Origin of the sequence: Lentzea rhizosphaerae (genome assembly GCF_042649515.1) — a bacterium.
GTDB classification, from domain to species: Bacteria; Actinomycetota; Actinomycetes; order Mycobacteriales; family Pseudonocardiaceae; genus Lentzea; species Lentzea aerocolonigenes.
This window is the reverse complement of record NZ_JBHRZI010000032.1, coordinates 1-53,605: the sequence shown is the minus strand read 5'-3', so window position 1 is coordinate 53,605 and position 53,605 is coordinate 1. Positions and strand designations below refer to the sequence as shown.

Here is a 53,605-nt window from a genome sequence, read left to right as displayed (position 1 = left end):
CCGCAGAACGCCTCGGTCAGCCGGGTGACGATCTCCCGGCGGGACAGGCTCGTCTCGTTCATGAGGTCCAGGACCTCGCGCGGGTCGTAGATCATGTTGTTGAGGAACAGGGCGTGCTCGAGCATCTTCGCCGGCAGCTCCAGGTCGCCGAGCAGCGCCAGCACGGGCTCCGACCAGGCGTTCCGCATGGTCTCGATGATCTCGTTGCCGTTGTGCAGCCGCTCCAGGTAGCCCCGGCGGGACCGCAGCTGCACCAGGGCGGGACCGTGCTCGACCAGCAGGTCCAGCCACTTGTCCACGGCGGCGTCGAAGAGCGGCCTGCCCTGCGCGGTCGACTCGGTGGTGAACTCGTTCAGCTCCTCGACGACGCTGAGCACGTACGCCGCGAGCACCTCGTCCAGCGAGGAGTAGTACCGGTAGGCGGTGGCGGGACCGATCTCGGCGCGCGACGCGACGGCCTGCATCGTGAGCTCGTCGGGTGCTTCCCTGGCGAGCTCACGCACGGCCTCGAACAGCCGCCGGCGGTTGCGCAGGGTGTCACTGCGCAGCTTGCGCCCGCCTCGCGGGGCGGCCTGCCGATCGGACACGGGCCTCCTGTCCTCGTAGAAGTGCACGCGAAGCCTATCGCCTCCGATCATGGCGGGCCCGGCCGTTCGGGTGCGAGGTGGCCGACGATGCGGTTCAGTCCGGTCCGCAGGTCGTCCTCGGAGGCCGCGAACGAGATCCGGATGTATCCCTCGCCGGACGGTCCGTACTCCGATCCGGCGCGGACCAGCACCTTCCGTGCGGCGAGCGCGCGGGCGACCTCCTCGGACGGGCGGTCGGCGGTGTAGCGGAGGAAGCCGTAGAACGCGCCCTCCGGTGGCACGAGGTGCAGGCCGGCTACGCCCGTGAGGCGCTCGACCACGAGGTCGCGGCGCTGCCGGTAGGTGTCGACCATGGCGTCCACGACGCTGTCCGGCAGGGCAAGAGCGGCGAGTGCGGCGCGCTGGACGGCGGTGTTCACCGAGCCGTTGAGGGTGCGGTGCACGTGCGCCGCCGCGTCCACGACCGCTCGCGGCCCGGCCAGGTAGCCGATCCGCCAGCCCGTCATCGCGTACGTCTTGGAGAACGTCTGGACCTGGACCGTCCGGTCCCGCAGCGACTCGACGGACAGCGCCGACATCCACTCGTGACCGGGGTAGACCAGCCGGTGGTAGGCCTCGTCGCTGACGACCAGCGTGCCGGAGCCGCGGAGCAGCTCGCCGAGCGCCTCCAGCTCCTGCCCGCGGTGCACGACGCCGGTCGGGTTCGACGGGTTCGAGAAGATCATCATGGCGGCACCGGGCAGCGCGGCGGCCAGTGCGGCGAGGTCCCAGTGCAGGTCGGGGCCGAGCGGGACGAAGTCCACGGTGCCGCCCGCGAGGACGACCAGGTCGGCGTAGAGCGAGTAGGCGGGTTCCGGGATGACGACGCGGTCGCCGGGCCCGACCATCGCGAGCACGACCGCCGCCAGCGCGCCGGTGGCGCCGTGGGTGACGACGACGTCGTCCGCGCTCCACGTCCGGCCGGGGTGTTCCGGCAACCGGGACGCGAGCGCGGCGCGCAGCTCCGGAAGGCCTCTCTGGTCCGCGTAGTGGGTGTCTCCCGCCCTTAGCGCGGCCGCGGCGGCCTCGACCACCGGCGCCGGCGTGGGGAAGTCCGGTTCGCCCAGCGCCAGGGACACCGCGCCGGGGGAGGACTGGCCGAGGGCCGGGCGCCGAGAGAAGTGGCGCAGCTCGTGGATCCGGACGGCGGTCATCGCGTCACCGCCGGGCGACCGGGACGCGCGGCGAGGATGCGCTGCCGCAGCGCCTCTTCCTTCTCGCCGATGCCGTCCAGTGCGTCGACGGCCTCGCGCAGCCGGTGCCGCGGGACGACGACCACGCCGTCGGAGTCGCCGACGACCACGTCACCCGGCGCCACCACCACACCGCCGACCGCCACCGGGACACCGATCGCGCCGGGCCCGTCCTTGAACGGACCGGCCGGGGTGACCGCCCGCGCGTACATGGCGAGCCCCATGCCGGCCAGCGCCTCGACGTCGCGGACCGCGCCGTCGACCACGGCACCGGTCACCCCGGTATTCACCATGATCTCGCCGATGAGGTCGCCGACGAGCGCGCGCGTGATGTCGCCGTGGCCGTTGACGACGAGGACGTCGCCGGGCCGCGCCTCGTCGAGCGCCCGGTGGACGGCGAGGTTGTCGCCCGAGCGCACGTCCACCGTCAGGGCGGTGCCGACCAGCGGTGACCGGCCGGCGAACCGCCTGATGCCACCGTCCAGCACCGTCATCCGCCCGAGCGCGTCCCCGACGTTGGCGGCCGGCACCTCCCCGAGGCGGTGTGTCTCCGCGGCCGCCGGGCGGAGCCAGTCCGGAGCGAGGGACACGCTGTCCGTCGCCGCAGCGATGTACATAGTGAAGGCTCACCTCTTAAATAAGAGATATCTATCATTCTGGACGTTACGGTAGCGGGTCGGAGGCCGGGCGACAACGGTTCGCGGCGGACTTGTTCAGCGGCGAGCGATCAGGCGGTGGTCGGTGACCGCCACATCTGCCGTTGTCGGGGGTAGTGGTGGGATCGGGGGTGGTGTGGGGCAGCGCGATGAGGGTGTGTCTTGAACTGTCCCCACCACGAAGTAGAACAACGGCGATGGGTATTCGGCTGGCTGCATGTCGGTCAGGTGCTGTCGCATTGCCACGAATTCGTCAGCCGACCCAGCGTGCACCACGATGCGGACGTCCTGGTCCGGCTTTGCCACTGATGCCCCAGGGCCCGTAGATCGACGTTCGGCACACCCAGTGGCGCGTCAAGCAACGTTGACCGGGTAATGGGTCCAGGTGCGGATGGGTGAGTCGGTGGCGAAGCCGGTCTTGGGCTTGGCGCGGGCGTTGCGCCAGCGGATGTAGGCGGCGATCGCGGTGTTCTGTTCGGTGTGGCTGCGGTGGTCGGTGCCGTTGAGGGCGAAGTAGCGCAGTGCGGCGAACTCGGCCTCGATCCAGTTCAGCCGGGACCCGTAGGTCGGCAGGAACACCAGCTCGACCTGGTTGCCGGCGGCCCAGGTGTGGACGTCGGGGTGGCGGTGCGGGGAGAAGTTGTCCATGACCAGATACAACTTCTCGCCCGGCCAGCGGGCGAGCAGGGCTTCGAGCAGGCCGAGGAACTCGCTGTGGCGTTTGCGCGACCGGATCCGGTAGAGGATCTTGCCGGTGGCCAGGTCGAGGGCGGCGAGCATGTGCATGACGCCGTCGTAGCGGTTGCAGGTCGCCCGTAATCGGCGCGGTCTGGTCTGTGGCCGCCAGGCTTTTCCTTTGCGGGGCATGAGGTTCAGTGGCCCGAACTCGTCCACGCAGATCACCCGCCCGTCCTCGGGTGGATGGTCGTGGAGATCGAGTATCCGGTGCATCTTGGCCAGGAAGTCCGGGTCGGTCGAGGCCTTCCAGGTGGTCGTGGTCTGCCACGAGACACCGCAGATCCGCTCACGGATCTGCTCACCGATCGTCTTCGGCCGTCCCCCGCTCCATTTTGGGTCCAGGGCGTCGAACCGCCGCTCGCAGGCTGGAGAGCCGCATCGCGGCCGGTGCCGATGTCGGCGAGATCAGGCCGTTGCTGGTGAAGGCGATCGAGCAACGTTATGGCCTGAACGACAACGCACGGATGTCGGCGGAGACGTGAGCCGGGTGTCTCTCACGGTGGCGGGAGTGCGGTCCCGGATCCGCCCTTCGAACTCGGCAGCCGCCGCACGTCGACCGCGGCAGCGTCTTCCGCCAGGTCGTCGAACCGCACCAGGACGGCGAGCACGCGGGCCGTGGCGAACGCCGATGGCCGTTTCTTCTGCCCCCAGGAGAAGTCGGCCAGTCCTCGGTACACCGAGCGCGGAACGACCGCACCGCCCGGACCCCTGTTGTAGGTGACCAGGCAGGCCAGCAGCTCCGCGAGCGCACGCCGGTTCTCCGGTCGCGCGTCCTCGGCGCGCCAGAGCGCCGGGTAGCGGCCGAGCGTGTCGAGCAGCGCGTAGACGCTGTACCAGGTGGGCGGCCACTTGATCGTTTTGAATCCCCGGCCGTGCCCGAACATGTAGGGCTTCTCGGTGCCGCGTCTGCGCCACGCGGCCAGGGAGACCGACGCGACGCCCAGCAGACCGGCGGGCTGATCGCCCGCGGGCAGACCGGCGAAGGTGCGCAACGCCTGCAGCGTGACCTGCGGGCAGAAGTCGCTTGCGCGGCCCGGTCCGCGGAAGCCGTGCACCGGATGCGGGATGCACGGCCACGCGCGTCCCTGCGCGGTACCGGTGAGGTCGTCCTCCATGCGCCGCAACGCGGCACGCACACGCGGATCCCGTTCCCGGCCGAACCGCACGAGCACCTCGGCAACGGCGTGCGCGTCGCACAGCAGCGCACCCCAGACCGGAGCGTCGGTCAGCCTGCGTGCGGCGTAGGACGGGAAGCGCCCGTTGTCCTCCTGGTGGGCGAGCATCCGGTCGAGCAGCCGCTCGACCTGCTCGTCGTCACCGCCGCGCACGCCCATGTCGGCGAGCAGGTTGAGCAGGTTGGGGGCGAAAGCGACGCTGTTGTGACCAGCGAGCGGATCACCTGCCTCCCAATCGGGCAGGCGGTCCACCAGCCGCTGCGTCGCGGCATCGGCGAGCACCTGACGCCGCACGTCATCAGCTGGTTCGCCGAGAACCTGCGTAGCCAGCACCCACCGTGCCGCGGGCTCGTCCGACGACGCGATCCACGGACGCGGATCACCGCCCAGCAGCTCAGCCCACGCGAAGCCTGCGGTGGTCATGCGGATCACCTTGTCGCGTAACGGAAATCGCAGTACGGCGCACCCTCGGCGATGACCTGCGTCCGGACGAACCGCACTCCCGGAGGCAGGAACCTGATGATCTGGTAGTCGCCCTGGCACATCAGGGGTGCGAGTTCGGCCGCGCCCTGATCGGCGAGGAAGCGGACGATGCCGCAGCGGGTCACGTCCACCCCGTAGAACAGGCCCGGCCTCGGCTTGAGGAACCGGAACCGCCACCCGTCCGGCTCGTCGGCGAGGTTGGCCGTGGCGAACCAGAAACGCCGCAGGAGCAGGTGAGGTGCTCGATGCCGGTAGACCCACCGAGCGATCGGGGTGTCGAACTGGCCGTCCATCCAGCGCGCCACGAACCGGGACACGAGCGCTCGTTTGACGTGCGGGGCCGTGTCCTGAGGCAGGGACCGGTACAGCACCAGCGAGTCGACGGCCAGCCGCAGCGTCATCCGGCTCGTCGGAGCACGTAGTGCCGGAACGACGGCTGCCACCTCGCCGTACTCCCGCGCCATGCGGTGTGCCACCTCGTGCGCTGCGCGCTCGCCCAGCTCGTCGACCAGCACGGGACGGGCGAAACGCAGTGCCCGGCCGACCTGCTTCCGTGACAGCACACGCTCGACCCGCGGAACGTCGAGACGCGTCGCCCTGGACGGGAGCTCTCGCCGGTTCGGCGAGAACAGGTGGGTTTGCAGGAACGCGAGCTGCGCGTCGCTGATCTGGTCGAAGGCCTCACCCGTGTAGACGTCGAAGTGGCCGAGAGGGTAGAGGCGGAGGTCGGCGTGCGGTGCGCGAGCGGCAACGCGGGCGGCGAAGGCGCTGGACGCCTGCAGATCGTGGTCCGCCAGGCACATCAGCAACGGCATCGACAGGCGCTCCGCGGTGCCGCGAACGTACTGGGGAAGCGCGAACAGGAACCTCGGCGCGAGTTCGTTGCGCCAGCCGGTCGCCTCGCCGCCGAGTGCCTCGAACGTCTCCCGTGCCTCCGGCTCGGTGAACACCGCCACTTGTCCGGGCGGGGCGACGACCGGAACCGTGCGCGGCGGCTTGCCGTGCGCGGCGCCCAGCACGTCACGGACCGCCGCCAGGACGAACTGCCAGGTGCGCGTGGTGACCTCCCTGTTGAGGCGCTGCCGCAGGGTGCGTCCCCGGTGCATGCCGTCGATCATGGGCACCTGGGACACCACGGCGGCGATGCCGGGGTCGGCGGCGGCGACAGCGAGTACGTGACCACCGCTGAGCGAGGTACCCCACACGGCGACGCGACGCGGGTCGATCTCGGGCAGGCCGCGGACGTGGTCGATCGCCGCCCGGTAGTCCTCCCGTTGAGCGGCGACGTCGATGACCTGCCGCAGCTGTCCGCCGCTTGCGCCGAAGCCGCGGTAGTCGAAGACGAACGCGGCGACACCGCCGCGCGCGAACTTCTCGGCGTAGGAAGGCAGTCCGAGCCGTTTGGTGCCGCTACCGCCATGCCCCATCACGACGCACGGCACCGGGCCGGACGCCTCCTCGGGCAGGTACAGATCAGCGGCGCAGCGCACGCCGGCGGAGTCGAAGAACACCTCACGCGGGGACATGACAACCTGCTTTCTCACGGCTCGTCGAGAAAATCGAGTACGGGGCGCACGACCGACGGGCTGACGCCGAGATGGCCCTTGCGGGGGAACAGGACGAGCCGGGCGTCCGGGATCGCGGCAGCAGTGCGTTCGAGCAGTGCACGCCCGTAGCAGGCGTCGTGTGAACCGCCAACCACGAGGGTGGGAGCGGTGATGGCGTGCAGGCGGTCGTGCAGATCGAAGGCGTCCTCGGCCTCGATCAGCGCCAGCAGGTCGGGGTCGCCTCGCCCCACGAACGTGCCGCCCAGCAGCCAGCCCATGGCCTTGGCGGCGCCGTGGGAGAGCGGACCGGCACCCATGATGTCCATCATGGACACCGCGGCGCGCCGGGTCCTGCCCGCACGCAGCCACATCGCGGTGTCGCGTTGCGCGTGGCGACCGCGCTCGCCCAGTGCGTACGCGGCCGAGACCAGCACGAGCTTCCGCACCGCGCTCGGGGCGTCCGCCGCGAGCTGGAGCGCCACGCTGCCGCCGGTGGACACGCCGAGCACGTCGACCGGACGGCCGAACAGCTCGCGCAGCGCCACCGCGTGGTCGGCGGCGATGTCGGCCATGCTCACACCGGACGTGAGGCCGTGAGGGCGATTGAGCCACCACACCTCCCGCCGCCGCGCCAGCGGCCGCAGCTGGCCGAGCTGGAACCGGCGGTCCATCCCCACCGGCACCTCGTGGTGGGCCGTGATGCCGGGCAGGAACACCAGCACCGGCCCTGATCCCACGCGGAGGTACGGCAGTCCGCCTGCCGTTCCGGCGTCCACCTGGCTGGGTCGCCTCATACCTCGAGCGTCCCGGTTGCCTCACCTGCTGGTGCAGGGCCGATGGTCCCGGTCGGCAGGCGTCTTCCGTCTCGGTCCGGACGGTGGCGGGACCTTCGCCCGCGGACGCCGTGCTGTTCGGCTCTGGCTGCCTCGCCGCTGTCCTGGTGTGACAGAAGCATTGCCGCTCAATGCTTCGCGGAGCAAACCACGCTGACGCCTATACCCCCGGGGGTAGTTGCAGCCCGGCGAAGCGAGGGCGTACGGTGGGGAGCAGGTACCCCCTGGGGTATGTGAGTCCGGTGTGGGACACCGGAGAACCCCAGGCTCGGTGAGAGATGGGAATGACCATGTCATTGGAAGTCGAGGTCGTGGCGACCTCGTCACTGGGTGACCGCAGCTACCTGGCGCACGACGGGCGGGTGGCGGTGGTGGTGGATCCGCAGCGGGACGTCGACCGCGTCGTGGAGCTGGCGGGCCGGCGCGGAGTGCAGATCACGCACGTCGTGGAGACCCATCTGCACAACGACTACGTGTCCGGTGGCCTGGCGCTGGCCAAGCTGACCGGTGCCGTCTACGCCGTGGCGGCGGCGGACGAGGTCGCGTTCGAGCGGTTAGCGGTGAGCGACGGGGACGAGATCGTCCTGTCGGACCGGATGCGGTTGACCGTACTGGCGACGCCGGGGCACACGTTCCACCACGTGTCCTACGTCCTGCGCGGCCCGGGCGGGCCGCTGGGCGTGTTCACCGGTGGATCGCTGTTGTTCGGGACGACCGGTCGCACGGACCTGCTGGGCAAGCAGCACGCGGACGTCCTGGCGCACCACCAGCATTCCTCCGTGCAGAGGTTGGCCGACCTGCTGCCGGACGGTGCCGAGGTGTGGCCGACGCACGGGTTCGGCAGCTTCTGCTCGGCTTCCCAGACGGACGCGCCGTCGTCGACGATCGGCCGGGAGAAGGCGACGAATTCCGCGCTGCGGCTGGAGGCCGATGACTTCGTCGCCCAGATGCTCGCCGGACTGGACGCCTATCCCGCCTATTACGCACACATGGGCGTGCGCAACGCACGGGGCGCCGAGCTGGTCGACCTGACGCCGGTGCGGATCGCCGACCCGGCCGAGTTGCGCACCCGCATCGACGCCCAGGAGTGGGTGGTGGACCTGCGCTCGCGCAAGGCGTTCGCCCACCAGCACGTGGTCGGCACGCTGAGCTTCGGGCTGGACGGGCCGATGTCGACCTGGCTGGGCTGGATGGTCCCGTGGGGCGCGCCGATCACGTTGCTGGGCGAGTCCGCCGGGCAGGTGGCGCAGGCGCAGCGCGAGCTGGCGCGGATCGGCATCGACCGCCCCGCGGCTGCGGCGACCGGCACACCGGAGCAGTGGGCCCGCGACGCGGACGATCTCGGTGAGGTGACCGTGACGACGTTCGCCGATCTGGCCGCCGCGTGGGCGGGGAGGGCACCGCACGGGATGCCGCCTGCGGACGTGGTGCTCGACGTGCGGCTGGCCAGTGAGTGGCGGCAGGGCCACCTCGGCGGTGCGGTGCACATCCCGTTGCCCGATCTGCCGCAACGGGTGGTGGACGTGCCCGACGGTGTCGTGTGGGTGCACTGCCAGTCCGGCTACCGGGCCTCCATCGCGGCGAGCGTGCTGGCCGCGGCCGGGCGTGAGGTTGTGCACGTCGATGACGACTTCAGCACCGTCCGGGATACCGGCCTCACCGTGGAGGGAGACGAGGCGTGAGCACTCCGGTGAAGCTGGACGTCGCACAGCTCCGGCGGCAGATGGAGTCCGGTGCCGGTCCGCGGTTGATCGACGTGCGCGCGCCCGGCGAGTTCGAGGCCACGCACATCCCCGGCTCCTACAACGTGCCGCTCGACCTGCTGCGCGAGCACCGCGACGAACTGTGCCGCCACCTGGACGAGCAGGTGGTGCTGATCTGCCGGTCCGGTCGGCGGGCGGTGGAGGCCGAGCAGGCGCTGGCCGCCGCGGGACTGCCGAACCTCCGGCTGCTCGACGGCGGCATCGTCGCGTGGCAGGCGGCCGGCGGAGAGGTGCGGCACGGCGAACCGCGCTGGGACCTGGAACGCCAGGTCCGGCTGGTGGCCGGCGCGATCGTGTTCACCGCGGTGGTCGTCGGTCTGCTGGTCCCGCCGGTCACCTGGCTCGCGGGCCTCGTCGGCGCCGGACTGGTCCTCGCCGCCCTGACGAACACCTGCGTGATGGGCATGCTGCTGGCCAAACTGCCCTACAACCGCGGCCCGCGCACGACCTTCGCGGCAGTCGTCGCGGCGCTGAGCGACCGGAGCGGGTGAGCGGGATGCTGGTGCTCACGCTGCTGGCCGCGGTGCTTGTGGGACTCGCGCTGGGTGTGCTCGGTGGCGGCGGGTCGATCCTGACCGTGCCGATCCTGGTCTACCTCGCCGGGCAGGAACCCAAGCAGGCGATCGCGATGTCGTTGTTCGTCGTGGGCGTCACCAGTGTCGTGGGCGCCGTGTCGCACGCACGAGCCGGGCGAGTGCGTTGGCGCACGGGATTGGTGTTCGGCGCTGCCGGCATGGCGGGCGCGTACGGCGGTGGCCGGCTCTCGGAGCTCATCCCCGGCACGTGGCTGCTGGCGGGCTTCGCGGTGATGATGATCGCGACGGCGGTGGCGATGATCCGCGGCCGCCGCGACGGCGCCCCGGCGAAGCCGCACGCCGAACTGCCGGTCGGCCGAGTGATCGCGGAAGGCCTCGCGGTCGGTCTGGTCACCGGTCTGGTGGGCGCCGGCGGTGGCTTCCTGGTGGTGCCCGCACTGGCGCTGCTGGGCGGACTGCCCATGGCGGTCGCCGTCGGCACGTCGCTCGTGGTCATCGCGATGAAGTCCTTCGCCGGGCTGGGAGGCTACCTGACCACCGTCCACATCGACTGGAAGCTCGCCGCGATGGTCACCGTTGCTGCTGTGGTGGGCAGCCTGATCGGTGGAAGGGTGACCGGGCGGATCCCGGAGACGGTGCTGCGCAAGGGCTTCGGCTGGTTCGTGCTCGTCATGGGCGGCTTCGTCCTCTCCCAGCAGCTGTCCGCGGCGGCCTGGGCCGTCCCGGTCCTGCTCGTCGCCGGAGCAGGTGGCGCGTGGCTCGTCGCGCGCAAGCGCCGCGAGGTGACGACGGGTGGCGGCCCCGAGTAGGGCCGCCACTTCCTCACCTCACCGCCTCAGCAAGCGGTCGAACGCCGCCAGGTGGTGCTGCGGCGCCGTCAGCAGGTTGCCGTACACGTGCTGGACATCGAGTGCGGTGAGGCCGTTGAGCGACTCGCGCATGAGCGAGATGTCCGCGGTCTCCACGGTGCGGCCTGCTTCGAGCGCGCCTGGTGACGTCACCGTGCGCGTGCACCGCTCGGCCGAGACGGCGGTCGTCGCCGTCCACGACACCGGACCGGGCATCCCCGCGGAGGAGCTGGGGCGCGTTTTCGAGCGGCGCTGGCGCGGCCGCACCGGACGACCTGTCGCGGGAACGGGTATCGGGCTCGCCCTGGTCAGGGAGCTCGTGACCGCACACGGTGGAATGGTCACCGCCACGTCCAGCGCCGAGAGCACCGCGTTCACGATCAGTCTGCCGCTGTGACCGATGAGGTCAGCGAGTCCAGCGCGGCACGGAGGCGCTCACCCGCCTCCTCTGCGATCGGCCGCAGCTCCTCCCGTCCCGTCATCTCGGTCATCACGTTCGGGTTCAGGGCCTGCACGAGGGTGCGTCCGTTGTCCGCCCGGACCACGACGTTGCACGGGAGCAGCAGTCCGATCGTCCGATCGACCTCCAGTGCCCGGTGTGCCAGCGGCGGGTTGCACGCGCCGAGAATCACGTACGGCTCGACCTCGGCGTCGAGCTTCATCCGCATGGTCGCCCGGACGTCGATCTCGGTCAGCACACCGAAACCCTGTTCCTTCAGCGCCGCGCGGACGGCGGGCACGGCGTCCTCGTAGGACAGGTCGAGCGTGATGGTCAGGTCGTACTTCACGGTTGTGGGTCCTCTCACCGGCGTGGTCGTGCGGCGGCGCGCACCTGGTCCATGTCGAGCTCACCGACCTGGGTGATCAGCTCCTCGAGCGCGGCAGCGGGAAGTGCGCCGGGCTGGGCGTAGACGACGACGCCGTCGCGGATCGCCACCAGCGTCGGGATCGACGAGATGCCGAACGCCTGCGCGAGTTCCGTTTCGGTCTCGGTGTTCACCTTGCCGAACGTGATGTCGCCGTGCCGGGTCGAGGCCTGCTCGAAGACAGGGGCGAACATCCGGCACGGGCCGCACCACGACGCCCAGAAATCGACCAGGACGGTGCCCGGCCGGCCCGCGATCTCGTTGAAGTTGGCTCTGGTCAGTTCGATGGACGCCATGAGCTTTCTCCTCTCGCTCTGGTACCCCCTGGGGTATCTGGTTCAACGTCGTACGGCGAACCTGTGTTCCCGGTTGGGGTACCCTGGGGGGTACTGAAGGAGGTAGCGGGTGGAGCTCAACGAAGACGTCCTCGCGGACGTGGTCAAGCGGCTGCGGCGGGTTCAGGGCCAGGTCGGCGGTCTCGTGCAGATGATCGAATCGGGACGGGACTGCAAGGACGTGATCACGCAGCTGGCGGCCGCGTCGAGGGCGCTGGACCGGGCCGGCTTCAAGCTGATCGCCAGCGGGCTGGAGAAGTGCATCTCCGACGACTCCGAGCAGGCCGCGGCCGACCGGGCTCAACTGGAGAAGCTCTTCCTGGCGCTGGCCTGACCGAGCAGGCAGACCGGCGGCAGGACGAACCACCGCAGTGCCTCGAAGTCCTCGGGCAGCCCGGTGGGGCCGTCGTCGAGCAGGTCCGCACGCCCGGCGAGCAGGCACCGGGCATCGTCCAGTTGCGAGGCGAGGACGCTGTCGTCGACCTCGGCTGACTCGGCCGATGTTCTTGCCGTCACGACGGAACGCAGGTCTGGCAACCCCAGCGGGACGGTCGCCGCGGCGCGGTGTCGCCACAGTGCGGTGTGCGGGTCGAAGACGTAGTCGGTCAGGAGCCGGTGGCCGTACTGCGCGATCAGCCGCACGGCCTCGACGAGGTAGTCGCGGACGGCGTCGGTGATGAAGTAGTTGAAGTTGAGCCGCACCCAGCCCGGCTTGACGCCCTCGCAGCCCACGGCGACCTCGTGGTCGTAGCCGCGCGAGTGCTCGGCGTCGATCGCGAGCAGCCGGTGCCCGTACGGTCCTGCGCATGAGCAACCGCCGCGGGACTGGATACCGAACAGGTCGTTGAGCAAGGCCACCACGAAGTTGTGGTGCAGGAACCGCTCGCCGGCACGGATGCGGAAGGACACAATCGACAGCCTGGCCGCGGCGTGGTGGCCGAGGATCTCGATGCCAGGCTCGTCCTCCCAGATGGCTAGGGCGTGCCGCCACAGGCGCTCCTCGCGCGCCTGGATCAGCCGGGTGCCGACGGCGTCCTTGAGCGCGAACACCAACCCGGCCCGGATGGACTCGACAATGGCGGGTGTGCCGCCCTCCTCGCGGGCGACCGGATCGTTGAGGTAGCGGTGGCCGTCCGGGCGGACGAACGCCACCGTGCCGCCGCCCGGCACCGTCGGCACCGCGTTGGTCACCAACTCCCGGCGCACCACGAGCACGCCGGGTGTCTGCGGTCCACCGACGAACTTGTGCGGTGACAGGAAGATCGCGTCCTTGTGGTCGCCGCGGCCCGGCGCGCTCTCCCGCACGCGGATGGGCACGTACGGCGCGGCCGCCGCGTAGTCCCAGAACGACAGCGCGCCGTGATCGTGCAACAGAGCGGCGATGCTGTCGGCGTCGGTCAGCACCCCGGTGACGTTGGACGCCGCCGAGAAGCTGCCGATCCGCAGCGGCCGGTCGGCGTGCCGGACCAGCTGCCTGCGCAGCTCGGCGACGTCGATGTGACCGTGGGCGTCCTCGCCGATGACGACGACGTCCGCGATGGACTCGCGCCACGGCAGTTCGTTGGAGTGGTGCTCGTACGGCCCGACGAACACCACTGGACGCTCATCCGGCGGAATCCGGTCTCGCAGCGAGTATTTCTCGCTCAGCCCCGCGGGAAGCCGGATCTCGAGAATCCCGATGAGCTTGTTGATGGCCGCGGTGGCACCGGAGCCGCAGAAGATCACGAGGTCGTCGTCCGTGCCACCGACCGAATCACGGATGAGCCTCCGGGCCTGTTCGCGCAGCCTCGTCGTGTACAGCCCTGTGCCGGAGCTCTCGGTGTGGGTGTTGGCGTAGCGGGGGAGGACGTGCGCGCGGATGAAGTCCTCGACGAAATCCAGTGCCCGGCCCGATGCGGTGTAGTCCGCGTAGATGATCCTGCGCGGACCGTAAGGCCCGTCGAGAACCTCGTGGTCACCGATCAGGCCGCACCGAACGCGGTCGAGCAGTGGTGAGGCCGGAGCGTCGAGAACGTTGCTGGTCACCAGTCCATCGTGGATCCGGACGCACGCCGGTGGACGCGGCCGATGGGCCCGCGTGCGCGGGCACGAAGGCCCTGTGGGCGGCATGGCGGAGCCCAAGGCCGACGGCGATCGCGATTCTCGCCGCCACCGGCTGCGCCCCCGCGAAGGACGCGGAGGGCGAAATCACCGTTGCCGACCGCGTCAACCGGCTCGGCCTGCCGTCCAGCTCGGGACGCGGAAGACCTGGTTCGCTCCCGGTGTCGGCAGCCGGACACCGGTCGTGTCCGTCTCTGGCGCGAGAAGCACGTTCGGGCCCAACGTGCTTCTCGCCCCAACCGGCCGGCGAAGGTGCGGACCGGACTTCCGGTCAGGTGCTCAGTCGGCTGCGCGGCGTTCGAGGAAGACGGTGTCGCGCCACACGCCGTGGTGTGGCGCGATGCGTTCGCGGGCGTCGAGAGCGTGGAAGCGCGGAGTGGTGCAGGGCGAGGCTGGCGCGGTTCGTGGGGAGGATCGAGGTCTGCAACGTCCAGAGGTCGGCGTCGTCGGCGGTGACCTTGTGCAGCAGGGTTTTGCTGACGCCTCGGCCGCCGGAAGCCGACGGCGGCGTAGACGGAAGTCTCAGCGACATCTGTGTAGCAGTCGCGTGGACACCGGTGCGCCGAGTTCATCCCTTTGGACACCAAGGATCCGCGCCACCCGGTGGTGCTGGGCATCTCGTTCAGCCTGCCCGGCGACATCGCGCTGGTGCCCGTCTCCGCGCCCGAAACGCGGACGCGAACCAAAACGGGTTAACCGCAACGACGTCACCCAGCTGATACCGCTGCTCGACGCAATCCCGCCGGTACGCGGCTGGTGCGGTCGTCCCCCGTGCGGGCACCGCGCGTCGAGCGGGACCACGACCGCCACAGTTCGGGGGATCTCGGGGCACCTCTCGGGCGCAACTTCGCAACCAATCGAGAAAGTGGTTGTGTGCCGGCCTAACGAGCGGCGGTCGCTTGGCCTCGCGGGTCGAATGTGCGCGATCTCCGCAACCACCGTCAGGAGACTGCGGTCCTACCGCACGTGTTGCTTTCGTGATCGTTTGGCAAGCGCCTCGGCGACAAACCGGCAGGATAGCTTTAGCTGCCGCACAGAGAGCAAATCTTAGGCTGCTCATCAATCCTCGGCCCGGCCAGTCGATGTCCTCAGATGGCTCGGCACGCGGTACTACGTTAGTCCGCCCTATGGCAGAAGCAGCTAGAAAGAACCTGAGCGCTGAATTCACCGGCAGATGTTCACCGCGAGGAGGTGAGGTTGCGCTTTCCAGGTAGTGAGCTGATCGCGGTGGATCGGCGCGGAGCTGCGGCCAAGGAGTGCCTCGACCGCGTTGATCACACGCGTTGACCGCCGTCAGTTCGACTGCCGTCTAATTAGGTGCTCAGTCTCGCTCAACGGCAGTTCGTGAGGCAGTTGTCACGACTTGGCCCAGGGATCACCCGATGCCTTCAGCTCGGCGCTCATGCGCCCGGTCAGCTGAGCAACCGTGGCGGGCTGCTGCACCGGCAACCTCTACGGCGCAACGTTTGCTTGCCCTCGCTTGGTTCGACGCGATGACGGAGGTGCGCGCCGATGCACCCCCGAACCCCTGCCCGCGGTTCCGCTTGCCCACCGGGCGAAACGCACGGGCGAGGATTCACCCGTGCCGAACTCGATCGGGTGGTCCGACCTTGCGACCGGCTGACGGGCCGTGAGCTGAGCGGGTGACCGGGTACGCCCGAAGCGAACCCGACAGCGAACAGAGGAGCGACCCAAATGTTTCGCAAGTGGCTGGGCTGAGTTCCTCAGATCCAGCCGAGGTCACCGGCCGCCACCGCAGGCTCGCCGCCCGCCTCCGTGAACGCGGTGAGCGCCTCGACCAGTCCCCGGCGTTGCCCCTCCGACATCCTCGCCACGATCTTCCCGATCGCCGCGCGGCGCCGCCTCGTCACGCCTCGCACGACACGGCGACCTCCATCGGTCAACTCGGCGACGACTTCACGGCGCGTTGCCGGGTTGGGCTGGCGTCCGATCATCCCGGTCGCTACGAGGCGGTCCACCATGCGGGTCGCGGTCGACGGGTTGACGTCCAGCAGTTCGGCCAGCGAGCTGAGTCGCATCGCTCCTCGAGTGTCCAGGATGACGAGCATTCGGAACTGCGGCAGGGTGATCGTGTCCTCGACCGCGGCGAGCGAGCGCGCGGACACGGCGACCAGCAGGCGCGACGCCGTGAGCACGGCGTCGGTGAGCGCGTCGACGTCGTTCGCGCCGACCTTGGACCGAGTCATGAGACTGTTGTACCGCAACCGTGGTGCTGTGATCACCGGACGGGCTGGTGCATCGCCTGCTTTGTGCGGCATTCGGAGGCAACGACCGTTTCCAGCGCGTCGAGTGCCGCCTCGGTCCAGGCGTCGACCGAGCTCATGGATGCGCCGGGCGGGCCGGTGAGCCGCACGCTGACCGCACTGCGGTCGGCGGCAAGCCGAAGCACCTGCAGCGTCCCCGAGCAGCTGGTCGTGGTTTCGCTGCCCCACGTGATGCGCAGCCGGTCCCAGTCGACGTTGACCCGGCGCTCGACGTCGACATCGGCGTGGCGGCCGGGAAACCAGAGCCGGATGAGGTTGGGGCCGGACAGCTCGACTTCGACGGAGTCGGGCAGCCAGGAGGTCATGTTGTCGAGGTCGGAGACGACGTCGAAGACGGCCTCCGCGTCAGCGGGCATGGATCGGCTTCGGGTCAAAACGAGGTCCTTCCGGCGGATTCCTCCCATCCTGTCCGAACTCACACGTCGACGAACCTGACGAGTCGCTAACGATCGCTCACGGGGTGGGCGTCGACGCCGTTGACGGCACAGGAGTGCTCGAACTCGACGCCGGCGTCGAGTGGTGCGGGCGCTGCGTCACGACGGGAGTGGGTGCCTCACCGGACATCGTCGGTGTGCCAAGAGGCTCAGGCTCGTCCTGCGTGGACACTCCGCACGAGGCGGTCAGAAGACATGCCACGACGGCGATGACGGTCCTCATGCGGCTGCCTCCGGGAGTTCCACGACGAAGCGCGCTCCGCCGCCAGGCCGATCTTCGATCCACACGCGACCGTGATGCCGACGGACGTGCTCGGCGACGAGCGCGAGGCCGAGCCCGCTACCGGTGTCGGCGCCGCGGCTGCCGGCTCTGGCCCCGCGAGTGAACCGCTCGAACACCTGCGTCCGCATGTCGCTGGGGACGCCTGGGCCTGCGTCGTCGACCTCCAGCCGGACGTTCCCCCGGTGGTGCAGCACCGCGAGCCGGACGGCACCTCCGGCGTGCTGTTCGGCGTTCTCGATCAGGTTGCCGATCACCCGGTCGAGCCTGCGCCTGTCTCCGAGCACCAGCGGGGGTGGCGGTTCGACGACGATCTCGACGTCCGCACCCAGTCGCAGGCTCGCGGCGCCTCGGACGAGTGCGCCGACATCCAGCGGCTCGAAGTCCTCACGGTCGGCGTCCTGGTCGGCACGGCTGATCTCCATCAGGTCGACCACCATGCGGGCGAACCTGTCCACCTCGGAGGTGAGCAGGCTGAGCGCCTTGCCCGCGGTGCCGGGCAGCTCGGCCTGTCTGCGACGCAGCACGGCCGCCGCGTTGACCATCGTCGTCAGCGGTGACCGGAGTTCGTGGCTGACGTCGCCGGCGAATCTGGCATCGCGCAGCACCCGTTGCTCCAGTGCGTCGGCCGTGGAGTTGAACGTGTTCGCCAACGGGCCCAGGTCCGGGTCGGCCTGGTCCGGCAGCCGTGCTTTCAGATCTCCGCCGGCGATGCGTGATGCCGCGGAGGTCAGCTCGGTCAACGGTCTCAGCGCGCGTCTGCTGGCCCACGAACCGAGCCCTACGCCGATGAGGCCGCTGAGCACCGTTCCGGCGATCAGCAGGCCGCTGAGGAACCGGAACGTGCGGTCGAGCTGGACGAGCTGGAAGAGCTCGACGTAGACGCCCTGCCCGTCGGCAAGCGGCTGGGCCACTGCGATCACGGGGATGCCGTCCGCGCGCAGACGTTGCCTGGCTGGAGTGCCGTCGCGTGCCATCGCGAGCAGGTCGTCGGGCACGACAGCGGGGTCGACCTGCCGTCCGCTGGTCAGCACCTCGTTCGCGCGGAAGAGCATGATCGTGGAGTCCGGGTTGGTGGTGAGCCCGGTCAGCAGTTCGGTCAGCCCGTCCGAGTTGGTGCGGACGGCATCCTCGACCAGCCGGAGGTTGACCTGTGCTTGGCGGGTCGTGGCCTGCAGGCGCTGTCTGAGCATGTAATCGGATGCGAGATTCCAGGTCGCGATCGCCAGCAGGCTGGTGACCAGCACCGAGCCGAGGCCGAGCGCGGCGGCGACCCGCCAACGCAACGACGGACGGCGAACCATCATCTCGGAGGGCCGAACTTGTAGCCGGAGCCGCGCACGGTCAGCACGAACACCGGGTCCTCGGGGTTGTGCTCGACCTTGGTCCTGAGTCGCCGGATGTGCACGTCGAGAAGCCGGGTGTCACCGTAGTAGTCGTAGCCCCATACCCGCTGCAACAGCTGCTCCCTGGTCACGATCCGCCCGCCCGCGATCGCGAGTTCGGCGAGCAGGCGGAACTCGGTGCGGGTGAGCCGGATCTCCTCACCGCCGCGGTGTACGACACCCTCGTCCGGCCAGATTTCGAGGTCCTCGACGCGGTAGGAGACGTTCTGCCTGGGGCCGCCGCGTCGGCGCAACAGCGCTCGGATGCGTGCGGCCAGCTCGCTTGCGACCAAAGGTTTGGTCACGTAGTCGTCGGCGCCTGCTTCCAATCCGGCGATGACGTCGGGTGTGTCGGTGCGCGCGGTGACGATGATGATCGGCAGATCTCCCTGAGCCCGCAGTCTCCGGCAGACCTGCAGACCGTCCACACCGGGCAGCATGAGATCGAGCAGTACGACGTCGAACGTGTCGGTGTCGAGCCGCCTCAACGCGTCCTCGCCGGAGACGGCCTCGTCGACGTCGAAGCCCTCGTCTGCGAGAGCGAGCCCGAGTGCCTGGCGGATGCGCTCGTCGTCGTCCACGAGCAGCACGGAGAAATCCATGTCCTGCTTTTCCTCGTTGGTTTCTAGTGCTGCTTCTATCACGTTGCCATGGTGACCGCATCTCGACGGGAATGCGTGCCTTCGGAAGGAGTTCGTAAGGTTGCACAGTGCATGTGTCCGGCATGCTTGTCGCCGCGGGTGAACGCCCGTAGTGGGCGCGTGCCTGCGCGCGCTTTCCGGGGAAGGTCAGGCGTCGGCCGCAAAGATGCGGCCGACGCTTGTCTCGGGACGACGAAAGGCCACCACCAGTCGTGACGGGCATGCCCACCACCGACGAAGGCATCACGGGAACGATTCTCGTGTGCGACGGATGCGGGCGGTCTCGCCGCACCAGCGCCACCGGTCTCTTCGCGTGGGACCTCCTCTGGCTGCAGGCCGATCAAGCGGGCTGGTCCGGCTCGGACCGCCCGCTGGGTCCGCACTACTGCACCGTCTGCGTTGGTAACGACTAGGTAACGCTTGCACAGTGCAATAATCGCGGCTGCCCGAATCGTCCGTATCCCTCCGTGTCAGCACACACGTTCGCCGCTGTACGCGGAGGGAGATCCACAGTGCTCACACGTCTCGCCCAGGTGGTGACGGCGCTCGCGGTCATCTGTTTGCTCGCGGTCCCGCAGGCGTCCGCGCAGCCCGACTTCGGGCCGGAGTACACGCAGACCCAGTTCGGCCCGATGGGACCCGCGGGCAAAGACATGCTCGTGAAGGTACGACTGGCCGGACTGTGGGAGGGGCCTGCCGGGCGGCTGGGGCTGCAGAAGTCCGCCAACCCGCTCGTCAAGGAAGCCGGACGGCATCTGATCGACGGGCACGCCGAACTGGACGCCAAGGTTCTCGAGCTGGGCCGCACGCTGAACGTCCAGCTGCCCAGCGAGGCCAACGCCGACCAGCAGGGCTGGATCGCCGAAATGACGAACGCCCCTGCGGGAAGCGTCGAGTTCGACCGCATCTTCGCCAACCGTCTGCGTGCGGCGCACGGCGGTGTGTACAAGTTCCTCGCGGTCGTTCGCACCGGCACCCGCAACACTCTCATCCGAGACTTCGCCAAGCGGTGCATGGAAGTCGTGCTCGACCACATCCAGGTCCTCGAAGCGACCGGCATGGTCGATTTCACCGACACGGAAGCGATTCCGCTCGCCGCGCTCGCGGCCGCACCGGTCAAGCCGACCAGTTCGGCGCCCGCTGCCGCTGTTCCCCAGGCCGTGCCGAACGTGCCCAGGACCCAGAACCTCGCCCAGGACAACGACAGCGGCGGCACCGACGTATTGCTCGGAGTCCTCGTGATGGCCGTCGTGGTGGGCGGGATCTACCTGTGGACCGGTGGACGTCCGCGCGCCTCGCGTTCGAAACGACAATGAGATCTCATCGAAAGGGCCTCGCAAGGTTGCACAGTGCGGGCTTCCGGCAGACTGGCGGAGGCGGACGCGAACCGGTCGGGGCGAGCGTCCGCGCCAAACCACCACGGGGAGATCCGGGTACCGGCCGGAAGGATCGGCGGCCGGTACCCGCCCGCGCAAGATGGGGAACGTTGGATGCGCTCTCACGCCGTGCTCATCGGCTACAGCGCCCGCGGTCGCGTCGTTCTGAGTGCGTTGTTCGCCGGAGGGCATGCGACGGACTTCACCGTCATCGACACTGATCCGGAGCGCGTCGCGCAGGCCGGAGTGGACGGTGTGCACGCAGTGGCCGGTGAGGGCTGGCGCCTGGACGTGCTGTGGTCGGCCGGCGTGCAGAACTCGGACCACATCGTCGTTGCCGTCGTCGACGACGCCTTGGCCCTGCGCATCACCTCGGTCGTGCGCAGCCTGAACGAGACCGCCACGATCACCACTTTGGTGCGCAGCACAGAGCTGCACGAGCTCGTCGAGTACCTCGGTGCTGACCACGTTATCGTTGCAGACCGGGTCGGCGAGTGGGCGCTCAAGATCGAAAGCCTTCCGTACGAGGAGCTGCCCGATCTGGCGTGGGCTGTGGCGGAACGCCCGGTGATGCCGGACGAGGTCGGCAGTTCGCCCCTGGAGTGCGGCAACGACGTGCTGGCCGTTGTGCGGGACGGTGAGCGGATCTGGGTCGAGGACCCGGCGGTCGGCGAGCTGCGCGGTGACGACAGGCTGGTGGTGCTGAGCAGCACTTCGGTGGGCGATTGACCGGATCCAGCACGTGGAGATCGACATCCTCGGCTCCATCACCGATGATCGCCGTTTAACGAGGTCGTCCGCGATGGCGGGCCTGTTTGCTCCCACTGGTCGCGGGTAGCCACCGGCGCATGGGTGAGGAGAGCCTTCGTGCGGTGATCGATGTGCTTGTGCGGGTCGTGGAGGCGGCCGGTGCGGCCGTGATCGTGCTGGGTGCCCTGTGGGCGGCGATCAGGTTCGTCGTCGACGGTGTGCGGCAGCGCGACGCGGCGGTCTTCACACCCATCCGGCTGATGCTGGGCAGGTTCCTGGCGCTGGGCCTTGAGTTCCAGCTCGCGGGCGACATCCTGCGCACCGCGATCGCTCCCACCTTCACCCAGATCGGTCAGCTGGCGGCGATCGCCGCGATCCGGACCGCGCTGAACTACTTCCTGGGCCGTGAGATCGCCGAGGAGCAGAAGCAGGTTTCCGAACGTGGGCCGGGAGATGAGCGGACACCGTCGTGACGGTGCTCATTCCGCTGATCGTCGCGTGCGCCTTCATCTCGGCGGCGGTGGCACTGGTCACCGGCAGGTCCGGCCGGGCGGCACTGCGTGTCCTGCTCGACCTGCTGCTGGCCGCCGGCCTGGTGCACCTGTCGTTCGGGCTCAGCTGGCAGCAGATCGCTGTCGCCGCCGCGGTCGTCCTGATCCGGAGACTGGTGATGTCCTCGACCCTCGGCGGCGGTCCGGGCGGTGTTCGAGGGGCGCTCATTCCCGGTGGACGTCCGGCACGTCGTCGAGCGCACCGAGGTCACCGGCCGAGTTCGCGGGAATGACGCTGAACGACCCGTCGGTCTCCAGCACGACGGCCGCCACCTGGTCCAGCCCGCCCAGCGACTGCGAGCGCACCGCCTGCAGCACCTCCGCCCGGCTGACGCGCTGCTCGCGCAGCGCCCGGTCGCGCAACCGTCCCTGCCACACCAGCAGCGTCGGGGTCGACTTCACCGCAGCACGGAACGGCCGCCACCGCACCGAAGTCCAGGCAACGGCGTACTGCGCGCCGATCAGCAGCACCAGACCCAGCGCGCCTTCGGCCAACGCCACCTCGGAACTGAGCAGAACGGTGGCGAGCGTGGAGCCCAGCGCCACCGTCACCACGAGGTCGAAAGCGTTCATCTTGGCCAACGTCCGCTTGCCCGACAGCCGAAGCGCCACCACCAACGTCACGTAGACGCACAGACCGATGACCACCACGCGGAGCAGCCCACTCCAGGAGTCGAAGAACATGGGCTACGGCTCGTCAGTCCTGCGCTCGAAGGTGCTGTGCCCGTTGGGGCACTTCGGAATCTTGTACCCTTCCTGCACGAGCTCGGACTCACTGATCTGAGGTGTGTTGGAGGTCTGGTTTCCACGTTGCTCCGCCATGAAGTCGGGCTACCCTTGCCCGCTCTGGATATGCACCACACCACCAGCGGGGAAGCGGCGAGCCAGAAGATCGAGCAATCGAGACTCATGCATCGCACAAACTTTGTGCAAACGAAAGGAAGAGGGAATGCGAGCGTGAGTACGGTGAACCTGTCGGATGAGATCCTCCAGGGAGTTGATCGGAAAGCGCGACATGCGACCACTTCTCGATCTCGTGGAGCACGAGATGCCGTGGACAGTCTCGCCGGAGCCCGATTGCGCCGTCGCAGCCTGCCGGGTGTTGCAGGTGCGCAGCAGGAGAGCCGGCCCCAGGCGGTTGGTCGTGCAGCTCGACGGCGAGGTCGACATGTTGACCACGTTTCTGCTCGCTGAACGACTGGACCAACATCTCAGCCAAGATCTGCGGCAGGTGGTCCTCGACCTGTCAGGGCTCACGTTCCTGTCGGCAAGTGGCCTGAACGTACTGGTGGCAGCCCACACCTGTGCACGTGCACGCGGTATTGCGATGTCACTGACGGGGTGCGGCGCCGTCGATCGGGTGTTCGACGCGGCGGGCCTCCGCGAGCACTTCGACTTCGTGGGTGATTGTTCTCGCTTCAGCGACCGCAGTTGAACGACCGGCTTGGTGTTGACTTTGCCGGTGGCGTCCCACCGCGTTCGGCGGCGTCGACGGCTTTGACCTGGTCTCGTGTCCCCGCGCATTGCCCTCTCGGACACAGCTGAGGGAATGAAACGAGCGACGCTCCGGACTTCGTGCGCGTATCGATACCGAAGTCACGATCCTGCTGCGATCGAGGGCCGGCTGGAGTGGATGGGCGCACTGGCGGTACTCGGCGCCTGTCGCACGAAGTCAGGTTTCGCCCATGACGCCCGGTCAGGAATCGGTGGCATGACGCGGAAAGCCGGTGATCACAGGAGGCGGCGTGGCCACACCAGGTAACGGAAGCACTTCTGCCCGTCCGGTGAACACCGCACGTGGCCTCGACAGGTCTCGATCCACCTGCAACTGACCCCGCACGTGGTTGGTGTCGTCTGCGGGTGAAACCCGGTCAGGCGAAGGGAATGAGCGGAGCAGAGGCCGGGGAGTCGGGGTGAAACGTTGGGGTGAGCGGGCGGTGGCGGTGGCGGTGATCGCTGTCGTCGTCGTGGCGGCGGTCGCCGTGTCGCTGACGGTCACACCGATGCAGCCGGTGTCCGTGGCCGGGCAGACGGTGCGGGTCGGTGCGGTTGCGTCGCTCACGCCGTCAGGACCTGGGGAGCTGAACCTGTTCGGCCAACGGCTGAGCACCTCGGTGCACTTCGACGGACCAGTTCGCCCTCGGCTCGCCCTCAGCCGCATCACGCTGAACAGCGAGATCGCAAACTTCGTCGCCTCGCGCGAGGCGGAAGACTCGGTGAACGCGTTGGGGCGGGCACTCGCGGTGGGCTGGAAGCGGTATTTCTTGCTGCAGACGCTGATCGCGGGAGTGTTCGCACTTCTGTTGGCCGGTGCTGTTGTCGGCTGGATGCGGTTGTCCCGCAGACGCACGGTTGTCGTGCTGTTGGCCAGCCTGCTGTGCGTCGAAGCTGTCAACGTGGGTGCAGTGATGATCGGAGCACGCACGGCTCAAGACCGGCTGCGCGAGGTCGACTCCCTTGCAGCTCTGGTCGGGAGGACCCCGTTGCCCGGTGTTCCGCCAGCGGCAGAACCTGAGCTCGGCGCGGTGGACGCACTGGTGCTGGGAGTCTCGGTCGCGACAGGAGCGGGTCTGCCGGCCGTTGCCGAGCCGACCGCGCAGGCCCGTGCGTGTGGGCGCAGCGCGGACGCGTTCGCCGCGAAACTCGCCGCCGTCAACCGCTGGCGAGTGGTCAACTTGGCCTGCGGCGGCGCCACGATCACTGCGGGCGTCGCCGGATCGCAGCAGCTGGGGGATGTGGTGGTGCCGCCGCAGCTCGCGGTCGCGAAGAAAAGCGAGCGGGCCCAGGTGGTCATCGTCAGCATAGGCGCGAACGATGTGGGCTGGTCGTCGTTGCTCCGGTTGTGCGCGGTCACGCCGAGCTGTGACAACAACGCGTCCACAGCCTACTTCCAACAGCAGCTCGCGGAGTTCAGCTTGAACTACGAGCAACTGCTGTTGCGACTGAGGGCGCTTCCCGTTCATCCACAGATTTTGATCAACCTCTACTTCGACCCGTTCGGAGGGAGCCAGGACTGCCTGGCCGAGCATGGGCTCACGCCGGCCATGCAGAAGTCGCTCCTCGCCTTGCTGCACTCGCTCAACGAGGTGCTGCGCAGGGGAGCCGAAGCGGCTGGGGCGACGCCGGTCCGGCCGGACTTCACCGGTCACGGGCTGTGCGACCCGCAACCGTACGTCCAGGACGTGAATGCGGCGGCGCCGTTCCATCCGACGGCTGCCGGTCAGCTCGCCATCGCTCTCGCCGATCAGCAGGCGTTACAGCACGAGCTAACCGTCCCGCCGACGACACGATGACGAACCGCTTGTTCTGAGCAGAGCAGTGAGGAGGAGCGCGATGGCACCCCAAGCAGCAGGAGAGGGCCGCGCGGGCCCCCAGCGTGCCTCGAACGCGCACCTGATGATCGCCAACCCGCTTGCCGAGGGCGCATTCCCGACGTCCGTAGCGAAAGGAAGCAAGGACATGGCCAGGAAGAGCCGTTCTCAGCGGCGCCAGAACGAAGCGCTCTACCCGGCCAAGGTCACGGCAGGGTGGATCAGCGTCGCCCTGCTGTGCGGCATGCTGTGGACCGCGATAGAACGCGGCCCCAATCAGGCTTACATCGCACTCGTCGCCGCCGTGACGGCGGTGGTTGTCGTCGGACTTCTGGTCTACATGAGGCGACACTCGCGCGACAGGAGGTGAGGCCGGTCTAGTGAGCGGGACGATCTGAGCCGCCGTCGTTCCGATCCTTTTCGATCTCGGCGTCGAGCTCCGCGCCGAGCAGGACCGCGAACGACGACAGGTACAGCCACAACAACAGCACCGCGACTCCGGCCAGGGTCCCGTAGGTCCGGTGGTAACCGGAGGAGTAGGTCAGGTACAGGGCGAAACCGGCTGATCCAGCCAGCCACACGACCACCGCGACCGCGCTGCCGGCGGTCACCCAGTGCCAGCCGGTTCTGCCGCGGTTGGGACCGAACCGGTACACCACGGCCAGCGCCAGTGCCACCAGAACGACACCTCCAGCCCATCGCACCAGGTTGACCACGACCCGCGTGAACGAGTCGACCCCGATAACTTCGAGGACAACGGGAACCGCCGCCACCACCGCGAGCCCGACCGCCACCACGACCAACGCTCCGATCGCGAACAGCAGCGCCAGCCCGCGCAGGTGGAAGAACCCGCGCGTCTCCCTGACGCCGTGGGCGATGTTGAGTCCCGCGATGAGCCATCGCACGGCATTGGACATGCTCCACAACACCGTGGCAGCACTGACCGCCAGTCCCGTGGTCAACCCGCTGACGTCGATCTCAGCCGCCGCACGCAGCTGCTGCACCACGAGATCGCCCGCTTCTCCTGGTACCACGCGGAGAAGGGGTGCGAGCTGATCCCGCACGTGTTCCGGGTCCGCGACGAGTGCGTACACCGTGAGCAACGCGATCATCGTGGGCGCCAGCGCGAGCATGACGAAGAAGGCGACCCCAGCAGCGACCAACGGCAACCGGTCAGCCGACACCGCCTCTGGCACACGTTTGACGACGTCCCACCAACCTGGCACGGGAGTCTGTCCCACCGACTCGCGAAGGTGCCGGAGACGGTCACGCACAACGGAAAACAGTGGCCCGCGCGTGGCTGGTCCGCTCATGGAGCTGGTGTTCCCGTTCAACACAGCGGTAATCCGGTCGCCCCCGCTGTTGCGCACTCGCGAGATTCCGCAGCAGGCACCGATAGTCGCTACGTCTGTGGGTAGCCCACTACGGAACAACTCGCCGACCGCGAGGTCACGATCAGCTGACGGGGACGACTGTGCCAAACGGATCCACATCGGACGCGGTGTCGCGTGTGGAACGTCTCGCGCTCGGCACAATCCTCGGTCTGGTCCTCGTCACTGCGGCGGGAATGGGCTTCGGGCTGCTGCTCACGCTGGTCCACCTGCGATGGCAACCGTTGCACGAGCTGGATGTCGCGATCGTCGACGGCCTCAACTATCTCGTGGCCGACAACGACATTCTGGTCAGGGCGCTGACTGCTGTCACCGACCTGGGCGGCACAGGGATGTTGCTGTGGGTGGTGACCGTCGGTGCGGTTTGGTTGCTGATCCGCCGTCAGCCGCGGCTCGCCGCCTGTGCCGTGATCACCGCGCTCGGCGCGCTGGTGCTCAACGGTGTGGTCAAGGCGCTCGTCGGCAGGCTTCGGCCCGTGGTGGACTTCCCGGTCGCTGCCACCACCGGCACGAGCTTTCCCAGCGGACACTCGATGGGGTCACTGGTGTCCTACGGTGTCCTCCTGCTGATTTTCCTTCCCGTTGTGCGGAGATCCGCGCGCTGGTTGTTCGCATCACTGGTCGGTGTCGTGGTTGTCGCGGTGGGCTTCTCCCGGATGGCGCTGGGCGTGCATTTCCTCAGCGACGTGATCGCGGGCTGGCTGCTGGGGCTGCTGTGGCTGGGGATCACCGCGATCGCTTTCCGGCGCTGGGGCCGTGCACCCGGCGTGGAGGTCGCGCCGCTGTCGAGCGGACTCGCACCTGAGGCGGAATCCGAGCTGCGGCCGGTGCCGCGCAGGCATCCGCCCACTCTTCCGCATCCCTGGCGCGGTAGCGCCGAGCTCGTCACCGCCTGGGTGCTGCTGCTCGGCCTGCTCTATGGCGCGGGCCTGCTGGTGAGCGCCGACAGTGAGGGGCCAGTGCCGCTGGCCTGGGACCACGCCGTGGTGACATGGCTGGCTGACCATCGCACCGCCCTGCTGGACACCTTCAACTCCTACGCGAGTCGGATCGGCAGCACACGCGGAGTCGTGGCCGCAGCGTTGGTCATGGGCCCTCTCGCGCTCGCGATCACCCGCAGCTGGCGACCGGTGCTCTTCCTGACTGTCGTGCTCGTGGGCGAGGTCACCCTGTTTCTCGCCACTACCGACAATCCGCCGACCACCGACGGTCCCCGGCTGTCGCCCTGCCCAGGAGCGTGAATCTCGTGCCCACCACGACCAACGCCGCCCTGCGGACGGCAGGAATCGTTGCCGACGTGTTGCGTGTCGCTGTGCTGGCGGCGGCTGTGTTCACCGTGCTGTCAGACCAGGTCGAGGGTGCCATCCGGCTCGGCCTGGTCTTCGTGATCCTGCTGGCGCCCAGGCTGGCCGGTCTACCTCGTCCCTTCGATCTCGCGGTCTGCGTCCTGCTTCCGCTCGCCACGGCGGCGTCGCTGTTCCACTGGTACCGCCAGATCACCTGGCTGGACTGGGTGCTGCACTGCGTCTGCACCGGTGCGCTCGCCGCCACGACCTATCTTTTGCTGCTGCGCACCCCGCTGCTACCGCCCCAACGACACCAGAGCCGCGCCGCAGTGGTGTTCCTCACCGCGGTCGTGGGCCTTGCCCTGGGTGTGGTCTGGGAGTTCTACGAGTGGTTCGCCGAAATCGTGGCGGGCGTCCGCATCGGCGTCGGTTACAGCGACACCATCGCCGACCTGGCTATGGACACCCTCGGCTCCCTGCTCGCGGGCCTCGTACTGATGGTCTGGCTGGCCAACGGACGTGCCTCGTTCCCTCGCCAGTAGCCGCACCTCGCTGCGTCACATTCCGGACTCGCTTTGCCTCCGCCGTTCGGGGTGCTGATACGTCGTCGCGGCACTCACCACCGCCATCACGAAGACGAGCAGCCCCACGGCTACGTCGTTGCCCGTAGCTTCGTACGCGTAGGCACGCGCGTGGTAGTCGAGCACGAACGGCGACGCGACCAGCCAGGCACCGAGCACGGCGTTGACAGCGCTCAGCCACGGCACTCGTTGCGGTGCCACCACCCGGACCAAGGCGAGTACCGCGATCACGGTGCCGAGACCCAGGTCGTTCCAGTACGCGCCCAGTCCTTCGGCGGCCGGTGCGTAGTTGAGCGCGAACGGAGCCAGCAACAACCAGATCCCGGCAAGGAATGACACCGCACTGACCCCACGGGCGCCCGGCGGCGTCCACCGAGGATGTGTTGCCGGTGCTCCGTACGGATAGTTGAAGCCCGAACCGGTACTCGCTCCGCCGCCAGGTCCGATCACCGAGGTACCGAGCTTCTCCTTCGGGATGGCGGAGTCGTTGCCCCGGTCCTGCCAAGTGCGTGAGAACCATCGAACCATCACAGCCTCCCGTCGAGTCAGGGATTCCCCAGAGCGTTCCCGATGCGGTGCAGCGGAAACGGCCTGTGCGACGAGAGCCGAGGGTGTTGCCGATCTGTGATGGGAACGACGCCGGGTGAGGTACAGCGCCGCGTGCGGGTGAGGTCTGGCGCCAAGGACGCAACCGCGGCCACCAGCCAGGCACTGCGGCGCGGTAGGTGTCGTACTGGGTGCCGAAGTCGCGTCGGAACACGGGTTCCTCATGCCAGTGGACCATCGCGGCGAACGTCAGGCTGACGATCGCGGCGTAAGGCAGCAGGATCCACTGTCCGAACAGGAGTGCCTGCCCGAGGATGAGCGAAAGGACCGCCAGGTACATCGGGTTGCGCACGTGCCGGTGGAGCCCTCCCACCATCAGCCGGTCCGGCGGCGCAACAGGTTCGGGCGTGCCGAGGCCCTCGGTGACGCATCTGCAAGCGCGTGAGTAGCCAGGGGATGACGCCGGCGACGCCACCTGGTGCCAGCACGAAGAACGCGGCGGAGCCGAGTGCTGCCTTCCTGGTCTGCATGACGCAAAGGCATACCTCGCGAAAACTGCCAGCGGTAGCTTCCGTCTCGTTCCGGCACGGGTTCTCACCCGGACGGACCTGCCTGGTGCGGTACCAAGAGCGCCAGGCTGGCCAGGTTGGACGCCAGCCGGCCCACCACGCACAGAGCAGGGCCGGACAGCCGCACGCGCCACGACGGTTTGGTCAGCTTCGTGACGAAGGCGGGGTCGTCCTCAGCGAAGTGTTGTTCTATCGCGTCCAATTCGCGCTTCTCGTGTTCGGTGAGCCCCACGCGACCTCCCGGTCGCCGAGTTCTCGGGCCCTGGTCTGTGCGCGCCGTACGTACGGGCGCAGTGTGCGTTCCCACCAGCTCAGAGCCTGATCGGAGTCGGGGAAGATGTCCAGCGCGTCGCCCAGCAGTTCGGCACCGCCGAGTGCGAGCGAGACGCCGCGCTCCGTGTGCGGTCCGAGGTACCACGCGGCGTCACCGATCAGCGCGATTCGCCGGTGCACCCATCGGTTCGTACGCTCCCAGGCGCTGCCCGGTGCACCGTCCACAACTGACACGAGTTCGGGAACGAGCCAGCCGAGGTCTGCGAACAGTTGCTGCCAGGGTGTGTCCAGAGCGTGCCGCCAGGCGAACGACACGGCGGAATGCCCGTCCCGCAAAGGATGCAGACGAAGGGATCTGGTGGCGTGATGCATCGACACGGCGCACGACGAAGCCAGCTCGATCCGGCCGGACAGCGTCGACCAGCGCGGCAGATCGTCGTCAGGAGGGGAGAAGACTGCGTCCCTGATGGCGGAGCACGCTCCGTCGGCACCCACGACCAGGTCGAACCAGTCCTCGTCGCCGTTGGCGAACGTGGCCGTGACACCGCAATCGTCCGCGACGAGCTCAGGCACGCGCGCGTCGCGCCGGCGTGCGGCGTTGCCAATGACGTCGTTCAACACGGCGGCGACGTCGTCCCGGCCCAGCACCGGGTGCCGTGGAGAAGGCTTGGGGTGTGTCGCGAGCGGTACGCCGGTGCTGTCGACCTGGACGAGAGCGCATCGGGGCTGCCGTCGTTCGGTGAGTGCCGGCAACAGTCCCAGCCGGCGTGCCGCGCCGAGGCCGAAGTCGGTGAGAGCTGCGGGAACGCCGTCGAATCGCGGGGGAGCGCCGGTGGTCAGCACCGTGACGTCCCAGTCGCTGCGCAGCAGGCGGTAGGTGGTGGCGAGGCCGCTGGTGCCCTCGCCTACGACGAGCGCTCTTCTGGTGGGCATGACTTTCCCTTCGCACAGGACATCGTCACGCCGACCAGCCTTCCCGACACACCTCTGTTCAGGATAGGCGGTCGGGTTCGTCCCGGAAACCGCTTCTCGGCTGAGGTTCGGCGAACCTTGGAGCGTGGTGTGGTTGTAGGCTGTCCGCAGGTGTGCCGGGAAGCCTGGTCGGCGTCGTGAATGACGCCGTCTTCGAGGAGCTTTCATGAACACCGCCGTCGCCGGTACGGCCATCGGACCGATGGTCATCGCCGCAGTGGATCAGCACGAGGCACACCCGCTGGTGCGGGACGAGTTCGCGGCGCGCATCCTGCCCGCTTCCGGGCGAATGGCGGTGGTTGCCGCCCGCTGGCGACCGGTGCGCAACGCGTTGTTCGCCGCGACGGAGAAGAAGATCCCCGGGTTGTGGGCGAGCATGCTGTGCCGCAAGCGCTACATCGACGAACAGCTGGACGCCTCGGACGCCGGAGTCGTCGTGGTGCTTGGTGCCGGGTTCGACACACGCGGCTGCCGGTCCCGCGGCAGGCGGGTGTTCGAGGTCGACCTCCCGCCCAACGTCGAGAGCAAGCGCGCCCGGTTGCGCGCGATCTTCGGCGAGGTTCCACCCGACCTCATCCTGGTCCCCCTCGACTTCGAGACGCAGCACCTCGACACGGTGCTCGCTGACCACGGCTACCGCGCGGATGTGCCGGCCCTGTTCATCTGGGAAGCGGTCACGCAGTACCTCACCGAGGACGCTGTCCGAGCAACGTTCGACGTTCTCGCGCAGGCGCCTGCGGGCAGCGAGCTGGTGTTCACGTTCGTGCGCAAGGACTTTCTGGACGGAACCGCGTTGTTCGGCGGAGAGGCGGCCTACCGCGAGTTCGTGACCAAGCGCCGGATGTGGAAGTTCGGGCTGCTGCCGGACGAGGTGGCGGGATTCCTGGAACCGTACGGGTGGGCGGAGGTCGAGCAGCTGGGGCCTCGTGAGTTCACCGCGCGGTACGTCGTGTCCTCGGGGCGCTCGTTGCCGGTGAGCGAGATCGAACGCACCGTGCGTTGCGTCAAGGTTGCCCGCTGATGGCACCGGTGATCGAGGCGCGAGGACTGACCAAGCGCTACGCCACCGTCGTGGCAGTGGACGAGCTCGACCTCCACATCACCGCGGGGGAGATCTACGGATTGCTCGGCCTCAACGGCGCCGGCAAGACCACGCCGATCCGGATGCTGCTCGGGATGGTCCGGCCGACCAGTGGAACTGTTCACGTGCTGGGTGCACCGGTCGGGCCTGGTGCACAGGCCGCGTGGTCGAAGGTGGGCTACCTGCTTGAGACGCCAGCCGCGTACCCGGAGCTCACGGTGCGGGAGAACCTGGCGGTCGCGGCTCGCCTGCGTGCCCTGCGTGGATCACACCACGTCGACGAGGTCATCGAGAGGCTGAAGCTGACTGCCTACGCCGACCAGAGCGCGCGGACGTTGTCGCTGGGCAACGCGCAACGTCTCGGCCTGGCCAAGGCGCTGCTGCACCAACCCGATCTGCTGGTCCTCGACGAGCCCGCGAACGGCCTGGATCCCGCAGGCGTCGCGGAGATCCGCGACCTGCTGCGCGAACTGAGCCAGGAGCACGGGGTTACCGTCGTGTTGTCGAGCCACATCCTCACCGAGGTCGCGCGGCTGGCGACGCGCATCGGCGTCATCCACCACGGGCGGCTGGTCCGCGAACTGCAGGCGAGCGACCTCACCGCACACCTGCGTCAGCGGCTCAGCGTCTCCGCTCGTGACCTGGACGCAGCCACGTTCGCGTTGACGGCCGCGGGTTTCATCCCGATCAGATCCGACGTCGGCGATCTCGTCCTGTCCGATTGTTCGCGCGGTGCGGGAACCCGATGCGGTCGCCACCGTGCTCGTCGCCGCGGGTTGCCCGCCGATCCGGCTCGTCGTCGAGCAGGACGACCTGGAGACCTTCTTCCTGCGAGTGGTGGAGTCGTGATCAACGCACTGGCCACCGAAGTCCTCAAGGCGCGCCGATCCCGCGTACCGACGGTGACCGCCGTCGCGTTCACCGTCGCCGCGGCGGTGGGCGGTCTGTTCATGTTCATCCTGCAGAACCAGGACCGTGCCCGGTCTCTCGGCTTGATCGGAACCAAGGCCGCGCTGGTCGGTGGTGAGGCGGATTGGCCGACCTACTTCATCTTTCCTCGCCCAGACCACCGCGGTCGGCGGCATGCTGGTGTTCGGCCTGGTCTCGGTGTGGCTGTTCGGGCGCGAGTTCAGCCAGAACGCCGTCAAGGACCTGCTGGCGCTGCCCACCTCCCGCACTGCCATCGTCGCGGCGAAGTTCGTCGTGGCACTGGCGTGGTGCCTCATTTTGGCCGTGCAGCTGGTACTGCTCGGCCTGCTGATCGGCACGGTGCTCGGACTACCGGACTGGTCTGGCGAGGTGGCGGCTTCGGGCGTGGCGATGATCGCAGCGACCGCGGTGATGACGATGCTGCTCACCACGCCGATCGCCCTCAGATCCAGCGTCGGCAGGGGATACCTACCGGGCGTCGGCGTGATGATGACGGCCGTGTTCTGCGCGCAGGTCGTCGCCGCGCTCGGCTACGGCCAGTACTTCCCGAGGTCGGTACCGGCCTTGTTCAGCGGTCTGGCCGGCCCGGATCAGGTATCGCCCGGACTGTTCGGCGTACTGCTTGTGGTGCTGGTCGGAGCGGCGGGAGTGGCGGCGACCGCGCTGTGGTGGCGCAACGCCGATCACGACCGGTGAGCTTGGTGGCGTTCCCACAGCCAGCCGAAGCGGTCGATCCGCCACAGCTGTGCCACCACGACCAGGGTCGTGCCGAAGACCGTCGGCCACACCTCCAGCGCGATCAGGCCCCAGAGGATCATGCCGAATCCGGCGACGCCGAGGGTGACCAACAGCCGCAACACCTTGCGGTGATCCGGTGGTATTAGATCGCGGTCCTGCAGCCAGGCGCGTTCGCCGTAGATGCCACGTGCTGCCCAGCTCCGTGGTTCACGCACCGGCGGAAACGCCCTGGGGTTGATGAACAACCAGATGACCACGGCACCTATCGGCACGAGACTCCACCAGCCGATCCACGCGCGGCTCCAGATCGCCAGCAGCATCAAGGGGATCGCGGCGAACCTCGTCCACACACTCCACGGGTTGGCGTGCCGTTGCCACGCCTCGTCGGTCATACCGAACGTCTTCGCCACGCGGTCAGCTACGTCCATTGTGGATCCTTTCCAGTTCGTGCACCGCGAAGCCGACACCGTTCTCCGCGCGGACTTGCTCGCCGAGCTCGGCGGCACGCTGGCGGATCGCGGGATCGTTCGCGGCGTGCGTGATTGCTTCGGTGAGCGAGGCGACGGTGAGGTTCTTGTGGGGGAGTGGTTGCGGCGCGACGCCGATGGCGTGCATCCGCTGTGCCCAGTGGGGTTGGTCAGCGACGAATGGGCAGACGACCTGCGGTACACCCGCGGCCAGCGCGGCGGCGGTCGTTCCTCCGCCGCCGTGGTGTACCACCGCGGCGACCTTGCCGAACAGCCAGTCGTGCGGCGCCTGATCGATCACGAGGAGGTCGTCGGACGAGCGTGCGGCGAGCCCGCCCCATCCGGTTGCGACGATCGCCCGCACCCCCGCCGCCCGGACAGCCTTGGTGACGATGTCACCGGTGCGCTCGGCGTCACGTCCGGCCATGCTGCCGAACCCGATGTACACCGGTGCTGGACCGGCCTCGAGGAACGCCTTCAAGGCGGCGTCGGGTGTCCAGGTCGTGGCACGGGCCAGATACCAGAAGCCTCCGGTGCGCACAGAATCCGGCCAGTTCGGATCGACCGGTGTCACGAGCGAGCTGAACGCCTGCAACACCACGGTGTGGCCAGGGCCGTCACCGCGTGGCAGGCCGAGGTCGTTGACGCGCCAGGCGTTGACGATGCCCGAGTACGCGCGCAGGGTGGCCGACACCGTCAGGTACGTGGCGCGGTTGAGGAACCTCGGCAGCCGGGGCAGCGGCACCATCGGGCACGGGAACTCCGATGTCGGTACCCAACCGGGTTGCAGCGTGGCCAGTACGGCCGGCACGCCGAGCAATTCGGCCGCGTGCTGCGCGGGTACGCTCGGCGTGTGCACGAGCAGATCCGCGCCGGAGAACCGTGCGACCGCGCCGACATCTCGGAGCACGTCTGCCATCAACGGCTTGATGCGCCGGATCGTGGAGATCGCTGTGATCTTGCCTCGGACACCGCGGTACCCGTTCTCGATCGCCTTCACCATGGCCGGGTCGCGGAGCAGCCGGTTCGGTCCCTCGTCGAGCGGTGCGAAGTCCACGTCGTGCGCGGCGGCGCTGTCGGCGAAGGACTCCGGCGCAGTCAGCAAGGCGTCATGGCCGGCTTGTCGGAGAGCCACCGCCAGCGCCAGCAACGGTTGTACATCACCACGTGTGCCGTGGGTGACGAGCAATGCCTTCACGGCCGCCTCTTTTCGTCGATCGCGGTGAATGCGCTCAGCCAGCGGTCGTCGGCGAACAGGCCGTGGGTCAGCATCTCCAGACCGGCTCGTGCACCGCGCACAGCGGTAGCGGTCTCGGCAGGGTCACCGCCCAGCAAACGACCGACCTGGTCGCCAAGCACAAGTGGCGCCAACAACCACGACACGTAGGTGACTGCGCGCGCTCTTGCGTCCGCGGAAGTGCGCACCCAGCCTTCCTCCTCTCCGGTCGCGAGCCACGCCTCGGTGCGTTCGACGATCTCGGCGAACAACGCACTCGCTGCAGGTGTGTCGTCGAGTAATGCCCTGGCCAGGTAACGCCGGACCGGCGTCGCCGCCTGCAGAACCTCGCCCAACGCCTCGATCCCGGCTTCACCGCCGCTGCGGATCGAGTCGAGGACGTAGTCGTCGCACGCCTGCCGGAGTCCTTCCTTGGAACCGAAGTGATGCACGACCAAAGCCGGCGAGACCCCGGCATCCGCGGCCACCGCGCGGACCGAGGTTCCGGCGATCCCGTCGGTGCCGAACCGGGCAAGTGCCGCGTCGCGGATACGAGCCCGCGCCGTCAGATCGGAGGCTGAACGCATGTTCTAAGTATTGAACAGATGTTCAGTCGCTGTCCAGGTCTGACGGTTTGCTTTGCGGGAGCCTTTACGGCATCTTTGCGCGCGGAGCGCCGGGAAGTCTGGTCGGCAACGCTCATCACGGACCCCGTGGTGGGCCTGGCCGACTTGGACGGAGTTCGTTGATGGCGCTGGTTCTGGCATTCGGTGTGGTCCTGCTGATCAGCGTCTCGCTGTCCGGTCTCGCCGCTCGCACGATCCTGTCGACGGCGCTGATGTTCCTGCTCGCCGGCGCGCTGATCGGCCAAGGCGGTCTCGGGCTCGTCGACATCCCGTCCAACAGCGCGTTCGTCACCGTCCTCGCCGACCTGGCGCTGTTCACCGTTCTGTTCACCGACGGGCAGCGAGCCGGTCTACCGGACCTGAAGCAGGGCTGGCGGCTCTCGGGCAGGGCGCTGGGTCTCGCGATGCCGCTGACGATGGTCGGCATCGCGGTGCCGACACACTTTCTCACGGGCCTGGACTGGACGACCTCGTTCCTGATCGGCGCGATCCTCTCGCCGACCGACCCCGTCTTCGCCTCCGCCATCGTGGGCCGCACCGACGTGCCGATGCGGCTGCGGCGACTGCTCAACGTCGAATCCGGCCTCAACGACGGCCTGGCGCTGCCATTCGTGCTGATCTTCCTCGCCACGGCGGCGAACCGCGACACCGACTTCCTCACGATCGGCATCGAGCTGGCAGCCGGCCTCGCGCTGGGCATCGTGATCCCCGCGATCGTCGTGCTGGCCTGGCGACTGCGGATCTTCACCGCCGAACCTCGGCTGCAAGCCCTCGGCCCGCTGGCGATCGCCGTGATGCTGTACGCGACCTGCCACCTCACCCACGCCAACCCCTACCTCGCCGCGTTCGCCGCCGGATCGACCATCGCGACGCTGGACCGCGTTGCGGCAGAACACTTCGAGCACTTCGGCGATCTGCTGTCCGAGATCACCAAGTTCGCCGCCCTGCTCGTCTTCGGCGCGCTGATCACGCCCGAGCGCATCTCGCACCTGAGCGTGGGAGACTGGGCGGTCGCGATCATCGCGATCCTCCTCGTGCGGCCGGCGGCGATGATGCTGTCGCTGCTGCGCACACCGCTACCCGCACGCGAACGTTCGGTCGCCGCATGGTTCGGCCCCAAGGGCTTTGCGTCGGTCGTCTACGGGCTTCTCGTGCTGCAGGCCGGAATTCCAACTGGCGAGCACGTGTTCGACCTGGTGGCGATCACCATCGCGTTGTCGATCGTGCTGCACTCCTCGACCGACGTCCCCGTGGCCAAGGCGCTGAGCATTGAGCCACCGGACGGACTGCCCACAGGCCAGCCCGAGGCACGGGTCGAGCGGAAGCAACCGTGATGGGACCGCTGAGCCTGACGCTGGTCTGGGCCACTCTCGTGATGCTGTCGTTCTGCGCGATCCCGCGCCGCTACTGGTACATACAGCTCCCCGCGGTTCTCGGGTGGGCGTTGGTGTGGTTCGACGGCGAGTTCGCCGGCCATTGGACAGACTCGCTTGGTCTGGCAGTGACCGGCGTCGGCATGCTGTGGCTGTGGTTCGTCCTTCCATCCGAGAACAGCGGGCAGCGGAGTCGGCGTGAGCCTTGACGAGGCCGCGGAAGCGGTTCTACGCGAACGATGGTCACGCAGCCGGCGGCACATCACGATGTTCTCCGTTGTCCTACCGGCGCTGCAGTTGTTGCTGTGCACGGTGATCGTCGTAACGGCCGGCGGTGGAGGCGTCTGGTCGGCACTGCTTCTGCTGGTACCTGCTGCGATCGCGGCGGTGGCGTTGCGCCTTTGGCTCTGGCACCAGGCCCCTCTTGGCTGCCCGCAGCAATCCTCGTGGTGGGGGTGCAGTTGTTGTCTGTCGCGGTTCCTGCCTATGGCATCGCCACGAGCAATGCCCCTGACGCGCTGACTGGACCGGCCGTCCTGCTCTTCGTGTGCTGGGTGGTCGCGGTCGCGACCTGCGCGTCTGCACACCGAGCCCGGCCGGGCTCGGCTGACCCCGCTCGTGGCTGAGTTGGGATCGGCTGATCTGCGGTTGATGCTCGCTGTGCGCGCCGCGGTCACTGGGCCGGAACTCGTGTCGGCCCGGATCGTCGTCGAGCGTGACGATGTCGAATGGACGGTGCGTTTGCAGGTGGGCCGTGGCGGTGGTCCTCAGCTCGACGTGTCGGTTCCGTTCCGGGAACTCCTGCAGGTCATGCCGGTGGCCCTCCCGAGCTGAGGCCGTGGATCGTCCTGCCGGAAGGGACCACCTTGTACGCGCAAGCCGGACCGGGATCCTGCTGACCTCCACCCACGAGACGTGGCTGATCCCCGTTCACGAAGCGGATCTCGTCGCCAGCCTCATCCGCCGTCGCCAGGCGTTGTGGTTGCAGAGAAATCTCTAGGACCGCCTGCCCGTGGCTGATCGACCTGGTGCACGTCCGGGATGCCGTCGTTGTCCGCGTCGCGGGTCTCTTCCTCGTAGATGCGCCGGTACACCCGGTTGCGCACACGCAGGATCACCGTCGCGATCAGCGCCGACAGCACGGAACCCAGCAGCACTGCAACCTTGGCATTGCTGTAGCCCGCACTGCCCTCACCGAACGACAGTTCGCTGACCAGGAGCGAGACGGTGAAGCCGATACCGGCGAGGATCGACAACCCGACCACGTCGATCCACGACAGGTCGTCGTCCAGGTCCGCTCTGGTGAACCGCGCGACCAGCCAGGTGGCCGCGGTGATGCCGATCGGCTTGCCCAGCAACAACCCGAGCACGATGCCCAGCGTCACGCTGTCCGTGAGCGAGGTGACGAAGCCGCTGAGGCCTCCGATCGAAACTCCGGCAGCGAAGAAGGCGAAGACCGGCACCGCGACGCCGGTGGACAAGGGCTGCCACCGGTGCTGGAAGACCTCGGCCAGTCCAGGTCCCTCACCGGACTTGCGGATCACCGGCACGGCGAATCCGAGCAGCACACCGGCCACCGTCGCGTGCACCCCGGACGCGTGCATCAGCGCCCAGGTCGCCACCGCGAGCGGGATCAGCAGCCACCACGACCGGACACGTCGCTGCACGAGCAGGGTGAACAACGCCAGCGGGACGAGCATCAGCAGCAGAGGCAGCAGCGACAGGTCGTCGGTGTAGAAGAGGGCGATGATCACGATGGCGATCAGGTCGTCCACGACCGCGAGGGTGAGCAGGAACGTCCGCAGTGCCGAGGGAAGACACCTGCCGATCACCGCGAGCACGGCGAGCGCGAACGCGATGTCCGTCGCGGTGGGAATGGCCCACCCGGCCAGCGCCGGCCCGCCGCCGAGGTTGACCGCGGTGTAGATCAACGCCGGCACGGCGACACCACCGAAGGCAGCGGCGATCGGCACGGCGGCGCGGCGAGGATCACGGAGATCGCCCGCGACGAACTCGCGTTTGAGTTCGAGGCCGGCCACGAAGAAGAAGATCACCAGCAGGCCGTCCGACGCCCACTCGGCGAGGCTGAGCCGCAGGTGCAGCGACTCAGGGCCGACCTCCACAGCACGCAGAGTCTCGTAGATCGACGCCCACGGTGAGTTTGCCCAAACCAGGCCTACCACCGCCGCGACCAGCATCACGACACCGCCGACGGTCTCCAGGCGGAGCAGACCGGCGATGCGCTTGGCCTCGGGCCAGGACGCGCGGCTGAACAGCCGGGTCTTCACGGGTTCCACAACTCACTCCGGGTGTCGTTGGCCGCATCGCCGACCAGACTTCCCGGCACACCATGCCGCTCGTTGCGGCAACAGCCCGACCGTACCTCATGATCACGGCGTGCGGGTCAGTCCTGTTCTTGCTTTCCGCGGTCGCGCCACGCCTGGACGATCATCACCACCGGGCCGAACGCGGTCACCGCCGCACCGATTGCGACCAGTACGGGAGAGGACAGTGATACGCCCGTCATGACAGTCACCAGGCCGAGCACGTAGATCAGGAGCAAGGCGGCCAACCGCAGCACGCGTGCGGGCAGCAGCCGATATCGCGGTGGCGTCTTGGCGAGTTTGGCGGCGAAGTTGGGATCGTCCTCCGCGAGTCGCTGCTCGATGACGTCGAGCTCGCGCTGTTCGTCCTCTGGCAATCCCACCGTCACGCACCTCCTGACCTCGCCGCGGTGACCGGTTCGGCTGCTTCAGCCGCGTCGGCGACAGCTTCCGCGGCCGCCTCACTGGCCTGGGCGATGTCCTTTTCGGCCTGTGCGACGGCCGTGCGGGCGGGGTCGGCCGGCGTGGCGGCGGCTGACCGGGGCAGCACCTCGGCAAAGGCCTTCGACACGTCACGCAGTGCCGTGGTGACCTCGCTCGGGATCACCCAGAACGTGTTGCCCTCTCCCTTGGCCAGCTGGGGCAGGACCTGGAGGTACTGGTAGGCGAGCAGCTTGGGGTCCGGGTCGTTGCGGTGCACGGCCTGGAACACCTGGTCGATCGCACGTGACTGTCCTTCGGCCCGAAGGATGTCCGCGGCTCGATCGCCCTCAGCCCGGAGCACGGCGGCCTGCTTGTCGCCCTGGGCGGTGAGGATCTGGGACTGCCGTTGTCCTTCGGCGGTGAGGATGGCGGCGCGCTTGTCCCGCTCGGCGCGCATCTGCTTCTCCATCGCGTCCTTGATGGTCTGCGGCGGGTCGATGGCCTTGATCTCCACGCGGTTGACGCGCAGACCCCATTTGCCGGTGGCGTCGTCGAGCACGCCGCGCAGCTGGTTGTTGATCGTGTCGCGGGAGGTGAGGGTCTTCTCGAGATCCATGGATCCCACGACGTTGCGCAGGGTGGTGACGGTGAGCTGTTCGACCGCCTGCAGGAAGCTCGCGATCTCGTAGGCCGCCGCACGGGGATCGGTGACCTGGAAGTACAGCACCGTGTCGATCTGCACGACCAGGTTGTCCTCGGTGATCACCGGCTGCGGCTGGAACGAGACCACCTGCTCCCGCAGGTCGATCGCCGGGTAGACGCGATCGATGTAGGGGATGACGAAGTTGAGCCCTGGGGTGAGTGTGCGCTGGTAGCGCCCGAGGCGTTCGACGTTGCGGGCGCGTGCCTGCGGCACGATGCGCACCGCGCGCAAGACGGTGAACGCCGCGAAGATCGCGAGCACGAGTCCGGCGACGAGCAGTGTGGACATGGCTCACTCCCGTGGGTAGACGACGGCGATGCTGCCGTCGATGTGCAGTACGTCGACTGTGCTGCCGGCGGGGATGACGAGCGACTCGTCGTATGGGCGAGCCGTCCAGTCCTCGCCGCGCAGGCGCACCAGGCCTTCGTGGTCGTTCACCTCACGCAGCACGTAGGCGGAAGCGCCGACCAACGCCTCGACGCCGAACCGTTCGAGCCGGGGTTGCAGCATCATTCGCTTGGCCCACGGTCTGGCGAACACCACACCCGCGGCGGACACGACGCTGAAGACCACGAGCTGACCGGGAACCGGCAGACCGATCGCCGCCGCACCCGCCGTGACGAACCCCGCGACCGCGAGCATGCCGAGTGCCGCGGTCAGCGAGAAGATCTCGGCGATGGCCAGCACGAGCGCGATGATCAGCCAGATGAGCCAGGGATCCATGGTGCGACCCTCCTTCGGTGGAGGTACGCCTCAACGCGTGACGTCTCCTCACCATCGTGGATCCGATCTCGTCCGGCGGAAAGGCACGCGCCCGGCCAGTTGGACGGGGGTTGCCTGCCGGAGTCCGGCAATCACGGGGCCTGGCCTCGCCGAGGCCAGCCGAGCAGACGTGCACCGAGCACCGCCACCTGAAGCGTGAACGCCTGGGCGGGATCGTCGGCGCGGTAGCCCGTCAGTTCACGGACGCGTTCGAGGCGGTAGGTGACCGTGCGGACGCCGACACCGAGGGTCTTGGCGGTGGCGGTGGTGACGCGCCCGGAACCGAAGTACACGCCCAACGTCTCCACCAGGCGTTCAGCGCCTCCACGAGCCCCGCGCAACGGCTCGAGCACCGCGGTGACGAGTTCGCCGAGCGCCGCGCTGTCCCGCAGAAGCACTTGGTAGACCAGGAGATCCGCGGCTTTGACGAACCGTTCGCCCAGATCGAGGCGATCGGCGAGGTCCAGCGCGTTGCGCGCTTGCTCGAAGGAACGGGCCGCACCACCTGGACCCGATTGCGGCTGGCCGACGCCGACCCTCCACCTGGAGCTCCGCCCCACAACCTCGCCGATCTGCCGGGCGAACTCCTCAGGTGCGTCGGCGAGATCATGCGGGACCACGCACACCAGGAGGCCTTCGCGCGCGGCGACGAGCACGTGACGCGAACTGAACCGAAGGCTCATCGCGGCCTGGACGTTCGACATCGCCGTCCCCGACGCCACGAACGGCTCGGGCGTCCACGCTGCCGCGACCACGTTCTGGCCGGCGAGCCGCAGCCCGTACCGTTCAGCGCGTTCCGCGAGCTGGCCGACATCGCGTCCGGTGAGCAGGTCGTCGATGAACTCGCGGCGCAGCGACCCCTCGGTGCGCATCGTCCAGCGTTGGGTCTCCTCATATCCCTTTGTCAGCTCGCCGACCGCGTCCTCCGCCGCACGGAACACGGCCTCACCGACTCTCTTGACGGCCTTGGCGTTGTCCGCTGATTCAACGCCAGGCAAGGTCGTCCACGACCGCCAGGTCTGCGTCAGGTGCTGTTCGATCAGCTCGCTCAGCGGCACACCGCGCTCGGCCGCCTCGGCACCCGCACTGCGCAGTTCGTGCCGTTCATTGGTGGCGAGGGTCCTTTCCGCAACGCTGATGTCCCTCAGCGCCTGGAGGAACACCGGCGCGGCTTCTGCTCGTCGCTTTGCGCGCCTTACCTTGCCACTTCCCTTGCGTTGCACGGCGACCACCATCCTTTATGGATGTTCGGTATCAGGCGGCGAGTTTTTCGGACGCAGGACCGGCGTATCGCTGGACCATGAGGTCCTGGACTTCGCTGCGGGCCACTCACCGCGCTCGGCTGAAGCACTCCATGCGTTCCGCTGAGATGCGCTGGGGATTCTTGCCGTGGATTCCGTCGGTCAGCTCGATGCCGGTGGCGACACCATCCGCGTCCACCGTCACCGAGACGGACTCGTCGGTGGTGGACGCGGTGCCGCGTGCTGTCGCGACCAGACGCAGCAACTCGCACAACGCGGCCGCGTCCTGTGTGGATAGGGCTCCAGCGGCCCGACGAGGTGTGCAGCACCAGCGCAAGAGCGCCGTCGCTGCTCTTCACGGTGACCGACACGTCGCGGAGGTTGCCGAAGGACACGCCTGCATCGAGCCGGCTGCCGGAGACGCGGATCGTCCAGTCGACTCGATCGGTCCCGATCGCGATGCGGGACAGATGACCGTGGAACACGAGCCGCAGCGGGGTTGCACCCAGCTCGGGAACCGGTGAGTCGAGCAGCGAACGATGCGCCCTCCGCGAGAGCGACCACGCCGAACCCGCACTCAGCAGGCCGACGGCGAGCAACGTCTTCACCACCACGGCGGCCCCGGCCGCGGACCGAACGGCGATTCCGAAGCCGGGAACCACGCCGAGCACCAGCTGGCTGCCGGTCATCAGCACCGTCGCTGGAAACCAGGATGCGGGATCGGTCAGGCCGTCGCGGCGCAACCAGACCACGAGCGCGATGACGGACAGCGAGGCCGCGAGGGCCGGGATCGCTGACCACCACGACATTGCGGGGACATCAAGGCGGGGTAGCAGCGCGGAGGGCAAGCAGACCAACCCGGTCAACGCGGGCAACGCCGCCATCGAGACCAGGACGAGCGTTCTTGCCCGGTGCCAGCGTGCTGCCAGCGCGAAGGCCACCTGCGGACTGTCGATCATCGGAATCATGCGCGGAGCGAATACCACGACACACCTCACCCCAAGAGATTCAGCGGCATGAACGCCTTGCAAGACAGAAGAAAGAAGAGCAACTCGGTATCCGAGTGCCCGCTAGGCCGGACGAACGCGCGGATCAGCGTTCGGGCGGATGTCCCGTCTTGCCGGACCGGGGAAAGGAGAACACGGAGGACAATCGCAGCCGGGGCATGGCACCTCAAGTCGCATAGCCGCCGCCACCGTGTTGTGACGAACGGGCCGACCAGGCTTCCCGGCGCTCCACCCATCAAGATGCCGTAAAGACACGTTGAAGGCAAACCCAGGTGACGTGGATGCTCAGGTCGAGCTGGCAGCCGACGCGCAAAGATGGCGTAAAGATCGCGTCGGAGCGGGGTCTGTCCAGGTATTGATGAGGCGTGGCGCGCTGAGGAGCCGCGTGTCATCGCTCGGTCTCGCCGGGTGCGTCCTGGACCCCTGCGTGGTGGAGCTTGGTGACGTCGCTGTCGAAAGCAGCGTTGATGAGGCGACGGCTGGTGCCGAGCCTGCGGCATCCCGCGCGAGTCGTCGTGCTGGCGTTCGCCGTGGCGGCGCTGATCGGCACGGCGCTGCTGATGCTGCCAATGGCGACGGAGTCTGGTGCCGGCTCCGATCCGGTCGCGGCGCTGTTCACCGCGGTGTCGGCGATCTGCGTGACGGGACTCGTCGTGGTGGACACCCCGACGCACTGGTCCACTTTCGGCGAGGTGGTGGTGCTCGCCCTGATCCAGGTGGGCGGCTTCGGCATCATGACGCTCGCCTCGCTGCTGACCTTGCTGGTCTCGCGCCGCCTCGGTCTGAGGATGCAGCTCACGGCCCAGGCGGAGACCAAGACCCTCGGGCTGGGCGACGTCCGCACCGTGGTCGGTGGCGTGATCGTGGTGAGCCTGGTCGTCGAGGCGGTGACGGCGGTCCTTCTGGGGCTGCGGTTCCTGATCGGGTATGGAGAATCTCCGGCGCGGGCTGTCTACCTGGGGATCTTCCACGCGGTGTCGGCGTTCAACAACGCCGGGTTCGCGCTGTACACCGACAGCATGGTCGGGTTCGCGGCCGATCCGTGGATCTGCCTGCCGATCCTGTTCGCCGTCATCGCCGGAGGACTCGGCTTCCCGGTCATCTTCGAGCTCGTGCGCCGGCGCAACCGCAAGCGGTGGTCACTGCACACGCGGATCACGGTTCCGGTCTACTTCGGACTGCTGGTGCTCGGCACACTCGCGGTCCTGGTGCTCGAATGGGGCAACACCCTCGGCCGGCTCGAGGTGCACGACAAACTGCTGGCAGGTGTCTTCCACGGCGTCATGCCGCGCACCGCGGGCTTCAACAGCCTTGACGTCGGTGCCATGCACTCGTCCACCCTGCTGATCAACGACGTGCTGATGTTCGTCGGCGGCGGCAGCGCCGGCACGGCGGGCGGTATCAAGGTGACCACCTTCGCCCTGCTCGGCTTCGTCATCCTCGCCGAGATCCGCGGCGAGCCGACCGTGCACGTGATGAACCGCCGGATCACCGACCAGGTGCAGCGGCAAGCGCTGACCGTGGCGCTGCTCGGCGTCGGAGCCGTGATGGCCGGCACGATCGTGCTGCTGTCGATCAGTCCGTTTCCTCTCGACGACGTGCTGTTCGAGACGACGTCAGCGTTCGGCACCGTCGGCATGTCCACCGGCATCACCGCCCAGCTGCCCGCCACCGGTCAGCTCGTCCTGATCGCGTTGATGTTCATCGGCAGACTCGGGCCGATCACCCTCGCGTCCGCACTCGCCCTGCGCGACCGCGCTCGGCGCTACGAACTCCCCGAGGAGCGACCTGTTGTCGGATAAGCAAACCTCACGGGTCGTCGTGGTCGGCCTGGGACGCTTCGGCAGCTCACTGGCACTCGAACTCACCGCGCGCGGAACCGAGGTCCTCGGCATCGACTCGAACCCCAAGATCGTCCAGCAGCACGCGCAGGAACTCACCCACGCAGTAGTCGCCGACACCACCGATGCGGAGGTGATGAGACAGCTCGGCGTCGACCAGTTCCAGCGTGCCGTCGTCGGCATCGGAACCGACCTGGAAGCCAGCATCCTCACCACCGCGCTGCTGGTGGACTTCGACATCCCGCACATCTGGGCCAAGGCGGTCAGCCGCCAGCACGGCCGCATCCTGCAACGCATGGGCGCCCACCACGTGGTGCTGCCCGAGCACGAGATGGGCGAGCGCGTCGCTCATCTGGTGACCGGCAGGATGCTGGACTTCATCGAGTTCGAGGACGACTACGCGATGGTCAAGACCCGCGCCCCAGCAGAGGCCGTCGGTATGCCGCTCGACCAGAGCCGTCTGCGGTCGAAGTACGGAGTGACGGTGGTCGGAGTGAAGCGGCCGGGCGAGGGCTTCACCTACGCCACCGCGGACACCGTGATCAACCGAGGCGACGTGCTGATCCTGGCCGGCCGGACCTCCGAGGTCGAACGCGTGGCCGACCTCACCTGACACCGGTAGAACGCCACACCCACGCCGCGCTACCCAGCCGAAGGTCGCGACAGGACGTTTGCAAGGCTGTGGAGATGCGCCGATTCCTGTTCGACTCCGGTGGTGTGTTCCGCCCGTGGGCCCTCGTCGGCATGTTGGTGGTCGTTCCAGTCGTCGTGCTCGCGTTGGCTTCATGGGGTGGATGGGCGGGGCTGATCACCATTGCCGTGATCATGGCCGGCGGTCTCGCCCTCATCATCCGCAGTGACGGCTGAGCCCGACGGTCTCATCGAAAGGACCTCGCAAGGTTGCACAGTGCAGGCTTCCGGCACACTACCGACGCGGACACATTCGGTCGGGGTGAGCGTCCGCGCCAGACCACTCCGGGGAGAACGGGTACCGGCCGGAGGATCGGAGGCCGGTACCCGTTCGGTGCGGACGAGGGCGGGGCAACCTGCGACGCGGAGACGTCGTTGAGGTAGTAGCCGATTGGGGAGCAGGCATGAGTTCGCGCACCGTGCTCATCGGCTACAACGTCCGCGGTCGACGGGTCCTCGCTGCCTTGCGTGAAAGTGGGTGCACGACTGGCTTCACCGTGGTCGAATCCGATCCCCAGCGAGCGGAACAAGCCGTCATGGCCGGCGTGCACGCGGTAGTAGGTCCGTGCTGGCGTCTACGCACATTGTGGTTGGCAGGCGCACACACCGCTGACCACGTCGTTGTCGCGGTGCCGGACGACGACATGGCACAGCGGATCATCTCAGCGGTGCGTTCGATCAACGAGGATGCCACCATCACTGTCGTCCACAGCTCGAGACGACCACAGGTGGTCGAACACCTCGGCGCCGATCACGTCGCGAACGTGAGTCAAGCCTACGAGTGGGCTCCTGATGCGGAGTGCCCGCACGACAGCGGCCATGCGTTCGCTGATCTTGAGTGGACGGTCGCGGAACGCGCCGTGACGCACGACGAGATCGGATGTTCGCCGCTCCACTGTCGGCATCAAGTGCTCGCCGTGGTGCGGCACGGTCAACGGCTCTGGGCCGAGGACCCGGCTGTCGCGGTGTTGTGTGGCGAGGACAGGTTGCTCGTGGTGTGCCCTGGGCCGCCCCAAGCGTGACGAAGCCGATCGGCTCACCATCGCCGAAGCGCAATGAACTCGAAAGGTCGCCTGCCTCCGAGTCGATGATCGAATTCGGTCAGTCGCGGATACCGTGCGAAGAGAGCACAGCAGGACGGTGCCGTGCTTGTTCGGAAGCGCCCAGCTGATGACCGCCGGTGACAGCCCAGCGGCAATCGTGCTCGACCTGGTCGTCGAGCCGACCATCAATCTGTCGGCGATGCGCGGCCGCCTAGCCACGGCACTGCACGATCTGGGTGAAGACCACCTTTACGACGTTGTGCTCGTCGTCACCGAACTGGTGAGCAACGTCCTGGACCACACACCCGGCACGGGGCGACTCCGCGTCTTCCGGCACACCACACGGTGTGAGATCACGATCGAAGTCGACGACAGGTCACCCGCGCGACCAGTACACGGGCATTCACGACTCGGTGGCACCAGAGGTCGAGGCATCGTGGTTGTCGACAACGTCGCACGCGAGTGGGGCATCCGTCCACTGCCTGACGGCGGCAAAACGGTGTTCGCGTCGGTCCCCTGCCCAGACGCCGTGAACTAGCCCGGCTCATGGCGGTCCGCACGCTTCGCAGACGCGTCAGTGCGAGCCCGTCAGCTGGCCGGACAGCTTGGTGTGCAAGTGCTCGCTGTGCGGGTTGAGGCCGACGATCTCGGTCTCGATGCCGCGTGAGGAGAACTTCGCGGTGACGGCATCGAGGGTCGCGACCGCGGAACTGTCCCACACGTGTGCGTCGGAGAGGTCGATGACCACTTTGGACACTATGTCGGTGTAGTCGAAGGAGTGCATGAGTTCATTGGTGGAGGCGAAGAACAGCGCGGCGGGCGAAGAAGATCGCTGAGAGCAGCGCGCCGGCCAGGACACCGAGTGCGAGGTTGTGGGTGGCGACCACGGTGCCGACGGTCACGACCACCACGGCGGTCTCGCTCTTGGGGGTGCGGCGCAGCGTCGAGATCTTGATGCTGGTCCAGTCGAAGGTGCTGATCGACACGAAGACCATGACGGCGACGAGTGCGGCCATCGGGATCAGCGAAACGACGGGACCGAGTACGAAGACCAGGATCAGCAGGAAGACGCCGGCGGCGAGGGTGGACACGTGATTACCCATTCTGGCACGTCAGGTGCGGGCCGCTGCAGCAGTGGCCGTGCGTCAGACAGGAGTGTTGGGTGCCTCGTCCGCGTTGCCTTGGCGAGCTCGCGCCTCCTGCCGTCGTCGCCGGTCGAGCAGCCACATCGCCGGTGACGCGGACAAACCGTGCACGAGAATGGAACCGATGACGACGAGTCCGACGACGCGCCACACGACACCGTGGTCGGAGAACTGTCCTTCCTGGAAGGCGTAGGTGACGTAGAACAACGATCCCACGCCCCGAACACCGAAGAACGAGATGACAGCGCGTTCCCGCGGCCCGGTTCGACCGCCGAGCAGCCCCAGCCAGCCGGTCAGTGGTCGTACCAGCAGCAGGATCACCGCGGCGATCGCGATCTCCTGCCAGCTGACGCCGGTGAACAAGCCGGTGGCGGCCGCACCGCCGAGCAGGAAGACGATCAGGACGGTGAGCATGCGCTCGGCCTGTTCGACGTAGCGGTGCAGGACCTGGTGGTAGCCGTGGTGCCGTTCCGCGGCCCTGATCGTGCAGGCGCAGACGAACACGGCGATGAACCCGTATCCCTCGGCGAGTTCGGTGAGCCCGTAGGCGAGGAAGGTGGCGGCGAGTGCGACGAAGCCCTCCGCGTGCTCGGCGAGACGGAACCTCTCCGACGGCACGGAGAAGAACAGCTTGCCCAGCAACCAGCCCACGAGGCCGCCGATGGCCAGTGCGGCGGCGGTGCGCCACAGCACGTCCACGGCGAGCCAGTGTGCAAGCCACAGTGACGGCGCGGCTCCCGCGACGCTGATCGCGATGGCGGCATGGGTGAACGGGAACGCCAAGCCGTCGTTGAGCCCGGCCTCTGAGGTGAGCGCGAACCTCGCCTCGTCCTCGTCGGAGCCCGGGTTCTCCGCCGGTTCGGCGGCCTGAACCTCACTGGCGAGCACGGGGTCGGTGGGCGCGAGCGCCGCCGCGAGCAGGACGCTGGCCGCGACCCCGAGGCCCAGTGCACTCCAGCCGAGCACGCCGACGCAGACCACGGACAGCGGCATCGTGATCGCCAGCAACCGCCAGGTGCTGCCCCAGCCACGCGCGCTGACCGCCCGGTTCAGGGCGAGACCGGCCCCCATCAACGAGATGATCACGCACACTTCGGTCAGGTGCAGGAGCGCGGCGCTGTGCCGGGCGGGATCGGGGTCGGGTAGCGGTTCGACGACCGTGAAGGTGAGCGCGCCCGCGCCGAGGAAGAGCATGGGCATGGAGATCGGCGCGCGGTCGAGCAGCCGCGGCAGCAGGGCGGCGGCGAGCGTTGCCAGCCCGGCGCCGGCGTACAGCAGGGGAGCCGGGTCCACAGTGCGCCCTTCCGGTGTGTCAGGGGAGCGCACCAGATACCCGGTCGGAGACGTGCTGAAACACAGCGGAATCGGAGGTCAGCCACGACTGCGGCGAGTCAGCGTGACCAGCAGCCCGCTGCCGATCACCGCAGCCGTGGTGCTGGCGGCGAAGACGCCCACTTTGGCCTGAGTGACCTGCACCGCGTCGGTGTAGGCCAGATCGGCGATGAACAGCGACACCGTGAATCCGATTCCCGCCAGCGCTGCCACACCCCAGACCAGACGAGGCGGCACGTCGCTGGGCAGTGTGCCGATGCCCAGTCGCAGCGCCAGCCACGTGGCACCACCGATGCCCACGACCTTGCCCACGAGCAAGCCGACCACGATCGCCCACGCCACCGAGCTGCCCGCCGCGTCGCCAAGGGCTCCTCCGCGCAGGTCCACTCCCGCGTTGGCGAGAGCGAACAACGGCACGACGAGGAACGCGCTGATCGGATGCAGTCCGTGTTGCAGGTCGCCGAGAACGTCACGTCCGCTCACCGGCCGGGCAGGCGTCATCAGGCCCAGCACCACCCCCGCGATCGTGGCGTGCACTCCAGAGTGCAGCGTGGCATACCAGACGAACAACGCCACCGGAACGTAGAGCAGGATCGAAGCGACCCCGAACCGGCGCATCGCCGCGACCACGATCAGACCGGCCGACGCGGCAAGGAGCCACCCGTGCTCCAGACTGTCGGTGTAGGCCACCGCGATGATCCCCACCGCGATGATGTCGTCGACGATCGCCACCGACAACAGGAAGAGCTTCACCCCTGCCGGTATCCGTGATCCCAACAGGGCCAGCACGCCGACGGCGAACGCGATGTCGGTGGCCAGTGGGACACCCCATCCTCGTGCCTCCGGTCCGCCGCCGACCACCAGGAGGAACAACACCGCCGGCAGGACCACTCCGCCCAAGGCCGCCAGTGCGGGCAGCATCGCCGCGCGCCGATCCTGGAGCTCGCCCACGACGAGTTCGCGCTTGATCTCCAATCCGACGACGAAGAAGAACAGGGCCATCAGCCCGTCGTTCCGTCGTTCACCCAATGCCGCAGGTCCTCTGTCACCGCCACCGGACCGGAGCCGATCGTCAGACGGAATCGCCACAGCCCTTCGTAGCCGGCCGCCGCAGCGCTGTTTGCCCACACCAGGGCGGCCACAGTGGCCAGCAGCAGCACAACACCCCCGGCCGCCTCGTCGTGGACGAATCTGCGCAGAGGGTCCACCACCCGCCGCATCAGCCCGGAGTCTGTTGTCTCACTGCTGTCCGACAAACATCCTCCTCCGTACCCGCCGCTGAAAGGTGCGTTCTGGAGCCAACAGCTGTTGTGTCTTTTGTGGATGGCTAGATTCTGGCCTCGTCGCGACCTGTGCCCTGCTCGCCTTCGTCGTCCCCGTGGACGGTCGCAATCTGCGTCGTGGTCGGCAGCGTGAGTCGCAACGAGAAGCCGACGAGTGCCATCAGAACGCCCATTACGGCGAGCGGCCAGCTGAACAGCATGCCCATAAGTCCCATACCGCAGCCCACCACCGTGATGGCGGTGGCGCACCTGGCCAAAGCCCGCGTGCTGACGAGCAATCGTTCGGGATTCATCCGTGCGGTCAACGTCGGATCCTCTTGCTTCAGTGAGACTTCGATCTCGCGCAGGCGCCGCTCCTCGTCGCGTTTCATCGTGTTGATCACTCCTCTCCGCCAGGTCTGAGGACCTGACCTTCACCATCACCCGGACTCCACCGGAGTGACCAGGCCCTTGTCATGCGAAGAAGCGGCGCCTTCCTTGCCTGGAAACGGCAAAGAAGTACCGGGCGAACCGGCGCCTCGTGTCACACACCGTTCCTTGCCGGGCAACGGCAGGGAAAGCGCCGTGCTGGCGGCCCGCTTGCGCCCTGTCCGGTGGCCACGGCCTCCGCCACGATGAAGACAGGCAGGCATCACTGGCGCGCGTTGAGTTGCGCAGTGAGAACACCCGACGGCGAGAGGAGGTTCATGTCTCTTGAGACCCCGCGATCACGGACGCTGGTGCAACTGATCATCCCCGTCAGCGCGGGACTGACGGTCTGGACGTGGTCCGGATTCCTCGAGGGGGTGCTGGTCGCTGTCGTCGCCGCCGTCCTCGTGCTGAGCCACATCGCGCGCCGTCGGGCCCGCGAGCAGCTGATCTATCGGCGCGCGACCGATCACGCCGGCCACGCAGTCGGTCCCCGGGACCGAAACGAGCCGCAGGACTGACATTCGCCGCCCGGTGAAGACCGCAACCGGCTTCGCCTTGGGCACACGTAGGGAGGATCATGTCTGCGTCCGTAGAGCCGGTGGTCGTCGCCGGTGTCGACGGTTCGGATGAAGCGGCGCGCGCTGCGGTGTGGGCCGCGCGTGAAGCTGACAGCAGGTCGTGCCCGTTGCTGCTGGTGCACGCGCTGCGCTGGCCGCTCTACGCGCCCGCGTACGCCCCGTCGGGAATGACCACGCACACGGAGGAACCGTTGCAGCACCAGGCGGAGAGCATGCTCGCAGACGCGATCGCGAAGTGCCGGGACCATGTGCCGGGTGCCGAGGTGCGGTGTCGAGTGGTTCGTGGAGATCCGACCGGCGTGCTGCTCGAAGCCGCGCGCGACGCGGAACTCCTCGTACTGGGTTCCACTGGCGTCGGCGGTGTCCTGCGGATGCTCATCGGATCCACCGCCGCGGAGCTGGTGCACACCAGCCACAAACCCGTCGCCGTGGTTCGGGGGACCGACTGGCAGGACCGAGCGCGAACCGAAGACACAACCGTCCGAGTGGTCGTCGGCGTCGATGGCTCGGACACGAGCCTGGGTGCGGTCGAGTTCGCGTACGACTTCGCGGCACGACACGAGGCCGAACTGGTCGCCCTGCATGCCTGCAGCGACATCCCGATCGACACACTGCCCCGTGTCCAGACCTCGGGTCTCGACGACTACATCGACGAGGGACGCGACGTGCTTGCGCGCTCCATCTCCGACAGTGCACGGCGCCACCCGCTGGTACCGACCCGGGAGGTGGTCACCGCCGAGGATCCCGTGGAGTCCCTGCTCGAGCAGGCGGAGGGAGCCGCACTCGTGGTCGTCGGCAGCCACGGCAGGGGAGCGGTCCGGCGCGCACTGCTCGGCTCGGTCAGCCACGCCGTTCTGCACAAGGCGCCGTGTCCGCTGGTCGTCGTGCGAACCCCGGAGGTGGCTCGGTGAACGTGACCGTGTCTGACCGTCGGCTGCTCGTGCCTCTCGACGGTGAGATCGACCTGCTGACCGCACCCGTGCTGGGAGCCGGGTTGCAGAGGTCCCTGGAGCAATCGCCGCGACAGCTGGCGGTCGACATGTCCCGAGTGAGTCTGCTGTCGGCTGCGGGGATCACGATGCTGCTCGAAGCCAAGACGGCCGCTGACCGCCTGGGTGTCGCGCTGATCCTCGTGGACTGTCCGCGTCACGTCCGCCGGACGCTGCGGATGACGGATCTGCACGAGTTCTTCGAGCTGGATCCGGTCGTGCAACCGTCGGAGGAACCTGTGGGGTGCCAGAACTCCGCACACATGCGTTGAGCTGGGGTGGTCTGGCGCTGTTGTTCGGTCGGCATGATCGTCGGCGTGGCGCTGCGACTGCTGTACCTCATCTTCGCCGAGCTAGGTAGCTGGCTGGTCCTGCTCGGTCGGTCTTCGGCGGCGAAGGACGTCGAGTCGTTGGTGTTGCGGCATGAGGTCGCGGTGTTGCGCCGTACTCATGGTCGTCCGCAGTTGAATTGGGCTGACCGCGCTGTGCTGGCCGCGTTGGTGCGGCGACTACCTCGCTGGCTACGAGAGCACCGGTTGGTGTCGCCGAGCACGGTGTTGCGGTGGCATCGGCGCTTGGTCGCCAAGAAGTGGACTTACCCGAATTGGAGTGGCCGCCCGCGGGTCGACGAGACGGTAGTGGCGTTGATCGAGCGTATGGCGCGGGAGAACACGAGCTGGGGTTACCGCCGGATCCACGGTGAACTGCTCAAGCTCGGCCACCGGACCGCCGTCTCGACTGTTCGCCGGGTGCTGAAGCGGCTTCGGATTCCGCTGTCGCCGACCCGGGATACCGACACGTCGTGGCGGCAGTTCCTGCATGCTCAGGCGGCGAGCATGTTGGCGTGCGACTTCTTCCACGTCGACTGCGCGGTCACGTTGAAGCGGGTGTACGTGTTCTTCGTGATGGAGGTCGGTACTCGCTATGTCCACATCCTCGGCGCCACCACCAACCCTGACGCTGCGTGGACCACGCAGCAGGCTCGCAACTTCGTCATGGAGCTGGACGACCGGTGAGGTTCACCCCGAACGGTGGACAGGGGCGTAAGAAGTTCAGGCAGCTGCTCGGAGTG

Annotated in this window: 62 protein-coding genes and 4 pseudogenes (1 of these 66 cut by a window edge); 29 read left to right on the top strand and 37 right to left on the bottom strand. The window is 68.1% G+C overall.

Features of this window, described 5'->3' with window-relative positions:
• The 7 genes from ACFOWZ_RS37060 to ACFOWZ_RS37030 all read right to left on the bottom strand — a co-directional run.
• On the bottom strand, positions 1–587 hold the 5' portion of the coding sequence (locus tag ACFOWZ_RS37060) for a TetR/AcrR family transcriptional regulator (RefSeq protein ID WP_382378604.1). It extends 31 nt beyond the left edge of the window; the window shows 587 of its 618 coding nt (coding positions 1–587); its start codon is at positions 585–587; its stop codon lies beyond the left edge, outside the window.
• Between the two features lie 47 nt (positions 588–634).
• Complete coding sequence (locus ACFOWZ_RS37055) at positions 635–1,780, bottom strand: pyridoxal phosphate-dependent aminotransferase (RefSeq protein ID WP_382378603.1); 1,146 nt, start codon at positions 1,778–1,780, stop codon at positions 635–637.
• Positions 1,777–2,436 carry an RraA family protein gene (locus tag ACFOWZ_RS37050; protein ID WP_382378602.1) on the bottom strand — a complete coding sequence of 220 codons (660 nt, stop codon included), beginning with the start codon at positions 2,434–2,436 and terminating at the stop codon, positions 1,777–1,779. The genes ACFOWZ_RS37055 and ACFOWZ_RS37050 overlap by 4 nt, the downstream gene beginning before the upstream one ends.
• Positions 2,437–2,829: 393 nt before the next feature.
• Complete coding sequence (locus ACFOWZ_RS37045; RefSeq protein ID WP_382378668.1) at positions 2,830–3,495, bottom strand: IS630 family transposase; 666 nt, start codon at positions 3,493–3,495, stop codon at positions 2,830–2,832.
• Between the two features lie 212 nt (positions 3,496–3,707).
• Positions 3,708–4,811, bottom strand: coding sequence for a hypothetical protein (locus tag ACFOWZ_RS37040; RefSeq protein WP_382378601.1), 1,104 nt, complete (start codon positions 4,809–4,811; stop codon positions 3,708–3,710).
• Positions 4,812–4,816: 5 nt separating this feature from the next.
• On the bottom strand, positions 4,817–6,397 hold the full coding sequence (locus ACFOWZ_RS37035; protein ID WP_382378600.1) for an L-2-amino-thiazoline-4-carboxylic acid hydrolase: 1,581 nt from the start codon (positions 6,395–6,397) through the stop codon (positions 4,817–4,819).
• Between the two features lie 14 nt (positions 6,398–6,411).
• Positions 6,412–7,212 (bottom strand): alpha/beta fold hydrolase, encoded by an 801-nt coding sequence (locus ACFOWZ_RS37030; RefSeq protein WP_382378599.1) that lies wholly within the window; start codon positions 7,210–7,212, stop codon positions 6,412–6,414.
• 329 nt (positions 7,213–7,541) lie between these two features.
• Between ACFOWZ_RS37030 and ACFOWZ_RS37025 the strand changes: the two genes are divergently transcribed.
• Genes ACFOWZ_RS37025 through ACFOWZ_RS37015 form a run of 3 tightly spaced genes read left to right on the top strand, consistent with a single transcriptional unit; the run spans position 7,542 to position 10,359 of the window.
• Positions 7,542–8,933 carry an MBL fold metallo-hydrolase gene (locus tag ACFOWZ_RS37025; protein ID WP_382378598.1) on the top strand — a complete coding sequence of 464 codons (1,392 nt, stop codon included), beginning with the start codon at positions 7,542–7,544 and terminating at the stop codon, positions 8,931–8,933.
• Complete coding sequence (locus tag ACFOWZ_RS37020) at positions 8,930–9,505, top strand: rhodanese-like domain-containing protein (protein WP_382378597.1); 576 nt, start codon at positions 8,930–8,932, stop codon at positions 9,503–9,505. The genes ACFOWZ_RS37025 and ACFOWZ_RS37020 overlap by 4 nt, the downstream gene beginning before the upstream one ends.
• Before the next feature lie 5 nt (positions 9,506–9,510).
• On the top strand, positions 9,511–10,359 hold the full coding sequence (locus ACFOWZ_RS37015; protein WP_382378596.1) for a sulfite exporter TauE/SafE family protein: 849 nt from the start codon (positions 9,511–9,513) through the stop codon (positions 10,357–10,359).
• Positions 10,360–10,377: 18 nt separating this feature from the next.
• Here ACFOWZ_RS37015 and ACFOWZ_RS37010 read toward each other — a convergent pair whose 3' ends face one another.
• The gene (locus tag ACFOWZ_RS37010) at positions 10,378–10,551 is read right to left on the bottom strand and encodes a hypothetical protein (protein WP_382378595.1); all 174 of its coding nucleotides are present in this window, start codon (positions 10,549–10,551) and stop codon (positions 10,378–10,380) included.
• Between the two features lies 1 nt (position 10,552).
• Here ACFOWZ_RS37010 and ACFOWZ_RS37005 point away from each other — a divergent pair, with 1 nt between their 5' ends.
• Positions 10,553–10,795, top strand: a complete 243-nt coding sequence (locus ACFOWZ_RS37005) for a sensor histidine kinase (protein ID WP_382378594.1) — start codon at positions 10,553–10,555, stop codon at positions 10,793–10,795.
• Here the strand turns inward: ACFOWZ_RS37005 and ACFOWZ_RS37000 are convergent.
• The gene (locus ACFOWZ_RS37000) at positions 10,779–11,186 is read right to left on the bottom strand and encodes a DUF302 domain-containing protein (protein WP_382378593.1); all 408 of its coding nucleotides are present in this window, start codon (positions 11,184–11,186) and stop codon (positions 10,779–10,781) included. The genes ACFOWZ_RS37005 and ACFOWZ_RS37000 overlap by 17 nt on opposite strands.
• 14 nt (positions 11,187–11,200) lie before the next feature.
• A pseudogene (trxA, locus tag ACFOWZ_RS36995) lies at positions 11,201–11,569 on the bottom strand (thioredoxin); the annotation flags it as partial.
• A gap of 100 nt (positions 11,570–11,669) precedes the next feature.
• Between trxA and ACFOWZ_RS36990 the strand changes: the two are divergent.
• Positions 11,670–11,933 carry a metal-sensitive transcriptional regulator gene (locus tag ACFOWZ_RS36990; protein WP_382378592.1) on the top strand — a complete coding sequence of 88 codons (264 nt, stop codon included), beginning with the start codon at positions 11,670–11,672 and terminating at the stop codon, positions 11,931–11,933.
• On the opposite strand, the gene ACFOWZ_RS36985 is transcribed toward ACFOWZ_RS36990, so the two are convergent.
• From ACFOWZ_RS36985 to ACFOWZ_RS36965, 6 genes and pseudogenes are all read right to left on the bottom strand, one after another.
• On the bottom strand, positions 11,900–13,624 hold the full coding sequence (locus tag ACFOWZ_RS36985) for an aminotransferase class V-fold PLP-dependent enzyme (protein ID WP_382378591.1): 1,725 nt from the start codon (positions 13,622–13,624) through the stop codon (positions 11,900–11,902). The genes ACFOWZ_RS36990 and ACFOWZ_RS36985 overlap by 34 nt on opposite strands.
• A 354-nt stretch (positions 13,625–13,978) precedes the next feature.
• Positions 13,979–14,247: pseudogene (locus ACFOWZ_RS48045) on the bottom strand (N-acetyltransferase family protein); the annotation flags it as partial.
• 1,176 nt (positions 14,248–15,423) lie between these two features.
• Positions 15,424–15,906 (bottom strand): MarR family winged helix-turn-helix transcriptional regulator, encoded by a 483-nt coding sequence (locus tag ACFOWZ_RS36980; protein ID WP_382378590.1) that lies wholly within the window; start codon positions 15,904–15,906, stop codon positions 15,424–15,426.
• 32 nt (positions 15,907–15,938) lie between these two features.
• Positions 15,939–16,388 (bottom strand): SRPBCC family protein, encoded by a 450-nt coding sequence (locus ACFOWZ_RS36975; protein WP_382378667.1) that lies wholly within the window; start codon positions 16,386–16,388, stop codon positions 15,939–15,941.
• A 249-nt stretch (positions 16,389–16,637) separates the two neighbouring features.
• Complete coding sequence (locus ACFOWZ_RS36970; protein ID WP_382378589.1) at positions 16,638–18,005, bottom strand: HAMP domain-containing sensor histidine kinase; 1,368 nt, start codon at positions 18,003–18,005, stop codon at positions 16,638–16,640.
• On the bottom strand, positions 18,002–18,685 hold the full coding sequence (locus ACFOWZ_RS36965; RefSeq protein ID WP_382378588.1) for a response regulator: 684 nt from the start codon (positions 18,683–18,685) through the stop codon (positions 18,002–18,004). The genes ACFOWZ_RS36970 and ACFOWZ_RS36965 overlap by 4 nt, the downstream gene beginning before the upstream one ends.
• Before the next feature lie 551 nt (positions 18,686–19,236).
• Between ACFOWZ_RS36965 and ACFOWZ_RS36960 the strand changes: the two genes are divergently transcribed.
• From ACFOWZ_RS36960 to ACFOWZ_RS36945, 4 genes are all read left to right on the top strand, one after another.
• Positions 19,237–20,040, top strand: a complete 804-nt coding sequence (locus ACFOWZ_RS36960) for a DUF4142 domain-containing protein (protein WP_382378587.1) — start codon at positions 19,237–19,239, stop codon at positions 20,038–20,040.
• A gap of 174 nt (positions 20,041–20,214) precedes the next feature.
• The gene (locus tag ACFOWZ_RS36955) at positions 20,215–20,829 is read left to right on the top strand and encodes a potassium channel family protein (protein ID WP_382378586.1); all 615 of its coding nucleotides are present in this window, start codon (positions 20,215–20,217) and stop codon (positions 20,827–20,829) included.
• Positions 20,830–20,972: 143 nt separating this feature from the next.
• Positions 20,973–21,323, top strand: coding sequence for a DUF1622 domain-containing protein (locus ACFOWZ_RS36950; RefSeq protein ID WP_382378585.1), 351 nt, complete (start codon positions 20,973–20,975; stop codon positions 21,321–21,323).
• On the top strand, positions 21,320–21,634 hold the full coding sequence (locus tag ACFOWZ_RS36945; RefSeq protein WP_382378584.1) for a hypothetical protein: 315 nt from the start codon (positions 21,320–21,322) through the stop codon (positions 21,632–21,634). Before ACFOWZ_RS36950 ends, ACFOWZ_RS36945 begins: the two co-directional genes overlap by 4 nt.
• Here ACFOWZ_RS36945 and ACFOWZ_RS36940 read toward each other — a convergent pair.
• On the bottom strand, positions 21,567–22,085 hold the full coding sequence (locus ACFOWZ_RS36940) for a DUF421 domain-containing protein (RefSeq protein ID WP_382378583.1): 519 nt from the start codon (positions 22,083–22,085) through the stop codon (positions 21,567–21,569). The two genes, ACFOWZ_RS36945 and ACFOWZ_RS36940, sit on opposite strands and share 68 nt — an antisense overlap.
• 313 nt (positions 22,086–22,398) lie before the next feature.
• Between ACFOWZ_RS36940 and ACFOWZ_RS36935 the strand changes: the two genes are divergently transcribed.
• The 3 genes from ACFOWZ_RS36935 (at position 22,399) to ACFOWZ_RS36925 (ending at position 25,082) form a co-directional block, all read left to right on the top strand.
• Positions 22,399–22,836, top strand: coding sequence for an STAS domain-containing protein (locus ACFOWZ_RS36935; RefSeq protein WP_382378582.1), 438 nt, complete (start codon positions 22,399–22,401; stop codon positions 22,834–22,836).
• Positions 22,837–23,515: 679 nt separating this feature from the next.
• On the top strand, positions 23,516–24,694 hold the full coding sequence (locus ACFOWZ_RS36930) for a GDSL-type esterase/lipase family protein (RefSeq protein WP_382378581.1): 1,179 nt from the start codon (positions 23,516–23,518) through the stop codon (positions 24,692–24,694).
• A 40-nt stretch (positions 24,695–24,734) separates the two neighbouring features.
• Positions 24,735–25,082, top strand: a complete 348-nt coding sequence (locus ACFOWZ_RS36925; protein ID WP_382378580.1) for a hypothetical protein — start codon at positions 24,735–24,737, stop codon at positions 25,080–25,082.
• Between the two features lie 7 nt (positions 25,083–25,089).
• On the opposite strand, the gene ACFOWZ_RS36920 is transcribed toward ACFOWZ_RS36925, so the two are convergent.
• Complete coding sequence (locus tag ACFOWZ_RS36920) at positions 25,090–26,025, bottom strand: YihY/virulence factor BrkB family protein (protein ID WP_382378579.1); 936 nt, start codon at positions 26,023–26,025, stop codon at positions 25,090–25,092.
• A 197-nt stretch (positions 26,026–26,222) separates the two neighbouring features.
• On the opposite strand from ACFOWZ_RS36920, the gene ACFOWZ_RS36915 reads away from it, so the two are divergent.
• Both ACFOWZ_RS36915 and ACFOWZ_RS36910 read left to right on the top strand, forming a co-directional pair.
• Positions 26,223–27,344 (top strand): phosphatase PAP2 family protein, encoded by a 1,122-nt coding sequence (locus ACFOWZ_RS36915; RefSeq protein WP_382378578.1) that lies wholly within the window; start codon positions 26,223–26,225, stop codon positions 27,342–27,344.
• Between the two features lie 5 nt (positions 27,345–27,349).
• Entirely contained in the window at positions 27,350–27,931 is a 582-nt protein-coding gene (locus ACFOWZ_RS36910; protein ID WP_382378577.1) for a hypothetical protein, read from the top strand.
• A gap of 15 nt (positions 27,932–27,946) precedes the next feature.
• Here ACFOWZ_RS36910 and ACFOWZ_RS36905 read toward each other — a convergent pair whose 3' ends face one another.
• The 4 genes and pseudogenes from ACFOWZ_RS36905 to ACFOWZ_RS36890 form a co-directional block, all read right to left on the bottom strand.
• Entirely contained in the window at positions 27,947–28,309 is a 363-nt protein-coding gene (locus ACFOWZ_RS36905; protein WP_382378576.1) for an SPW repeat domain-containing protein, read from the bottom strand.
• Between the two features lie 409 nt (positions 28,310–28,718).
• A pseudogene (locus tag ACFOWZ_RS36900) lies at positions 28,719–28,892 on the bottom strand (methyltransferase); the annotation flags it as partial.
• A 218-nt stretch (positions 28,893–29,110) separates the two neighbouring features.
• The gene (locus ACFOWZ_RS36895) at positions 29,111–29,287 is read right to left on the bottom strand and encodes a hypothetical protein (RefSeq protein WP_382378575.1); all 177 of its coding nucleotides are present in this window, start codon (positions 29,285–29,287) and stop codon (positions 29,111–29,113) included.
• Positions 29,275–30,291, bottom strand: a complete 1,017-nt coding sequence (locus ACFOWZ_RS36890; RefSeq protein ID WP_382378574.1) for an FAD-dependent oxidoreductase — start codon at positions 30,289–30,291, stop codon at positions 29,275–29,277. The genes ACFOWZ_RS36895 and ACFOWZ_RS36890 overlap by 13 nt, the downstream gene beginning before the upstream one ends.
• Positions 30,292–30,496: 205 nt before the next feature.
• Here ACFOWZ_RS36890 and ACFOWZ_RS36885 point away from each other — a divergent pair, with 205 nt between their 5' ends.
• From ACFOWZ_RS36885 to ACFOWZ_RS36875, 3 genes and pseudogenes are all read left to right on the top strand, one after another.
• Positions 30,497–31,351, top strand: coding sequence for an SAM-dependent methyltransferase (locus tag ACFOWZ_RS36885; RefSeq protein WP_382378573.1), 855 nt, complete (start codon positions 30,497–30,499; stop codon positions 31,349–31,351).
• A pseudogene (locus tag ACFOWZ_RS36880) lies at positions 31,351–31,872 on the top strand (ABC transporter ATP-binding protein); the annotation flags it as partial. The gene ACFOWZ_RS36885 and the pseudogene ACFOWZ_RS36880, both read left to right, overlap by 1 nt.
• Before the next feature lie 622 nt (positions 31,873–32,494).
• Positions 32,495–33,037, top strand: a complete 543-nt coding sequence (locus tag ACFOWZ_RS36875; protein WP_382378572.1) for an ABC transporter permease — start codon at positions 32,495–32,497, stop codon at positions 33,035–33,037.
• On the opposite strand, the gene ACFOWZ_RS36870 is transcribed toward ACFOWZ_RS36875, so the two are convergent.
• Genes ACFOWZ_RS36870 through ACFOWZ_RS36860 form a run of 3 tightly spaced genes read right to left on the bottom strand, consistent with a single transcriptional unit; the run spans position 33,025 to position 35,349 of the window.
• On the bottom strand, positions 33,025–33,507 hold the full coding sequence (locus ACFOWZ_RS36870) for a DUF6653 family protein (RefSeq protein ID WP_382378571.1): 483 nt from the start codon (positions 33,505–33,507) through the stop codon (positions 33,025–33,027). The genes ACFOWZ_RS36875 and ACFOWZ_RS36870 overlap by 13 nt on opposite strands.
• Positions 33,494–34,744, bottom strand: coding sequence for a glycosyltransferase (locus ACFOWZ_RS36865; protein ID WP_382378570.1), 1,251 nt, complete (start codon positions 34,742–34,744; stop codon positions 33,494–33,496). Before ACFOWZ_RS36865 ends, ACFOWZ_RS36870 begins: the two co-directional genes overlap by 14 nt.
• The gene (locus ACFOWZ_RS36860) at positions 34,741–35,349 is read right to left on the bottom strand and encodes a TetR/AcrR family transcriptional regulator (RefSeq protein ID WP_382378569.1); all 609 of its coding nucleotides are present in this window, start codon (positions 35,347–35,349) and stop codon (positions 34,741–34,743) included. Before ACFOWZ_RS36860 ends, ACFOWZ_RS36865 begins: the two co-directional genes overlap by 4 nt.
• Positions 35,350–35,510: 161 nt before the next feature.
• On the opposite strand from ACFOWZ_RS36860, the gene ACFOWZ_RS36855 reads away from it, so the two are divergent.
• The 3 genes from ACFOWZ_RS36855 (at position 35,511) to ACFOWZ_RS36845 (ending at position 37,595) form a co-directional block, all read left to right on the top strand.
• Positions 35,511–36,722, top strand: a complete 1,212-nt coding sequence (locus ACFOWZ_RS36855; protein ID WP_382378568.1) for a cation:proton antiporter — start codon at positions 35,511–35,513, stop codon at positions 36,720–36,722.
• Positions 36,722–36,970: a hypothetical protein gene (locus ACFOWZ_RS36850; RefSeq protein ID WP_382378567.1), complete on the top strand. Its 249-nt coding sequence runs from the start codon at positions 36,722–36,724 to the stop codon at positions 36,968–36,970. Before ACFOWZ_RS36855 ends, ACFOWZ_RS36850 begins: the two co-directional genes overlap by 1 nt.
• Positions 36,971–37,412: 442 nt before the next feature.
• Positions 37,413–37,595, top strand: coding sequence for a hypothetical protein (locus ACFOWZ_RS36845; RefSeq protein ID WP_382378566.1), 183 nt, complete (start codon positions 37,413–37,415; stop codon positions 37,593–37,595).
• A gap of 122 nt (positions 37,596–37,717) precedes the next feature.
• Here the strand turns inward: ACFOWZ_RS36845 and nhaA (ACFOWZ_RS36840) are convergent, their stop codons facing one another.
• The 6 genes from nhaA (ACFOWZ_RS36840) to ACFOWZ_RS36815 form a co-directional block, all read right to left on the bottom strand.
• Positions 37,718–39,058, bottom strand: a complete 1,341-nt coding sequence (nhaA, locus tag ACFOWZ_RS36840) for a Na+/H+ antiporter NhaA (protein ID WP_382378565.1) — start codon at positions 39,056–39,058, stop codon at positions 37,718–37,720.
• A gap of 107 nt (positions 39,059–39,165) precedes the next feature.
• Positions 39,166–39,468, bottom strand: coding sequence for a DUF3040 domain-containing protein (locus ACFOWZ_RS36835; protein WP_382378564.1), 303 nt, complete (start codon positions 39,466–39,468; stop codon positions 39,166–39,168).
• A gap of 2 nt (positions 39,469–39,470) precedes the next feature.
• Positions 39,471–40,499, bottom strand: a complete 1,029-nt coding sequence (locus ACFOWZ_RS36830; RefSeq protein ID WP_382378563.1) for an SPFH domain-containing protein — start codon at positions 40,497–40,499, stop codon at positions 39,471–39,473.
• A 3-nt stretch (positions 40,500–40,502) separates the two neighbouring features.
• Complete coding sequence (locus ACFOWZ_RS36825) at positions 40,503–40,934, bottom strand: NfeD family protein (RefSeq protein ID WP_382378562.1); 432 nt, start codon at positions 40,932–40,934, stop codon at positions 40,503–40,505.
• Positions 40,935–41,065: 131 nt separating this feature from the next.
• Positions 41,066–42,136 carry a PucR family transcriptional regulator gene (locus ACFOWZ_RS36820; RefSeq protein WP_382378561.1) on the bottom strand — a complete coding sequence of 357 codons (1,071 nt, stop codon included), beginning with the start codon at positions 42,134–42,136 and terminating at the stop codon, positions 41,066–41,068.
• 32 nt (positions 42,137–42,168) lie between these two features.
• The gene (locus tag ACFOWZ_RS36815; RefSeq protein ID WP_382378560.1) at positions 42,169–43,182 is read right to left on the bottom strand and encodes a hypothetical protein; all 1,014 of its coding nucleotides are present in this window, start codon (positions 43,180–43,182) and stop codon (positions 42,169–42,171) included.
• 506 nt (positions 43,183–43,688) lie between these two features.
• Here ACFOWZ_RS36815 and ACFOWZ_RS36810 point away from each other — a divergent pair.
• The 5 genes from ACFOWZ_RS36810 (at position 43,689) to ACFOWZ_RS36790 (ending at position 47,333) form a co-directional block, all read left to right on the top strand.
• Positions 43,689–45,023, top strand: coding sequence for a TrkH family potassium uptake protein (locus tag ACFOWZ_RS36810; protein ID WP_382378559.1), 1,335 nt, complete (start codon positions 43,689–43,691; stop codon positions 45,021–45,023).
• Positions 45,010–45,675: a potassium channel family protein gene (locus ACFOWZ_RS36805; RefSeq protein ID WP_382378666.1), complete on the top strand. Its 666-nt coding sequence runs from the start codon at positions 45,010–45,012 to the stop codon at positions 45,673–45,675. The genes ACFOWZ_RS36810 and ACFOWZ_RS36805 overlap by 14 nt, the downstream gene beginning before the upstream one ends.
• A gap of 74 nt (positions 45,676–45,749) precedes the next feature.
• Positions 45,750–45,929: a hypothetical protein gene (locus ACFOWZ_RS36800; RefSeq protein ID WP_382378558.1), complete on the top strand. Its 180-nt coding sequence runs from the start codon at positions 45,750–45,752 to the stop codon at positions 45,927–45,929.
• 227 nt (positions 45,930–46,156) lie between these two features.
• The gene (locus ACFOWZ_RS36795) at positions 46,157–46,774 is read left to right on the top strand and encodes an NAD(P)-binding protein (RefSeq protein WP_382378557.1); all 618 of its coding nucleotides are present in this window, start codon (positions 46,157–46,159) and stop codon (positions 46,772–46,774) included.
• Between the two features lie 127 nt (positions 46,775–46,901).
• Positions 46,902–47,333: an ATP-binding protein gene (locus ACFOWZ_RS36790; protein WP_382378556.1), complete on the top strand. Its 432-nt coding sequence runs from the start codon at positions 46,902–46,904 to the stop codon at positions 47,331–47,333.
• A 36-nt stretch (positions 47,334–47,369) separates the two neighbouring features.
• On the opposite strand, the gene ACFOWZ_RS36785 is transcribed toward ACFOWZ_RS36790, so the two are convergent.
• The 6 genes from ACFOWZ_RS36785 to ACFOWZ_RS36760 all read right to left on the bottom strand — a co-directional run bounded on the left by ACFOWZ_RS36785 (position 47,370) and on the right by ACFOWZ_RS36760 (position 50,926).
• Complete coding sequence (locus tag ACFOWZ_RS36785) at positions 47,370–47,579, bottom strand: STAS domain-containing protein (protein WP_382378555.1); 210 nt, start codon at positions 47,577–47,579, stop codon at positions 47,370–47,372.
• Between the two features lie 4 nt (positions 47,580–47,583).
• Entirely contained in the window at positions 47,584–47,898 is a 315-nt protein-coding gene (locus tag ACFOWZ_RS36780) for a hypothetical protein (protein ID WP_382378553.1), read from the bottom strand.
• A 42-nt stretch (positions 47,899–47,940) separates the two neighbouring features.
• Complete coding sequence (locus tag ACFOWZ_RS36775) at positions 47,941–49,233, bottom strand: cation:proton antiporter (protein ID WP_382378552.1); 1,293 nt, start codon at positions 49,231–49,233, stop codon at positions 47,941–47,943.
• Between the two features lie 78 nt (positions 49,234–49,311).
• Complete coding sequence (gene nhaA, locus ACFOWZ_RS36770) at positions 49,312–50,301, bottom strand: Na+/H+ antiporter NhaA (RefSeq protein WP_382378550.1); 990 nt, start codon at positions 50,299–50,301, stop codon at positions 49,312–49,314.
• Positions 50,274–50,492: a Na+/H+ antiporter NhaA gene (locus ACFOWZ_RS36765; RefSeq protein WP_382378549.1), complete on the bottom strand. Its 219-nt coding sequence runs from the start codon at positions 50,490–50,492 to the stop codon at positions 50,274–50,276. Before ACFOWZ_RS36765 ends, nhaA (ACFOWZ_RS36770) begins: the two co-directional genes overlap by 28 nt.
• Before the next feature lie 107 nt (positions 50,493–50,599).
• A complete protein-coding gene (locus ACFOWZ_RS36760) occupies positions 50,600–50,926 on the bottom strand; it encodes a DUF3040 domain-containing protein (protein ID WP_382378548.1) in 327 nt (108 codons plus the stop codon).
• 348 nt (positions 50,927–51,274) lie between these two features.
• Between ACFOWZ_RS36760 and ACFOWZ_RS36755 the strand changes: the two genes are divergently transcribed.
• Genes ACFOWZ_RS36755 through ACFOWZ_RS36740 form a run of 4 tightly spaced genes read left to right on the top strand, consistent with a single transcriptional unit; the run spans position 51,275 to position 53,549 of the window.
• Entirely contained in the window at positions 51,275–51,484 is a 210-nt protein-coding gene (locus ACFOWZ_RS36755) for a hypothetical protein (RefSeq protein ID WP_382378547.1), read from the top strand.
• A 59-nt stretch (positions 51,485–51,543) separates the two neighbouring features.
• Positions 51,544–52,455 (top strand): universal stress protein, encoded by a 912-nt coding sequence (locus ACFOWZ_RS36750; protein ID WP_382378546.1) that lies wholly within the window; start codon positions 51,544–51,546, stop codon positions 52,453–52,455.
• On the top strand, positions 52,452–52,805 hold the full coding sequence (locus ACFOWZ_RS36745) for an STAS domain-containing protein (RefSeq protein ID WP_382378545.1): 354 nt from the start codon (positions 52,452–52,454) through the stop codon (positions 52,803–52,805). Before ACFOWZ_RS36750 ends, ACFOWZ_RS36745 begins: the two co-directional genes overlap by 4 nt.
• Before the next feature lie 45 nt (positions 52,806–52,850).
• Complete coding sequence (locus tag ACFOWZ_RS36740; RefSeq protein ID WP_382378544.1) at positions 52,851–53,549, top strand: hypothetical protein; 699 nt, start codon at positions 52,851–52,853, stop codon at positions 53,547–53,549.
• The last annotated feature ends 56 nt before the right edge of the window (positions 53,550–53,605 follow it).

Excerpts from the sequence above, each read along its gene's own strand:
- ACFOWZ_RS37055 (WP_382378603.1), bottom strand. The coding sequence starts at position 1,780 with ATGACCGCCGTCCGGATCCACGAGCTGCGCCACTTCTCTCGGCGCCCG.
- ACFOWZ_RS37050 (WP_382378602.1), bottom strand. The coding sequence starts at position 2,436 with ATGTACATCGCTGCGGCGACGGACAGCGTGTCCCTCGCTCCGGACTGG.
- ACFOWZ_RS37040 (WP_382378601.1), bottom strand. The coding sequence starts at position 4,811 with ATGACCACCGCAGGCTTCGCGTGGGCTGAGCTGCTGGGCGGTGATCCG.
- ACFOWZ_RS37035 (WP_382378600.1), bottom strand. The coding sequence starts at position 6,397 with ATGTCCCCGCGTGAGGTGTTCTTCGACTCCGCCGGCGTGCGCTGCGCC.
- ACFOWZ_RS37030 (WP_382378599.1), bottom strand. The coding sequence starts at position 7,212 with ATGAGGCGACCCAGCCAGGTGGACGCCGGAACGGCAGGCGGACTGCCG.
- ACFOWZ_RS37025 (WP_382378598.1), top strand. The coding sequence starts at position 7,542 with ATGTCATTGGAAGTCGAGGTCGTGGCGACCTCGTCACTGGGTGACCGC.
- ACFOWZ_RS37015 (WP_382378596.1), top strand. The coding sequence starts at position 9,511 with ATGCTGGTGCTCACGCTGCTGGCCGCGGTGCTTGTGGGACTCGCGCTG.
- ACFOWZ_RS36980 (WP_382378590.1), bottom strand. The coding sequence starts at position 15,906 with ATGACTCGGTCCAAGGTCGGCGCGAACGACGTCGACGCGCTCACCGAC.
- ACFOWZ_RS36975 (WP_382378667.1), bottom strand. The coding sequence starts at position 16,388 with ATGGGAGGAATCCGCCGGAAGGACCTCGTTTTGACCCGAAGCCGATCC.
- ACFOWZ_RS36970 (WP_382378589.1), bottom strand. The coding sequence starts at position 18,005 with ATGATGGTTCGCCGTCCGTCGTTGCGTTGGCGGGTCGCCGCCGCGCTC.
- ACFOWZ_RS36965 (WP_382378588.1), bottom strand. The coding sequence starts at position 18,685 with ATGGATTTCTCCGTGCTGCTCGTGGACGACGACGAGCGCATCCGCCAG.
- ACFOWZ_RS36955 (WP_382378586.1), top strand. The coding sequence starts at position 20,215 with ATGCGCTCTCACGCCGTGCTCATCGGCTACAGCGCCCGCGGTCGCGTC.
- ACFOWZ_RS36940 (WP_382378583.1), bottom strand. The coding sequence starts at position 22,085 with ATGTTCTTCGACTCCTGGAGTGGGCTGCTCCGCGTGGTGGTCATCGGT.
- ACFOWZ_RS36925 (WP_382378580.1), top strand. The coding sequence starts at position 24,735 with ATGGCACCCCAAGCAGCAGGAGAGGGCCGCGCGGGCCCCCAGCGTGCC.
- ACFOWZ_RS36920 (WP_382378579.1), bottom strand. The coding sequence starts at position 26,025 with ATGAGCGGACCAGCCACGCGCGGGCCACTGTTTTCCGTTGTGCGTGAC.
- ACFOWZ_RS36890 (WP_382378574.1), bottom strand. The coding sequence starts at position 30,291 with ATGCCCACCAGAAGAGCGCTCGTCGTAGGCGAGGGCACCAGCGGCCTC.
- ACFOWZ_RS36885 (WP_382378573.1), top strand. The coding sequence starts at position 30,497 with ATGAACACCGCCGTCGCCGGTACGGCCATCGGACCGATGGTCATCGCC.
- ACFOWZ_RS36875 (WP_382378572.1), top strand. The coding sequence starts at position 32,495 with ATGCTGGTGTTCGGCCTGGTCTCGGTGTGGCTGTTCGGGCGCGAGTTC.
- ACFOWZ_RS36870 (WP_382378571.1), bottom strand. The coding sequence starts at position 33,507 with ATGGACGTAGCTGACCGCGTGGCGAAGACGTTCGGTATGACCGACGAG.
- ACFOWZ_RS36860 (WP_382378569.1), bottom strand. The coding sequence starts at position 35,349 with ATGCGTTCAGCCTCCGATCTGACGGCGCGGGCTCGTATCCGCGACGCG.
- ACFOWZ_RS36855 (WP_382378568.1), top strand. The coding sequence starts at position 35,511 with ATGGCGCTGGTTCTGGCATTCGGTGTGGTCCTGCTGATCAGCGTCTCG.
- ACFOWZ_RS36850 (WP_382378567.1), top strand. The coding sequence starts at position 36,722 with ATGGGACCGCTGAGCCTGACGCTGGTCTGGGCCACTCTCGTGATGCTG.
- ACFOWZ_RS36845 (WP_382378566.1), top strand. The coding sequence starts at position 37,413 with ATGCTCGCTGTGCGCGCCGCGGTCACTGGGCCGGAACTCGTGTCGGCC.
- ACFOWZ_RS36830 (WP_382378563.1), bottom strand. The coding sequence starts at position 40,499 with ATGTCCACACTGCTCGTCGCCGGACTCGTGCTCGCGATCTTCGCGGCG.
- ACFOWZ_RS36825 (WP_382378562.1), bottom strand. The coding sequence starts at position 40,934 with ATGGATCCCTGGCTCATCTGGCTGATCATCGCGCTCGTGCTGGCCATC.
- ACFOWZ_RS36815 (WP_382378560.1), bottom strand. The coding sequence starts at position 43,182 with ATGATTCCGATGATCGACAGTCCGCAGGTGGCCTTCGCGCTGGCAGCA.
- ACFOWZ_RS36810 (WP_382378559.1), top strand. The coding sequence starts at position 43,689 with ATGAGGCGACGGCTGGTGCCGAGCCTGCGGCATCCCGCGCGAGTCGTC.
- ACFOWZ_RS36800 (WP_382378558.1), top strand. The coding sequence starts at position 45,750 with ATGCGCCGATTCCTGTTCGACTCCGGTGGTGTGTTCCGCCCGTGGGCC.
- ACFOWZ_RS36795 (WP_382378557.1), top strand. The coding sequence starts at position 46,157 with ATGAGTTCGCGCACCGTGCTCATCGGCTACAACGTCCGCGGTCGACGG.
- ACFOWZ_RS36785 (WP_382378555.1), bottom strand. The coding sequence starts at position 47,579 with ATGCACTCCTTCGACTACACCGACATAGTGTCCAAAGTGGTCATCGAC.
- ACFOWZ_RS36780 (WP_382378553.1), bottom strand. The coding sequence starts at position 47,898 with ATGGGTAATCACGTGTCCACCCTCGCCGCCGGCGTCTTCCTGCTGATC.
- ACFOWZ_RS36765 (WP_382378549.1), bottom strand. The coding sequence starts at position 50,492 with ATGCGGCGGGTGGTGGACCCTCTGCGCAGATTCGTCCACGACGAGGCG.
- ACFOWZ_RS36760 (WP_382378548.1), bottom strand. The coding sequence starts at position 50,926 with ATGAAACGCGACGAGGAGCGGCGCCTGCGCGAGATCGAAGTCTCACTG.
- ACFOWZ_RS36750 (WP_382378546.1), top strand. The coding sequence starts at position 51,544 with ATGTCTGCGTCCGTAGAGCCGGTGGTCGTCGCCGGTGTCGACGGTTCG.